This window comes from Paraburkholderia sp. BR10882 (assembly GCF_040948855.1).
Taxonomy (GTDB): Bacteria; Pseudomonadota; Gammaproteobacteria; order Burkholderiales; family Burkholderiaceae; genus Paraburkholderia; species Paraburkholderia nodosa_A.
Map to the genome: position 1 here is coordinate 227,061 of NZ_JBFPKP010000011.1, position 49,692 is coordinate 276,752.

The 49,692-nt window shown below is 64.7% G+C and carries 47 protein-coding genes, 1 tRNA gene and 1 pseudogene (1 of these 49 cut by a window edge); 21 read left to right on the plus strand and 28 right to left on the minus strand.

Annotation, left to right across the window (positions count from 1 at the left end):
• On the minus strand, nucleotides 1-1,480 hold the 5' portion of the coding sequence (locus tag AB3X99_RS26365; RefSeq protein WP_368618567.1) for an efflux transporter outer membrane subunit. Its footprint begins 116 nt before the window's first position; the window shows 1,480 of its 1,596 coding nt (coding positions 1-1,480); its start codon is at nucleotides 1,478-1,480; its stop codon lies off the left edge, out of view.
• A gap of 161 nt (nucleotides 1,481-1,641) precedes the next feature.
• Nucleotides 1,642-1,971 (minus strand): hypothetical protein, encoded by a 330-nt coding sequence (locus AB3X99_RS26370; RefSeq protein ID WP_368618568.1) that lies wholly within the window; start codon nucleotides 1,969-1,971, stop codon nucleotides 1,642-1,644.
• 228 nt (nucleotides 1,972-2,199) lie between these two features.
• On the opposite strand from AB3X99_RS26370, the gene AB3X99_RS26375 reads away from it, so the two are divergent.
• On the plus strand, nucleotides 2,200-2,724 hold the full coding sequence (locus AB3X99_RS26375) for a MarR family transcriptional regulator (protein WP_342949148.1): 525 nt from the start codon (nucleotides 2,200-2,202) through the stop codon (nucleotides 2,722-2,724).
• A 150-nt stretch (nucleotides 2,725-2,874) separates the two neighbouring features.
• On the plus strand, nucleotides 2,875-4,431 hold the full coding sequence (locus tag AB3X99_RS26380; protein WP_069264522.1) for a DHA2 family efflux MFS transporter permease subunit: 1,557 nt from the start codon (nucleotides 2,875-2,877) through the stop codon (nucleotides 4,429-4,431).
• 64 nt (nucleotides 4,432-4,495) lie between these two features.
• Here the strand turns inward: AB3X99_RS26380 and AB3X99_RS26385 are convergent, their stop codons facing one another.
• The 5 genes from AB3X99_RS26385 to ada form a co-directional block, all read right to left on the minus strand.
• A complete protein-coding gene (locus tag AB3X99_RS26385; protein ID WP_069264526.1) occupies nucleotides 4,496-5,203 on the minus strand; it encodes an OmpA family protein in 708 nt (235 codons plus the stop codon).
• Between the two features lie 121 nt (nucleotides 5,204-5,324).
• Nucleotides 5,325-5,807, minus strand: coding sequence for a hypothetical protein (locus AB3X99_RS26390; RefSeq protein WP_069264528.1), 483 nt, complete (start codon nucleotides 5,805-5,807; stop codon nucleotides 5,325-5,327).
• 220 nt (nucleotides 5,808-6,027) lie between these two features.
• The gene (gene gshA, locus AB3X99_RS26395) at nucleotides 6,028-7,650 is read right to left on the minus strand and encodes a glutamate--cysteine ligase (RefSeq protein ID WP_368618569.1); all 1,623 of its coding nucleotides are present in this window, start codon (nucleotides 7,648-7,650) and stop codon (nucleotides 6,028-6,030) included.
• Between the two features lie 184 nt (nucleotides 7,651-7,834).
• Entirely contained in the window at nucleotides 7,835-8,848 is a 1,014-nt protein-coding gene (locus tag AB3X99_RS26400) for a DNA-3-methyladenine glycosylase (protein ID WP_368618590.1), read from the minus strand.
• A 5-nt stretch (nucleotides 8,849-8,853) separates the two neighbouring features.
• The gene (gene ada / locus AB3X99_RS26405) at nucleotides 8,854-10,014 is read right to left on the minus strand and encodes a bifunctional DNA-binding transcriptional regulator/O6-methylguanine-DNA methyltransferase Ada (RefSeq protein ID WP_069264532.1); all 1,161 of its coding nucleotides are present in this window, start codon (nucleotides 10,012-10,014) and stop codon (nucleotides 8,854-8,856) included.
• Nucleotides 10,015-10,531: 517 nt separating this feature from the next.
• On the opposite strand from ada, the gene AB3X99_RS26410 reads away from it, so the two are divergent.
• The gene (locus AB3X99_RS26410; RefSeq protein WP_368618570.1) at nucleotides 10,532-10,942 is read left to right on the plus strand and encodes a VOC family protein; all 411 of its coding nucleotides are present in this window, start codon (nucleotides 10,532-10,534) and stop codon (nucleotides 10,940-10,942) included.
• Between the two features lie 17 nt (nucleotides 10,943-10,959).
• Here the strand turns inward: AB3X99_RS26410 and AB3X99_RS26415 are convergent, their stop codons facing one another.
• Together AB3X99_RS26415 and sap1 are read right to left on the minus strand one after the other, a co-directional pair.
• Nucleotides 10,960-11,514 carry a YaeQ family protein gene (locus AB3X99_RS26415; RefSeq protein WP_069264536.1) on the minus strand — a complete coding sequence of 185 codons (555 nt, stop codon included), beginning with the start codon at nucleotides 11,512-11,514 and terminating at the stop codon, nucleotides 10,960-10,962.
• A gap of 202 nt (nucleotides 11,515-11,716) precedes the next feature.
• Nucleotides 11,717-12,058: a surface attachment protein Sap1 gene (sap1, locus tag AB3X99_RS26420; RefSeq protein ID WP_368603750.1), complete on the minus strand. Its 342-nt coding sequence runs from the start codon at nucleotides 12,056-12,058 to the stop codon at nucleotides 11,717-11,719.
• Nucleotides 12,059-12,552: 494 nt separating this feature from the next.
• On the opposite strand from sap1, the gene AB3X99_RS26425 reads away from it, so the two are divergent.
• The 3 genes from AB3X99_RS26425 to AB3X99_RS26435 all read left to right on the plus strand — a co-directional run bounded on the left by AB3X99_RS26425 (nucleotide 12,553) and on the right by AB3X99_RS26435 (nucleotide 14,282).
• Entirely contained in the window at nucleotides 12,553-13,179 is a 627-nt protein-coding gene (locus tag AB3X99_RS26425; RefSeq protein ID WP_069264542.1) for a LysE family translocator, read from the plus strand.
• A 206-nt stretch (nucleotides 13,180-13,385) separates the two neighbouring features.
• The gene (locus tag AB3X99_RS26430) at nucleotides 13,386-13,550 is read left to right on the plus strand and encodes a hypothetical protein (protein ID WP_176732878.1); all 165 of its coding nucleotides are present in this window, start codon (nucleotides 13,386-13,388) and stop codon (nucleotides 13,548-13,550) included.
• 351 nt (nucleotides 13,551-13,901) lie between these two features.
• Complete coding sequence (locus AB3X99_RS26435; protein ID WP_368618571.1) at nucleotides 13,902-14,282, plus strand: ecotin precursor; 381 nt, start codon at nucleotides 13,902-13,904, stop codon at nucleotides 14,280-14,282.
• Between the two features lie 57 nt (nucleotides 14,283-14,339).
• On the opposite strand, the gene AB3X99_RS26440 is transcribed toward AB3X99_RS26435, so the two are convergent.
• The 5 genes from AB3X99_RS26440 to mnmE form a co-directional block, all read right to left on the minus strand.
• Nucleotides 14,340-15,344 (minus strand): S1C family serine protease, encoded by a 1,005-nt coding sequence (locus AB3X99_RS26440; RefSeq protein ID WP_256094714.1) that lies wholly within the window; start codon nucleotides 15,342-15,344, stop codon nucleotides 14,340-14,342.
• A gap of 251 nt (nucleotides 15,345-15,595) precedes the next feature.
• Nucleotides 15,596-15,832, minus strand: a complete 237-nt coding sequence (locus AB3X99_RS26445) for a hypothetical protein (RefSeq protein ID WP_342949141.1) — start codon at nucleotides 15,830-15,832, stop codon at nucleotides 15,596-15,598.
• Between the two features lie 153 nt (nucleotides 15,833-15,985).
• On the minus strand, nucleotides 15,986-16,174 hold the full coding sequence (locus tag AB3X99_RS26450) for a hypothetical protein (RefSeq protein ID WP_254319355.1): 189 nt from the start codon (nucleotides 16,172-16,174) through the stop codon (nucleotides 15,986-15,988).
• Between the two features lie 425 nt (nucleotides 16,175-16,599).
• Nucleotides 16,600-16,911: a DUF4148 domain-containing protein gene (locus tag AB3X99_RS26455; RefSeq protein WP_069264556.1), complete on the minus strand. Its 312-nt coding sequence runs from the start codon at nucleotides 16,909-16,911 to the stop codon at nucleotides 16,600-16,602.
• 157 nt (nucleotides 16,912-17,068) lie between these two features.
• Complete coding sequence (mnmE, locus tag AB3X99_RS26460) at nucleotides 17,069-18,469, minus strand: tRNA uridine-5-carboxymethylaminomethyl(34) synthesis GTPase MnmE (protein WP_368618572.1); 1,401 nt, start codon at nucleotides 18,467-18,469, stop codon at nucleotides 17,069-17,071.
• Between the two features lie 364 nt (nucleotides 18,470-18,833).
• Between mnmE and AB3X99_RS26465 the strand changes: the two genes are divergently transcribed.
• Nucleotides 18,834-19,253, plus strand: coding sequence for a helix-turn-helix transcriptional regulator (locus AB3X99_RS26465; protein WP_069264560.1), 420 nt, complete (start codon nucleotides 18,834-18,836; stop codon nucleotides 19,251-19,253).
• 135 nt (nucleotides 19,254-19,388) lie between these two features.
• Here AB3X99_RS26465 and yidC read toward each other — a convergent pair whose 3' ends face one another.
• From yidC to rpmH, 4 genes and pseudogenes are all read right to left on the minus strand, one after another.
• Nucleotides 19,389-21,065 carry a membrane protein insertase YidC gene (gene yidC, locus AB3X99_RS26470; protein WP_368618573.1) on the minus strand — a complete coding sequence of 559 codons (1,677 nt, stop codon included), beginning with the start codon at nucleotides 21,063-21,065 and terminating at the stop codon, nucleotides 19,389-19,391.
• A 30-nt stretch (nucleotides 21,066-21,095) separates the two neighbouring features.
• Complete coding sequence (gene yidD, locus AB3X99_RS26475; protein WP_028203242.1) at nucleotides 21,096-21,326, minus strand: membrane protein insertion efficiency factor YidD; 231 nt, start codon at nucleotides 21,324-21,326, stop codon at nucleotides 21,096-21,098.
• A 203-nt stretch (nucleotides 21,327-21,529) separates the two neighbouring features.
• Nucleotides 21,530-21,952: pseudogene (gene rnpA, locus AB3X99_RS26480) on the minus strand (ribonuclease P protein component); the annotation flags it as partial.
• Nucleotides 21,953-22,043: 91 nt separating this feature from the next.
• A complete protein-coding gene (gene rpmH / locus AB3X99_RS26485; RefSeq protein ID WP_026120950.1) occupies nucleotides 22,044-22,178 on the minus strand; it encodes a 50S ribosomal protein L34 in 135 nt (44 codons plus the stop codon).
• 423 nt (nucleotides 22,179-22,601) lie between these two features.
• Here rpmH and dnaA point away from each other — a divergent pair, with 423 nt between their 5' ends.
• From dnaA to gyrB, 3 genes are all read left to right on the plus strand, one after another.
• A complete protein-coding gene (gene dnaA, locus AB3X99_RS26490; RefSeq protein WP_069264564.1) occupies nucleotides 22,602-24,185 on the plus strand; it encodes a chromosomal replication initiator protein DnaA in 1,584 nt (527 codons plus the stop codon).
• Between the two features lie 275 nt (nucleotides 24,186-24,460).
• Nucleotides 24,461-25,564 (plus strand): DNA polymerase III subunit beta, encoded by a 1,104-nt coding sequence (dnaN, locus tag AB3X99_RS26495; RefSeq protein ID WP_028203240.1) that lies wholly within the window; start codon nucleotides 24,461-24,463, stop codon nucleotides 25,562-25,564.
• A 113-nt stretch (nucleotides 25,565-25,677) separates the two neighbouring features.
• Nucleotides 25,678-28,152 (plus strand): DNA topoisomerase (ATP-hydrolyzing) subunit B, encoded by a 2,475-nt coding sequence (gyrB, locus tag AB3X99_RS26500; RefSeq protein WP_368618574.1) that lies wholly within the window; start codon nucleotides 25,678-25,680, stop codon nucleotides 28,150-28,152.
• Nucleotides 28,153-28,227: 75 nt separating this feature from the next.
• On the opposite strand, the gene AB3X99_RS26505 is transcribed toward gyrB, so the two are convergent.
• The 4 genes from AB3X99_RS26505 to adh form a co-directional block, all read right to left on the minus strand.
• A complete protein-coding gene (locus AB3X99_RS26505) occupies nucleotides 28,228-28,899 on the minus strand; it encodes a SagB/ThcOx family dehydrogenase (protein ID WP_069264568.1) in 672 nt (223 codons plus the stop codon).
• 580 nt (nucleotides 28,900-29,479) lie between these two features.
• The gene (locus AB3X99_RS26510; protein WP_069264570.1) at nucleotides 29,480-29,959 is read right to left on the minus strand and encodes a GyrI-like domain-containing protein; all 480 of its coding nucleotides are present in this window, start codon (nucleotides 29,957-29,959) and stop codon (nucleotides 29,480-29,482) included.
• A 103-nt stretch (nucleotides 29,960-30,062) separates the two neighbouring features.
• Entirely contained in the window at nucleotides 30,063-30,443 is a 381-nt protein-coding gene (locus AB3X99_RS26515; RefSeq protein WP_368618575.1) for a DUF779 domain-containing protein, read from the minus strand.
• A gap of 102 nt (nucleotides 30,444-30,545) precedes the next feature.
• The gene (adh, locus tag AB3X99_RS26520) at nucleotides 30,546-32,066 is read right to left on the minus strand and encodes an aldehyde dehydrogenase (RefSeq protein ID WP_368618576.1); all 1,521 of its coding nucleotides are present in this window, start codon (nucleotides 32,064-32,066) and stop codon (nucleotides 30,546-30,548) included.
• A 328-nt stretch (nucleotides 32,067-32,394) separates the two neighbouring features.
• On the opposite strand from adh, the gene AB3X99_RS26525 reads away from it, so the two are divergent.
• Nucleotides 32,395-32,589, plus strand: a complete 195-nt coding sequence (locus AB3X99_RS26525; RefSeq protein ID WP_069264575.1) for a hypothetical protein — start codon at nucleotides 32,395-32,397, stop codon at nucleotides 32,587-32,589.
• Nucleotides 32,590-32,921: 332 nt separating this feature from the next.
• Nucleotides 32,922-33,179, plus strand: a complete 258-nt coding sequence (locus AB3X99_RS26530) for a hypothetical protein (RefSeq protein ID WP_069264577.1) — start codon at nucleotides 32,922-32,924, stop codon at nucleotides 33,177-33,179.
• A 70-nt stretch (nucleotides 33,180-33,249) separates the two neighbouring features.
• On the opposite strand, the gene AB3X99_RS26535 is transcribed toward AB3X99_RS26530, so the two are convergent.
• Nucleotides 33,250-33,325: transfer RNA gene (locus AB3X99_RS26535), tRNA-Lys, on the minus strand.
• Nucleotides 33,326-33,587: 262 nt separating this feature from the next.
• Between AB3X99_RS26535 and AB3X99_RS26540 the strand changes: the two genes are divergently transcribed.
• Both AB3X99_RS26540 and AB3X99_RS26545 read left to right on the plus strand, forming a co-directional pair.
• Nucleotides 33,588-33,992 carry a PaaI family thioesterase gene (locus tag AB3X99_RS26540; protein WP_028203232.1) on the plus strand — a complete coding sequence of 135 codons (405 nt, stop codon included), beginning with the start codon at nucleotides 33,588-33,590 and terminating at the stop codon, nucleotides 33,990-33,992.
• Nucleotides 33,993-34,040: 48 nt separating this feature from the next.
• Entirely contained in the window at nucleotides 34,041-34,919 is an 879-nt protein-coding gene (locus AB3X99_RS26545; RefSeq protein ID WP_342949131.1) for a patatin-like phospholipase family protein, read from the plus strand.
• Between the two features lie 63 nt (nucleotides 34,920-34,982).
• On the opposite strand, the gene AB3X99_RS26550 is transcribed toward AB3X99_RS26545, so the two are convergent.
• Complete coding sequence (locus AB3X99_RS26550; RefSeq protein WP_069264581.1) at nucleotides 34,983-35,996, minus strand: D-2-hydroxyacid dehydrogenase family protein; 1,014 nt, start codon at nucleotides 35,994-35,996, stop codon at nucleotides 34,983-34,985.
• 427 nt (nucleotides 35,997-36,423) lie between these two features.
• On the opposite strand from AB3X99_RS26550, the gene AB3X99_RS26555 reads away from it, so the two are divergent.
• Nucleotides 36,424-38,274, plus strand: a complete 1,851-nt coding sequence (locus AB3X99_RS26555) for a phosphoenolpyruvate carboxykinase (GTP) (RefSeq protein ID WP_368618577.1) — start codon at nucleotides 36,424-36,426, stop codon at nucleotides 38,272-38,274.
• Nucleotides 38,275-38,589: 315 nt separating this feature from the next.
• Nucleotides 38,590-39,699: a LysR family transcriptional regulator gene (locus tag AB3X99_RS26560; RefSeq protein ID WP_368603758.1), complete on the plus strand. Its 1,110-nt coding sequence runs from the start codon at nucleotides 38,590-38,592 to the stop codon at nucleotides 39,697-39,699.
• A 107-nt stretch (nucleotides 39,700-39,806) separates the two neighbouring features.
• On the opposite strand, the gene AB3X99_RS26565 is transcribed toward AB3X99_RS26560, so the two are convergent.
• The 3 genes from AB3X99_RS26565 to dprA form a co-directional block, all read right to left on the minus strand.
• Nucleotides 39,807-42,464 carry a DNA topoisomerase III gene (locus AB3X99_RS26565; RefSeq protein WP_069264587.1) on the minus strand — a complete coding sequence of 886 codons (2,658 nt, stop codon included), beginning with the start codon at nucleotides 42,462-42,464 and terminating at the stop codon, nucleotides 39,807-39,809.
• A 257-nt stretch (nucleotides 42,465-42,721) separates the two neighbouring features.
• Nucleotides 42,722-43,099 (minus strand): thioredoxin family protein, encoded by a 378-nt coding sequence (locus tag AB3X99_RS26570; protein WP_342949129.1) that lies wholly within the window; start codon nucleotides 43,097-43,099, stop codon nucleotides 42,722-42,724.
• 96 nt (nucleotides 43,100-43,195) lie between these two features.
• The gene (dprA, locus tag AB3X99_RS26575) at nucleotides 43,196-44,458 is read right to left on the minus strand and encodes a DNA-processing protein DprA (RefSeq protein ID WP_368618578.1); all 1,263 of its coding nucleotides are present in this window, start codon (nucleotides 44,456-44,458) and stop codon (nucleotides 43,196-43,198) included.
• 285 nt (nucleotides 44,459-44,743) lie between these two features.
• Between dprA and def the strand changes: the two genes are divergently transcribed.
• From def to htpX, 4 genes are all read left to right on the plus strand, one after another.
• Nucleotides 44,744-45,247 carry a peptide deformylase gene (def, locus tag AB3X99_RS26580; RefSeq protein WP_368618579.1) on the plus strand — a complete coding sequence of 168 codons (504 nt, stop codon included), beginning with the start codon at nucleotides 44,744-44,746 and terminating at the stop codon, nucleotides 45,245-45,247.
• A gap of 54 nt (nucleotides 45,248-45,301) precedes the next feature.
• Nucleotides 45,302-46,297 carry a methionyl-tRNA formyltransferase gene (gene fmt / locus AB3X99_RS26585; protein WP_368603761.1) on the plus strand — a complete coding sequence of 332 codons (996 nt, stop codon included), beginning with the start codon at nucleotides 45,302-45,304 and terminating at the stop codon, nucleotides 46,295-46,297.
• Between the two features lie 112 nt (nucleotides 46,298-46,409).
• A complete protein-coding gene (locus AB3X99_RS26590) occupies nucleotides 46,410-47,060 on the plus strand; it encodes a LysE family translocator (RefSeq protein WP_069264599.1) in 651 nt (216 codons plus the stop codon).
• Between the two features lie 130 nt (nucleotides 47,061-47,190).
• Nucleotides 47,191-48,045 carry a zinc metalloprotease HtpX gene (gene htpX / locus AB3X99_RS26595; RefSeq protein WP_069264601.1) on the plus strand — a complete coding sequence of 285 codons (855 nt, stop codon included), beginning with the start codon at nucleotides 47,191-47,193 and terminating at the stop codon, nucleotides 48,043-48,045.
• Nucleotides 48,046-48,100: 55 nt separating this feature from the next.
• Here htpX and AB3X99_RS26600 read toward each other — a convergent pair whose 3' ends face one another.
• The gene (locus tag AB3X99_RS26600) at nucleotides 48,101-49,267 is read right to left on the minus strand and encodes a hypothetical protein (RefSeq protein WP_368618580.1); all 1,167 of its coding nucleotides are present in this window, start codon (nucleotides 49,265-49,267) and stop codon (nucleotides 48,101-48,103) included.
• A gap of 233 nt (nucleotides 49,268-49,500) precedes the next feature.
• Between AB3X99_RS26600 and AB3X99_RS26605 the strand changes: the two genes are divergently transcribed.
• Nucleotides 49,501-49,692, plus strand: a 192-nt coding sequence (locus AB3X99_RS26605; RefSeq protein ID WP_368618581.1) for a hypothetical protein, incomplete at its 3' end; no start/stop codon positions are given.

Below are 49,692 nucleotides of genomic sequence, written 5' to 3' on the forward strand. Positions count from 1 at the left end.
AGCCGCCGCCCAGCGCCTTCACGAGCCCCACCGACGACACCATGCGCTGCCCGCCGATGCTCACGAGCTTCTGCTGCGCGGTAAAGGCTGTGGCCTGCGCGGAAAGCACGTTCTGGAAATCGGTCGTGCCCGCCTTGTACTCGTTCGTCACGATCGCGAGCGCATGCTGCGCCGACTCCACCGCCTGCTGCTGCACGCCGACCTCTTGCCCGAGGATGCGCTGCGAAGCGAGGTTGTCCTCCACGTCCTGGAACGCGGCCAGCACGGTTTGCCGGTACGCGGCCACCTGCTGGTCGTAGGCGGCGCGCGCGGCCTCGGTCTGGGCCTTGCGCAGCCCGGCGTCGAAGATCGTGCCGGCAAGCGACGGCCCGAGCGTCCAGAAGCGCGAAGGCAGCTGCAGCAGCTGCGACATCACCGAGCTTTCGAAGCCGCCGCTCGCGGACAGCGTGAGCGTAGGGAAGTACGCCGCGATGGCGACGCCGATCTGCTCGTTGGCGGAGGCCGCCTTGCGCTCGGCCGAGGCGATGTCGGGCCGGCGCTCGAGCAGCGCCGAAGGCATGGCGAGCGGTACCGTGGGCGGCGTGGCGGCGAGCGGCGACGGCGGGATCGAGAACGTGGAGGCCGGCTGGCCGACCAGCACGGCGATCGCATGCTCGTCCTGGGCGCGCGCCACACCGTTGTCGATCGCGGAAGCCTGCGCAGATTGCAGCTGGGTTTGCGCCTGGATCACGTCGGCGCGGCCCGCCACGCCCTGGGCGTACTGATTCTGCGTGAGCTGCAGCGACTTCTGGTACGCGACGACCGTATCGTCGAGCAGCTTCTGCTGCGCGTCGAGCGAGCGTAACGTGAAGTAGGTTTGCGCGAGCGTGGCCTGGGCCGACAGGCGCGCGTTCGCGAGATCGGCGGCGGCGCCCTGCTGGCTCGCCTCCTGCGAGCTGACCGTACGGCTCACCTTGCCCCAGAGATCGGGTTCCCAGGTGGCGTCGAGCCCGAGGTTGACGTTGTTGTTGATGCTGCCGCTCGACAATCCGCGGCTCGAGTTGGCCACGTGCGTGGGCGTGTACGAGCGCGTGCCGGCGAACGAGCCGCTGATCACGGGGAAGTACGCCGCCCGCGCCTCGCCCACGAGCGCACGCGCCTGGCGGTAGGCGGCGGCAGATTGCGCGACCGTCTGGTTGCTGGTGTTGAGCTGGTCCATCAGCGCATTGAGCTGCGCGTCGTCGTAGATCAGCCACCAGGCGCCGCGGTCGGTGGTATCGGCGGGTTGCGCGACCTTCCAGCCCTCGGGCGCTTCCTTGAACGAAGCGGGCACGGCAGCGCTGGGCCGGTGATAGTCGGGGCCGACGGCGCAGCCGGTCAACTGGAAGGTGAGCGCGGCGGCCGCGCACAGCGTCAGGATGGAAAGCGGCTTGGGCGCGCGGCGCGCCACAGACCCGGCGGGTCCAGTGGTCGCGCCGGAGCGGACGAAACGGCAAGGCATGCAAGGATTCCTGTCGATGCAACCGGCGCGCGCTCGGGCGGCCGGTCGCGCACGGGGTTGTCGCGTTGCGGCAATGGTAGCGCACACGCTAGTCACTGCACGGAATCCGAAAGCTTACGCGTTGGAAGGGTTCGCGGGTGTTACGGCGTGAGACGCACAGGTTACGCGTCGTTACGGCGGCGCTGCGGTGCGCGGCAGGCGAGCTGGCCGCCACCGCACGCGGGTGCATCCGCTGCCGGTATTGCTGCGGTTGCGGCGGCGGGCGTGGCCGCCATGACAGCGCTTGCGGCGGCGGGTTCGGGCTGCGCGCGCCGGCGCTGCGCCCACACCACGGCCACCACCGCGATCGAGCCGCCCGGCAGCGCGAACATGGCCGCATACAACGCGAGCTTGCGCCAGCGCGACGACTCACCGGCCTTCGCGCAAGCGAGGCGGGCGGTGTCGGTGACGGAGCGGCCAAGGCCGCCAAGCGCGTTGATGAGAAAAAGCATGATGCGGAAACGGGTGGACGTAGAAGAACGAAACTGGTTGCCTGTCATAATATTGACTATGCAATCAAATCACAACATACTTTGCAGCGCATCAATATGACTGTTGTTTTTATGCGCCGATCGCGGCGACAGAGGTGGCCGCGACCTGCTAGCTAATTTATCTGCCTGAGCAGCGAAGTAACCCGTTATAATCCGCTCGTTTTTTGAGATGCTGGAAAGCGAACTGCCATGAGCGACGGTCCTTTCGTCCCGGCGAGTCTGGGCGTCGAGCCAAGTCTCGGCTATTTCCTCTCTACCGCGCGCAACGTGCTGGCCGGACGCATCGACCGTGCGGTCGCACCGCTTGGACTCACATCCTCGCAAATTGGTGTGATCCTTTTATTGTGGTTCGAGCGCGCCAGCACGCCCAACGAGATGTCACGCGCGCTCTCGTACGACACCGGCTCCATGACGCGCATGCTCGACCGGCTGGAGAAAAAGGGTTTTCTCGAGCGGCAGCGCAGCCAGGCGGACCGCCGGGTCGTGGAACTCGCATTGACGGACCAGGGGCGCGCGGCGGCGCAGCAATTGCCCGACCTGATTGCCGCGGAGATGTCCGAGCAGTTACGCGGCTTCTCGCCCGAAGAAGTCGCGACGCTGATTCATTTGCTGCAACGCTTCATCGCCAATGACGGCTCGACCACACCGCTGTGCGGATCGATGATCGGCGCCGGCAAGGACGCAGAAGCGCCGGCGCAGGAAGACGGCGGCTAGCAACGGCGCACGGTGCGCGGCAGCGCAACACCTGGCGTAGTTTGATCCAATCACTGTCTGGGCAGAAAATGCACAGACACGCAATAACAAGCTGGCGTGCGCTGCTCCCGTGGAGCGGCAGCAACGGCCGACTCACCAAGGACACGGAACATGGCAGCTTCTACCGCGGTGCCCGCGCAGGCCGAACCCGCACCGTTTTCCGGCGGCACGCTCGCGCTCCTCACAGTCGGGCTCGCGCTCGGGACCTTCATGGAAGTGCTCGACACCTCGATCGCCAATGTAGCGGTGCCAACCATCTCGGGTAACCTCGGTGTCGCCAACAGCGAAGGCACGTGGGTCATCTCGTCGTACTCGGTCGCCTCGGCGATTGCGGTGCCGCTCACCGGATGGCTCGCGCGCCGCGTGGGCGAAGTGCGCCTCTTCACGCTCTCCGTGCTGCTGTTCACGCTGGCCTCGGCCGCCTGCGGCTTCGCCACGAACTTCGAGACGCTCATCGCATTCCGTCTCGTGCAAGGGCTCGTTTCCGGGCCGATGGTCCCGCTTTCGCAGACCATCCTCATGCGCTCCTACCCGCCCGCCAAACGCGGCCTCGCGCTCGGCCTCTGGGCGATGACCGTGATCGTCGCGCCCATCTTCGGACCGGTGATGGGCGGCTGGATCACGGACAATTACACGTGGCCGTGGATCTTCTATATCAACGTGCCGATCGGCCTCTTCTCGGGCATCTGCGCGTACCTGCTGCTGCGCGGCCGCGAGACGAAAACGACGAAGCAGCGCATCGACGCCGTGGGCCTCGCGCTCCTCGTGATCGGCGTGTCGTGCCTGCAGATGGTGCTCGACCTCGGCAAGGACCGCGACTGGTTCAACTCGACGTTCATCGTCACGCTCGCCATCATCGCGGTGGTCGCGCTCGCGTTCATGCTCGTGTGGGAGGCGACGGAAAAGGAGCCCGTGGTCGATCTCTCGCTCTTTCGCGACCGCAATTTCGCGCTCGGCGCGATGATCATCTCGTTCGGCTTCATGGCTTTCTTCGGTTCGGTGGTGATCTTCCCGCTCTGGCTGCAGACTGTCATGGGCTACACGGCGGGCCTCGCGGGTCTGGCCACCGCGCCGGTGGGCCTGCTCGCGCTCGTGCTCTCGCCGCTCATCGGACGCAACATGCACCGGCTCGATCTGCGCATGGTCGCGAGCTTTGCCTTTATCGTGTTCGCGCTCGTCTCGCTCTGGAACTCGACGTTCACACTCGACGTGCCGTTCGACCACGTGATCCTGCCGCGCCTCGTACAGGGCATCGGCGTGGCGTGCTTCTTCGTGCCGATGACGACCATCACGCTCTCCAGCATTCCCGACGAGCGGCTCGCGAGCGCCGCGGGCCTCTCGAATTTTCTGCGCACGCTCTCGGGCGCGATCGGCACGGCGGCGAGTACGACGTTCTGGGAAGACGCCGCCATCTATCACCATGCCGTGCTGTCGGAATCGGTGACCCAGTCTTCGCCGAACACCGTCGCCTACAAGGACGCGCTCGCGAACCTCGGTTTCGCGGGGCAAAGCCTGACCGCCCAGCTCAACGACGTCGTGACGACGCAAGGCTACATGATGGCCACCAACGACTTCTTCCGCATTTCCTGCGCGATGTTTGTCGTGCTGGCTCTGCTGGTGTGGGTGACGAAGCCGAAAAAAGGCGCGGGACCGGCAATGGGTCATTGACGGTCCCGCGAAAGGGCCGCCCGCTCGAAGCCGCGGGCGACCGGGTGCGCGATGCGCTGCGTTGCTAGCGCTGTGTGATGCCGCTCGTCTGGATCTCGACGCGACGGTTCTTCGCGCGGCCTTCAGCTGTGGCATTCGACGCAAGCGGCCTCGAGAAGGCATAACCGTGCACTTCGTACTGGCCGGCGTGGAGGCCACGCGACTGGAGATAGCGGCGAACGGACTCGGCGCGGCGCACCGAGAGGCGATCGTTATAGGCCTTCGAGCCGACCGAGTCGGTGTGGCCGTCGATCACGACCGTACCGATGTTCACATCGTTGCTTTCCGTGACGAACCGGTCGAGCCTGCGCTTGCCGTCGGGCAGCAGATCGGCCTTGTCGAACGCGAAGTTGGCGTCGGCGTTCAGCGTGATCGTGCGCGGCTGAACCTGGGGCGGCGTCTCGCCGATCGGCGCCGGCGCCGGTGCCGGCGACTGCGGCGGCTGGCAGATGAACGTGATTTCACGCGGGTCGTCTTCCGGTTTGAAGCCGGCAACGGCGCGATCCACCGACGAGACGCGTAGCGGCGTCTTGCTGCCGCAGGTCTCGTTCATCCTGGCCATACAGGTTTTGGAGCTTTCGAACAGGCCGAGACATTGCACGCGATACGCTTGCGAGCCGTTAGCGAGCGTGACGATGTCGAGATTGTGGGTAGGGCCTGAGGCGGTAGTGCAGCCAGCGGCGGCGGCGATGACGGCAGCCGCGGCACTGGCAGACAGAAAGCGCAGTTTCATTGTCGATTCGAGTGGTGGTTGAGGATGAACGGCCCAGACCACACGGGCCGAAACCAGCCCAAGATACGGGTTCCTCAACCCCTCCCTCAATCAGACAATGCCCAAATCGGCCATGCGCCGATCAATGCGCGCTCGAAGCCGGCTCCGCCACGGCTGCGCCGCTCACGCCGGCGGTGTCGCCACCTGCGCCTGTGGTCGTATCGCCGGGAATCGGCGCATCGACGCCGGTTCGCACGTACTGCTTGAACGCCGCGCCTGCCGACCACGGGTTGGGCTTGCAGCCGAGCGAACTGTCGCAATGCGCGGCGAAGCCGATCGTGGCCGTGCCGTCGGCGTTGGCCTGCTTCGTGATTTCATAGGCGAGCAGACGCCGGCCGCCGCCCGGGCCCGACGTCTGGATCAGCGTGTCGGTCACGGTCTGCACTTCGTACTTCGAATGACTGCGCACCCAGTCCTGGGCGCGTTGCCACCAGAGATCGCATTCCGTCTTGTCCGAACAGGTGAGCGGCGCGGTCGCGATCTGCATGACGTCGGGATTGACCTGCCCGCGCGACGCGCAGGCCGCAGCCGTCGCGCACAGCAGGATCGCAAGAATTCGTTTCATCGCGTGGATTCCTCCCAGAGTGAGCCGCATTGCGCGCGGCCCGTGCATTTTTGGTGTTTTCAGCTTCGTTCGTCCGGCGCGCCCGTCATCCGCGCGCTTCGGTAACGCGGCGCCTACCCTGGTTGGACCGCATCTGCACGCTGGTGTTGCGAGCAAATGCGGTGCCCGGGACAAATCTCGATGGGATGAGTGCGCGCCGCAGCGGCGCACCGGCGGCGGCTCAGACGCTGAAGCGATTGAGCGTATACGCGCGATAGGCGGCGACGAACGCGTCGAACGAGCCGACTTCGTCGCGCTCGAGTTGCGCCTGCTCCGCGAGTGACTCACGCGCGAGCGTTTCGAACTCCGCCGTGGCCTCGGCGTCGAGCGGACGCGCGAGGAATTGCGCTGCGTGGTGCTCGCTTTGTGCGCGTGCAAATTGCAGGAAGGACTGCTTGTTATCGCGCATGGTTTGCAGCACGCGCGCCGATGGCGTGAGCGACGGGTCGGCCAGCTTCGCGCGCTGTGTCGCGAGCGATCGCGAGTGTTCGTCGCTGCCGTGCGCCGCGTCGAGTACGGCGGCTGCGTGGCCGATCTTCTCGAACAGCGCTTCGGCCCACTCGTGCATCGGCACGTCCTTGCCGTCGCGCTTGAGCGCGAGACCCGGGCGGCGCCCTTCCTTCGTCACCAGGCCAAAGTTTTCATTCGATTCGGCATAGGCGTCGGCAGGCAGGAAAGGGCTTTCATCGAGCGCGCAGGCGAGCAGGTAGGCGTCGAGAAACCGTGCGGTCTCGAGCGAGATGCCGGTTGGCTCGAACGGGTCGATGTCCATGCAGCGCACCTCGACGTACTGCACGCCGCGCGCGGCAAGCGCATGCAGAGGCCGCTCGCCCGGATGCGTCACGCGCTTGGGGCGGATCGTTGAGTAGAACTCGTTCTCGATCTGCAGCACGTTCGTGTTGATCTGCACCCACTCGCCGTCGCGATGCGTGCCGATCGCCTCGTAGGGCGGATACGGCTGGCTCACGGCCTGCGCGAGCGCGTCGAGATAGCCTGCCAGCGTGTCGTAGTCGGCGCGCAAGGCGGACTGGCCCGTCGTGTTCGAGTAGCCGAGATCGCTCATGCGCAGGCTCGTCGCATACGGTAGATAGAGCGTGTCGGCGTCGAACGTTTCGAGCTTGTGCTCGCGGCCGCGCAGGAAGCGCGCGTCGAGCGCGGGCGAGGCGCCGAACAGGTACATGAGCAGCCAGTTCGTGCGGCGGAAATTGCGGATCAGCGCGAGGTAGCGCTCCGATTGATAGTCGGTGAGCGAGGCCGTGGACTGATGATGCGCATGCAGCACGCGCCACACCTCTTCGCTCAGCGAGTAGTTGTAGTGGATGCCGGCAATGCACTGCATCGTGCGGCCGTAGCGCAGCGCGAGGCCCATGCGGTACACGTACTTGAGGCGGCCGATATTCGAGTTGCCATAGCGCGCGATGGGGATGCCGTCGTCGGCGTCGGGCAGGAGGCCCGGCATCGATTCGTTCCAGAGCATCTCGCCGTCACGCGCGAGTACCGCATAGACGTAGCGGTGCAGCTCGTCGAGTTGCGCGAGCGTGATCGAGGCATCGGGCTCGGCAGGCGTGATGATCTCGATCAGCGCTTCCGAATAGTCGGTGGTCAGCGACGGATGCGTGAGCGCCGAACCGAGCGCTGCCGCGTGCGGCGTCATGGCGAGACGGCCGTCGCGCGTCACGCGCAGGCTCTCCTTCTCGATGCCGCGCAGACCGCGCGTGAGCGCGCCGCGATGTGGCCCGTCGCCCAGCACGGAAAGGCGCTGTGCGAGAACGTCGTTCGTGCGTGTAGAGGTCGTGTCTGACATTGAGGCAAGTCGGGCTCGGGCCGGCGGCGCAGTGCTGTGCGGCGCGCGCTCGCCGGCCGGGATTCTTTTCGGTAGCGGGCACTTTAACATCTCGCCGAAAGACCTGCTTGGGCCTGCCTCGGGCGGGGTTTTGGCCCGTCGGCGCGCGCTTCTCGCGGTGATGGCGCGCCTTTCCGGCGCTGCCCTAGCCGCCGCGCGCCGCGCCCGCGCGATCGGCGATTTCGTTCCACAAATGCATGGCCGCGTATGCGCGCCAGGGGCTCCATGTGTCAGTGCGGGCGCGCTGTTGGGTCGCGCGCACGAGCGCCGGGTCACGCGCCGCGATGGCCTGCATCAGCACGAGATCGGTCGCGGGCCACGCGTTCGCATCGCGCCACGCGCGCATCGCGACGTATTCCACGGTCCACGGTCCGATGCCGGGCAACGCGAGCAGTCCCGCGCGCATGGTGTCGAGATCGGCGGGTTCCGGTGCGATCGCGTCGATTTGTCTGTTTTGACGCGTGCCGCGCGGCTTCTCCTGATCGTTCTGCGCGTAGTTGCGTTCGATGATCACCGCGCCGCTCGCCACGGCCTGCGCGAAGCCCTGCAGCGCGGCGACGCGCTTGCCCGGCATGCCGATGCCCGCGAGATCGGCGGCGGCGAGCGCGGCGGGCGTGGGAAAGCGCCACGCAGTGCGCGCGTGCGCATGGTCGTCGACGCGCTTGCCCACGCGTTCGACGAGGCGCCCGATGATCGTCGTCGCCGCTTTCACGCTGACCTGCTGACCGACGATCGCGCGCACCACGAGCTCGAAGCCAGACCACGCGCCCGGTACGCGCAGCCCCGGCACGGCTGTGACGAGCGGCGCGAGCCACGGGTCGCTGCGCAGATGCGCGGCGACGGCGGCGGGATCGGCCTGCAGGTCGAACATGCGCGACAGCGGCGCGGCGAGCGCCGCCGCATGCGCGCTCACGGGTCCGTCGATCTGCACGACGAGGCAATGCTTGCGCGCGTGACGGCGCACGGCGAGCGTGCCGCTCGCGCCATTGAAATCGATCGCGCGCAGCCACGCGCCGTCTTCCACCGCCTCGACGCCCGGTGTGGCGCGCCCGCTGAAGAAGCGCAGCACGCGGGGCCAGTCGTAGGGCGCGCGAAACGGCAGCTCGAGTGTGGCGCTGTGCGTCGGCGCGCTGGTTTGTGCTTCGGTTTGCGAGGCGATGGCGCTCAAGTGGCGGTCTCCGGCGTGTCGGCGCGGTTCGGGGCCGAACGGCTGCTTTTTGGGTTTTTCGCACCGTTTTGCGCACCTTGCGATGCGCGTGCTTCGCTGTCGAGCAGCGCCGCCTTGCGCTCGAGCCCCCAGCGATAACCGGCGAGCGAGCCGCCCTTCTGCACGACGCGATGGCACGGAATCGCCAACGCCACCGGATTCGACGCGCACGCACTCGCCACGGCCCGCACCGCGCGCGGCGCGCCGAGCGTTTCGGCGATCTGCGAGTAGCTGCGCGTCTCGCCATAGGGAATGCGCTGGAGTGCGTCCCAGACGCGCTGCTGGAACGCCGTCGCGGCAATGTCGAGCGGCAGATCGAAACGCTCGCGCCGGCCGTGCAGATACGCGTCGATCTGCGCGGCAAACGGCGCGATCGCGGCCTTGTCCTCGATGCACTGCGCGTTCGCGAAATCGGCCGTGAGTGCGGCGGTGAGTGTCGCGGCATCGTCGCCGAACGCGATCCGGCAAATGCCCTTTTCTGTTGCCGCGATGAGCACGAAGCCGATCGGCGTGGGCGTGGCGGCGTAGTGGATCGTCAGCCCCGCGCCCTTGCGGCGATAGGCGGAAGGCGCCATGCCGAGCTCGCCCGGCACGCTGTGATAGAGCCGCGACGACGAACCGAAACCGGCGTCGGCGCTTGCGCGCGTGACGTCGGCGCCCTCGCCGAGCGCGTCGCGCAGCACGGCCCCGCGCCGCGCCGCCTGGTATTGGCGTGGCGAGACGCCCAGTACGCGCTTGAAGAGCCGTTGCAGGTGAAACGGGCTCAGGTGCACGGCTTCGCCGAGCTGCGCGAGCGTGAGCCGCTCTTGCGGGTCGGCGTCCAGCGCCGCACAGGCGCGCCGCACGATTTCCAGCTCGCGCGGCAGGCCGCCCGGGCGGCAGCGCTTGCATTCGCGATAGCCGGCGGCGCGCGCGTCGTCGGCCTCGGCAAAGAATTCGATGTTCTCGCGCCGCGGCAGCCGCGACGCGCACGACGGGCGGCAGAACACGCCGGTAGTGCGCACGGCGTAGAAGAACGCGCCGTCGGCGCGGGCGTCGCGCGACGTGACGGCTTGCCAGCGGTCGGCGTCGTTCGTCCACTCGCTGTCTGGCGTCTGGCTCGGTTTGGCGGGTTTCATCGCTGGTTTCATTGCAGGGACGGCGCTCATTTGAGGCTCCTCGAAGTGCCTGTCTGTATGCCCTTACTCTAACTTCGCGTACGGACGACGGCGCGCCGGATCTTGCGCTGTCATTGCGGTCGACATGGGCCGTGAAGGCGCGCCTGATCGCGTACTTTTATGGCCTTCGGTGAATCCCTGGTGGCGTCTCGCCGATTCCCGTGCGACAAAATGACAACTTTGCGGGTTTTCCCTTAAAAAGTTGTTGCGTCGCGACAGCCGACTCGGTATAGTCGTTCCTGTCTCCTCCATGTCTCCTCCTGATATGGATTAAGCCCGCTCACTGCAGCGGGCTTTTTTTCGTCCCGCGTTTCCCCGGCCGCAGCGCCCAAAGCTATTTTCCGCCGGTTCCCACTGTTCTGCTGCCGCCCTGCTGCGGCCGATTCCGGTTGGCGCGGCTCGGTGAAATGCGCGCCTTCTGCGCAGCCCCGCGTCCACAGGTTCATCATGAGAATCCCAGCACGACCTTGAGGACGCCATGCGGATCCAGATTCGCGAGATCGATCACGTCGTTATCCGGGCCGCCGACATGGCCGCCATGACGCGTTTCTATTGCGAAGTACTCGGTTGCGAGCCGGAGCGTGAACAGCGCGATCTCGGCCTCGTGCAGTTGCGCGCGGGACGCTCGCTGATCGATCTCGTGACGATCGGCGGCCCGCTCGACCGGGGTTCCGGCGCAGCGCCTGCCGGCGCGACCGGCAACATGGATCATCTTTGTCTGCGCGTGGAGCCGTTCGACGCCGAGGCGCTCACGTCGCATCTGACGCAGCATGGCGCGCGTCCCGGCCATGCCGTCGAGCGCTATGGGGCGGAGGGTTTGGGGCCGTCGCTGTATCTTTTCGACCCGGAAGGCAACATGGTGGAACTCAAGGGGCCGCCGCACGCTTAAGGGCGCGCAGCCTGCTTTCAGACGTTCTCGGGCGCCTTGAACACGCTCCATTCGACAGCCACTGGCTCAGCACTCGAATTGCCGATCCACGCCGCGCCGTCCTGCACCGTGCATTGCAGGCGCATGGTGCGCTCGGCCAGCGCGCCGAGCGACGCGGCAACGCCCTCGCCCAACGACCAGACCGTCACGTTGCGCAGGCGTTCGACCTTGTTGCGCACGCCTTGCCACCAGATGTCGGAGGTGCGCCCGCCGTAGGCGATCACGATGACCTCGCCTGCACGCCCGCTCGCCTTGGCAATGCGGCGCTCGTCGGGCTGCCCGACCTCGATCCACGTTTCGATCGCGCCCGTATAGTCCTTGCGCCAGAGATCGGGCTCGTCCGTATCGGAGAGTCCCTTGCAGAATTCGAGCCGCTCGCCCGCAAACAGCGCGAACGCCGCGATGCGGACCATCATGCGGTCGTCGGTTTCGGACGGATGGCGCGCGATCGTGAGCGCATGGTCGGCGTAATAGTGCCGGTCCATGTCCGCGATCTGCAGTTCTGCCTTGTAAATGGTCGATTTGAGTGCCATACCGAATTCCGGTCGCGCGAAAGCCGCACATGATAGCGAAGTTTCTAGCAAGCCATGTGCCGGTCGAGTGGACGCGCAGCGCGCGTCGAGGCGTCGCGCGACGCAATGCGGATGGTCTGACGAGAAAGTGACGGGGATTTGACAGCGGCGCGCGACGCGCGTGCGTCGGGCCGTGTCGAGCGGCGCGTTGGGAGAGACGGCCTTACTGCTTGATGAAGCGGTCCGTGGTCCAGAGGCCTTGCTGGTCGCCATTCGCCGCGTTGACGAATTCGACGTCGTGGCCCACCACCTGTACGACGCGGAACGACTGGTTGTCGGGTGTGGACAGACACTGGAATCCCGTGAAGTATTCCTGCATCTGCTGATGCTCGCCGGCCTGCTCGTGAAGCGCGACGGCGTCGAGCTTGTCTTTCGTGAGGCACCCATAGGAGCCCGGCTTGAGCTGCACCGTTTGCTGCGGCTTGACGCTCACATCCTGAGCCTGAACCGCGACGACGCAAGCCAGGCTGGCAGCCGCGACGACGATACCGGATAGCCTTTTCATGATTGCCTCCTGCGGGTCTCTACTCAGGTTAGCTATGTATTTAACTCTCATGCCTCACCCGCGTCTTTAAACATAGAAAACTGCCGAAAGACTGCAAGCCCGACTTGTGTGCGCTCGCAACAGCCGTGGAGGCTTGCAGCATGACGTCGAGCACCGCTTTCCCATCGAGCCTGGCGCTGAGGGGCGTCCAGCAGCACTTCGAAGCATCGATTACATCGTCCTGCGCCTTATCCAACAAGGCGCGGGCGGTTATAGCCAGGATACGAAAATCGAATCCGCTTTTGATTTAAACGATTTAATAGATCGCCGCGCGCCCATGACGCATTGCACCTAAAGTCGCGCGAGCGCCCATCGGGCGCGCGCTCATTAATGGATTGGCGACAGAATAAAAAGGATGCCAGGCGCTCCATGAGGCTCGCGAAACGAAGCCGCGCGCCGCGCTTGCATACGGCAAAAGTTCGTGGATAAATCGGGCTTCCCAATGGAGGAACCCCATGACTTTCGCTCACTGGCTACCGTTCGCGATCGCGTCGGCCATTCTCGTTGCGATTCCCGGCCCCACCGTGCTGCTGGTCGTTTCCTACGCGCTTGGCCACGGCCGCCGTTACGCGCTCGCAACCACGGCCGGCGTCGCGCTCGGCGACTTCACGGCGATGACCGCTTCCATGCTCGGACTCGGCGTGATCCTCGCGGCATCCGCCACGCTGTTCTCGGTGCTCAAATGGATTGGCGCCGCCTATCTGATCTATCTGGGCGTGAAGCTCTGGCGCGCGCCCGTCGGCGTTGGCGACGCACCGGACACCTCCGAGACGCGCACCGGCCGCATCTTCGCGCATGCCTACGCGGTTACCGCGCTCAACCCGAAGAGCATCATTTTCTTCGTCGCCTTCGTGCCGCAGTTCATCGATCCGCATGCGGCCATGACATCGCAGATCGTCGTGTTCGAAGCCACCTTCCTCGTGCTCGCGACGCTCAACGCGCTCGTCTATGCGCTGCTCGCAGCGGCCGCGCGCAAGGTCGTACGCAGCCCGCGCGTGCAGCGCGCCGTCAATCGTACGGGCGGCACGCTGCTGATCGGCGCCGGGCTCTTTGCCGCCGCGTGGAAAAAGGCGGCGGCATGAGCGGCGCATGCGGATCGACGGCGACCGGGATGCGGGGCCCACCCCGAGCCCCGCGAATCGGGCTGTGAACGGGCACGCAGGCTGCTCAGAGCGGGTTGTGATGGTTGGCGAACATTGTTTTCAAGCTTCGGTGCGCGCCCAATGTGCAAACTGTCGCGTCTTGGCTACAATGCAATTGCAAACCGCTTGACAACCAGGAGGTAATCGTGATCGAGCACGTAATACTGGGCGCGTTTCTGGTGATTCCCCTTGTCATTGTCGTCTTCCTGTTTTCCGACGAAATCCTCGAGGAGCATCGACAGCGCGTAGAAGCGGGAGACGGACATCATATGGACTGGCGTCATCCGCTACGCAGCCTTCTGCATCACTGAGCGGGAGCACGCATCGCGCGGATGAACACGCCGAAGCACACATGGGTGGCACTCGTGGATTTCGAGTTCTCCTGGATCGTACTTCGTCGCCTTGTTCGTGCTGATGGTGCTGTCCGTCGCGCTCACCCTTCTCTGTCCGTCTGCCGGGCAGCGCGGTAGCACGCCGCACACGCACGAGGCAGACGCGCACGGCGAGCACGCACGCTGACGGGAATCACTCCCGGCCAGCGCGCGCTGGCAAGCCACACCTCCGTAATTCAGCGTTACCACTTGCAGCACCTGTATCCAGCAATCAGGCTGACAATCGCTCGCATGTTTTCAAAGGTTCTCAGGGAGAACGACATGCGAAAGATGGCAGCCGTTTTGGTGCTGGGGGGGTGTGCGGTGGCGGCCGGCCCCGCGAGCGCGCACGATCATGGCGGTGACGTCGTGGGTGCGCTGGTTGGCGGCGCGTTGATTGGCGCCGCAGTGGGCGCCGTGCTCAACAGCGGCCCGGCGGTGGCCTACCCGGCTCAGCCGGCCTATGTGCAGCCTGCGCCCGTGTATGCCGAGCCGGCGCCGGTCTATGCCGCCTCCCCGGCCGGCGCGGCGTGTTACGACCAGTATTCGGGCCGCTACGTGCCCTGCGCGCCAGCCCAGCCCGCGCCCCCTCCGCCGCAATATGACGACGGCTACGCGCAACCCGGCTACGGACAACAGCCGGTTTATGCTCAGCCTGGCAGCGGCTGGTAATGCTTCAAGCGGCGCACGCCACGGCGCGCCGCCCATCACTTCGGTGGTTCCCCGCGTCTAGCTCGTCTGCTCGACGGGCGTCACGCTCAGGTTGAGCCGCTGCGTCAAGCGGATCACACCGATTTCCACTGTGCGATCAATGCGCGAAACGTCGAAGAGACGCTGCAGCGTGTCGATACCGTCGACCGGCACGCCGTCGATCGTCACGATCGTGTCGTCCACGCGCAGGCCGCCGAGCGCAGCAGGACTGCCCTTGACGATCTCCATCACCCGCACGCCGGTCGTCGCGCTCAGGCTGAAGTAGCGCTGCACCTTGCGCGCGATCGGCACCGTGGTGCCGGCAATGCCGATATAGGCGCGCCGCACCCGGCCGTGTGCGAAGAGCTGCGTGATGACCCACTTTGCCGTGTCGATGGCCGTGGCGAAGCAGATGGCCTGCGCGCCCGGAATGATTGCGGTATTCACGCCGATCACCTGACCCGCCGAATTGATGAGCGGACCGCCCGAGTTGCCCGGATTGAGCGCGGCGTCGGTCTGGATCACGTCGTAGATCATGCGGCCGGATTCCGAACGCAGCGAGCGCCCGAGCGCAGACACCACGCCCGTCGTCACCGTTTGCGCGAGGCCGAGCGGGCTGCCTACGGCGATGGCGATCTGCCCGACGCGCAGGCCCGCCGAGTCGCCGAGCTGCGCGTGCGGCAGCGCCTCCGCCGCGCCGATACGCAGCACGGCGAGATCCGTGCTCGGGTCGTCGCCGACAAGGTCGGCGCTTTGTGTCGTGCCGTCCGCAAGCGTCACGCTCAGCTTGCTTGCGCCATGCACGACGTGGCTGTTCGTCAGCAAGTAGCCGTCCGGCGTAAACAGGAAGCCCGAGCCGCTACCGCCGCGCGCAGGCGCCTGGCCCGATGCGCGGCGCTCGACGGCAATATGCGCGACGGCGGGCTGCACGCGCTCCAGCGCGCCGATCACGGTCCGCGAATAGGCGTCGAGGAGCACGTCGTCATCGAAGCCCGGGCGCTGGCCCGCGCCGTCGGAAGGGACGCCGCGAGCCAGATCGTCAATGAAGGAAGGTCGTCTGCCCACGATCTGAATCTCCGAAAAAGTGGGCTCTACATGCAGGGGGCGCGCGACGTTTTCAAGAGCGGGCGCCGGGCCGGCCGAATCGTCAAGCTCTTGACTGCGACTGCCAGCCCGCTGGCGAGCGCTTCGCAAAAGAAAAAAGCCCGCTCGCGCGGGCTAATCCATGCTCGGGTGACATGGCGAGGTTAAGCGGGAATTCGCGGCGCCGGGCGCTCGCGAAGCAAACTCGGGAGTCAGGCGGCCAGCGCCTCGCGCACCGCCGCGCCGGTCGCGGCCCGACGCGCTTCGAGCTCGACCATGAGCGCGTCGACCGTGCGGAACTGGGACGGCGTAATCTGGGCGAGGTCGAGCAGCGTGCCAAGGCGCTTGTACCAGTAATCGAATGAAAAGACGGCCGGCGTCGTGCCGGCGGATAACGAGGGAGCCGTCGCGCGCATGATATGCGCGATCTCTTCGTCGATGAATCTCATGAGTGCCCCCGTGCGCTGGTCCAACGCCTCGTTGTCTTGTGAAGACGTGTCTCGCCACTTTAGTTCGGCGGCGGCGCGTGTCCAGCTATCACATCGGATAGGTCAAGCTCAAAGGTCGGACGTCAACCTTTCAGACGGCTTGTTACGGTCCCCTTAACGTCGCCAGCCGTGGCCGTAATAGCCGCCCACGCCAACCCCGATATCCACCGACGGCGCCGCATAGTAGCCCGGCGCGTAGCCGTAGGCCGGCGCAGGCGCGTACGCGTAAGGCGGCGCCACCACACAACCCGTGAGGCCGGCCGACAAGCCAGCCAGAGCAATAACGCAGAAGAGTGTTTTCATCGTCGTTCTCCTATGCCACTGATTGTCGACGAGCCACGATGCGGCAAGGGTTTGGAAAAGCAACGATGTGTGTCCACAAATTACAGCCGCACGCAGCGGGCGCTGGGCGTTCGTGGAGGCAGAGAAGGGCGCGTTAGCGAGCACAAGCGTTGAAGCCAGCGCTAAACAATCGCCCGCTTGTGGGATTCTTGATTGATCGCACTACGAATTAAATGACCCGGCAGTTAACTCGTAGTGCGCAGAGATGAGGCTGAACAAGCTTCGCTTTTGAACAGCGTCGCCAGTTTGATCGACGATCGCTGGAAAAAGCGCCCAGGCCCGAAGGCCCGAGCGAAGCCGTCGCGTCAACGACGGCGGAGGTATTCGTTTAGCTATGCGAAACGCCTGCGCGGGATCATCGCAGGCGTTTCAGCAGTATTGCCTTGTTACGGATGGTTATACATCGCGTTCCAGTCGGCCTTGGGCACCGCCGGGCGGCCTGCATCCGAGTTGCCGGCTGCCACGCCGCCATAGCCGCTCGTTGCGCCGTTCGCGGCGGCTACCTTGGCTTCGGCTGCGAGAAGATCGTCGGGGTAGTGCGGGTCCGCCCCTGCGCCAGGATGCCAGCCCGCCTTCGCGAGCTGTTCGAGCTCGGCGCGCACCTGGGCGCGCGTGACGGGCGCATTCGATTGCGCGAACGATGCCATCGGCACTACGAGTGCAACGGCAACGGCTACGGTCTGGATCAGGGACTTCATGCTGACTACCTCCTTTGGCTTTTGATTCGGTGCGACAACGTGTCTGCATCCGATGAGCGAAAGTCTAGGAGGATTGCCGCCGAGGGTTAACCCTCGGCCTTCGAAGGGATTGTTCCAGGCTGGAGAAGAATGGGGCGGGGCTGGGCGCGCTTGCGGGTTACTTCCCGATACAAAACCGGCTGAAAATCACGCCCAGCAGGTCATCGGACGTAAATTCGCCGGTGATCGAATTCAGCGATTCCTGCGCGAGCCGCAGCTCTTCGGCGAACAGATCGAGCAATTGCGAATTCTGGTCGGCGTGCGCCGCCGCGTGCGCGAGATGCTCGCGCGCCGCGCGCAGCGCGATGAGATGCCGCTCGCGCGCGAGATAGACGCTCTGCGCATCCGCCTGCCAGCCCGCAATGCGCAGCAACTCGGCGCGCAGCAGCCCAACACCGTCGCCCTGTTTCGCCGAAAGACGCAACTCGCACACTTCGCTGCCGTTGCCGGCACGACGCTGCGCCACTTCGGGCGGCACGCCGGTCAGGTCGGTCTTGTTGAGCACGCGCACGACCGGCACACCGGCGGGAAAGCGCGCGGCGATCACCTCGTCTTCGGCGTTCATGCCCGTGCGCGCATCGAGCAGATGCAGCACCACGTCTGCGCGGCCGATCTCGCTCCACGTGCGCTCGATGCCGATCTTTTCGACCTCGTCCTCCGTGTCGCGCAAACCTGCCGTGTCGATCACATGCAGCGGAATGCCTTCGACCTGGATGGTCTGGGAAATCTTGTCGCGCGTCGTGCCGGCAACGGGTGTCACGATCGCGAGCTCCGCGCCTGCCAGCGCGTTCAGCAGCGACGACTTGCCCACGTTGGGTTGTCCCGCGAGCACGACCGAAAGGCCCTCGCGCAGCAGCGCGCCCTGGCGCGCTTCGGAGAGCACGTGGTCGAGTTGCGCGCGAATGCGTGCGAGCTTGCCGCGGGCGTCCGCGGCCTCGAGGAAGTCGATCTCTTCCTCGGGGAAATCGAGCGTCGCCTCCACGAGCATGCGCAGCGTCACGACGTCGTCCACGAGCGCGTGGATGTCGCGCGAGAACGCGCCGTCGAGCGAGCGGCCCGCCGAACGCGCCGCCGCCTCGGTGCTCGCCTCGATCAGGTCGGCCACGGCTTCCGCCTGGGCCAGATCGAGTTTGTCGTTGAGGAACGCGCGTCGCGTAAATTCGCCAGGTTCCGCGAGGCGTAGCCCGAACTCGCGGCCGGCCTCGATGCAGCGCTGCAAAACGAGTTGCAGCACGATCGGGCCGCCGTGGCCCTGCAGTTCGAGCACGTGCTCGCCGGTGTACGAATGCGGCGCGGGGAACGACAGCGCGATACCGCGATCGAGCACCGTGCCGGCGCCGTCGAGGAACGGCACATAGCTCGCGTGGCGCGCAACCAGGTCCTGGCCCGTGAGGGCCTGCATCAACGCAGCGGTCGCCCCCGCGCCGGCGCGGCCGGCCGACACGCGCACGACACCAATCCCGCCGCGTCCGGGCGCGGTAGCAATGGCGACGATGGGATCGGAATCGGTGGCGAGCATGATGGGCGTGGACCGTAGGGCAGGGCTGGAATCGGGATGGAGTGCGGGGACTCACTGCGGTCTTGCAAGCACTCGCAAAACGCGAGGCATTGTAACGCGCCGGACAGAGCGTTTTCGACTGGAAACCCAGCTAAGAGCCGTCTCGATTTATCTTAATTTAGCTAAGATTAGTCTTAAGGAATTCTGTCGGATTTCAGATAATTCAGGCGCTGGATCTCGCCAACCTCGTGCCACACGGGAATCCATGGAGGATCTCGACCGAAGTCATACGGCAACCAGAAGCAGGTGAATTATCGCTTTTATACGTTAAATGTAGCCTAACTGGTTGTCATCTTCGGCAATTTCGGGTTGCACAATCTGGCCCATGCCGACCACCAACGAAAAAGCCGCTTTTGCCGAACGTCTCAGATTCGCCATGAAGCGCGCGCCCGAAAAGCTACGCGGCAGCACCGACCTGGCGAACCGGTTCAATCTGCGCCATCACGGCGAGCATCCGGTTTCGCCGCAAACCGCTCACAAGTGGCTGAGCGGTCGCACCATTCCCACGCAGGACAAGCTGGAGACGCTGGCGAAATGGTTCGACGTGGACATCCACTGGCTGCACTACGGGCCTCCGGGCAATGCCGGCTCTGGCGTGCCGAGGCCGCGCAAGCCTGACGGCAAATATCCGGTTTCCGAGGAAACGCTCGAACTGGCCTCGAAGATCGAATCGCTCAGCGCCCATCACCGCTATCTCGTGCAGGAACTGGTCGCCCAATTCTACGGCGACGCCGAGAAGAACTAACGCGCACACACGAACGCTGCGCTCTGCGCCGTCAAGGAAATGGCGGTCCGATAACGCAAAAAGCCGTCCGGTTCGCACCGGACGGCTTTTTTTCGAGCCTGGATTCAGGCGGCGGCATCACTGCCGCCCCGGCACTCAGGCGGGCTTCTTCTTGCCCTTACCCATCATGCGCGTGATGTAGTACTGCTGCGCGATCGACAGCACGTTGTTCACGACGTAGTACAGCACGAGGCCGGCCGGGAAGAAGAAGAACATGACCGAGAACGCGATCGGCATGAACATCATCATCTTCGCCTGGACGGGGTCCGGCGGCGTCGGGTTGAGCTTGGTCTGCACGAACATCGAAACGGCCATCAGCACCGGCAGGATGAAGAACGGGTCCTGCTGCGAGAGGTCGTGAATCCAGAGAATCCACGGCGCACCACGCATTTCCACCGACGAGAGCAGCACCCAGTACAGCGAAATGAACACCGGGATCTGGATCACCACCGGCAGGCAGCCGCCGAACGGATTCACCTTCTCCGTCTTGTAGAGCTCCATGAGCGCCGCGTTCATCTTCTGCGGGTCGCTCTTGAAGCGCTCGCGCAGCGCCTGCATGCGCGGCGTGATTTCCTTCATGCGCGCCATCGACTTGTAGCTGGCGGCGGAGAGCGGGAAGAACACGGCCTTGATGAGCAGCGTGAGCAGCACGATCGACCAGCCCCAGTTGCCCACGTAACCGTGGATCTTCTCGAGCAGCCAGAAGAGCGGCTTGGCGATGATCGTCACCCAGCCGTAGTCTTTCACGAGCTCCAGGCCCGGCGCGACGCCTTCGAGCATGCGCTCTTCCTGGGGACCTGCGAAGAGGCGTGCCTGCACGGTATCCGTCGCACCCGGTGCGATCGTGCCGAGCGGCTGCTTCACGCCCACGCGGTAGAGCGCGTTGTCGAACTTCTCGACGTAGATGCTGCGCTTGACGCCTTGCTGCGGAATCCACGCGGTCGCGAAGTAGTGCTGCACCATCGCGATCCAGCCGTTATCGGCCTGGGTCACGAAGTCGGCCTTGTTCTTGTCGATGTCGCCGAACGTGATCTTCTGGAAGTGATGCTCGTTCGAGTACACCGCCGGCCCGATGAAGGTGTGCGAGAAGCGCGGCGTTTCGACCGGCTGGCTGTCACGCACGATTTCCATGTAGAGCGTGGGCGAAACCGGCGCGCCACTGACGTTCTGCACCTTCCAGTCCACGCCGATCACGTAGCTGCCGCGCGTGAACGTGTAGGTCTTGGTGACCTTCACGCCGCCTTTCTCGGGCGACTGCAGCGCGATCTGGAAGGAGTTGGCGTCGCCGGTCAGCTCGCGCGGGCCTTCGACTGCCGTGAACACGTCGTTGTGGTTCGGGAAGTCGCCGCCGAGCAGGCCGGTGCGCGCGAGGTACGTGTGGTCGTTCGTGTGGTCGAACAACGTGATGTACTGGTCGGGACCCTTGCCGTCGGCGCTTTCCTTCACGAGCGAAAGCTTCACGAGCGTGCCGCCGCGCGTGTCGATCACGCCGTCGTAGACGTCGGTGCGAAAGTGAACGAGCTGTGCTGCGGCTGCAGCCGGCTGGGCGGTGTTCGTCGGCGCCTGGCCCGCGGCGGCAGCGGCCGTCGGCAGGTCGGACGCGCCGTTGGCGGCGCTAGCCGGCGCAGGGCCGCTCGAGGCGGATTGCGTCTGCGTTTGCGTCGCGTTCGGGAAGAACATCGACTGGCGTCCATGGTCGCGCTGCCAGTTGTCGTACAGCATGACAGCTGACATGAAGAAGATGACCCATAGGACGGTGCGTTTGATATCCATGCGTTGTCTCAGTGTCGATGGAATGGCGCGTCAGCGCTTTTTCGGAGATGCAGGCGGGACGAGATCGACGCCGCCCGCCGAAAACGGATGGCAGCGGCACAGTCGCCGCGCGGCGAGGTAAGTCCCACGCGCGGCGCCATGATACTGGATTGCCTCGCGTGCGTAATCCGAACAGGAAGGATAAAAACGGCACCGGCTGCCGAGGAGGGGACTCACGGCAAGCTTGTAGAAACGCAGCAGTGCGATCAATACCGTTTGCATGGCGTTGCGGCCTGGCTGCGCCGCGTTCGATGACGAACCACGTGCCGCTTGCGCGGCGGCTACGTCGGATATGCCGGACTCGCGCGCCCCGCTCATGATGCGCGGGTCTTGCTCTCGTCCGGCGGCAAATCTTTACCGGCCTGGGCCTGCGCCGGTTCCCCGGCTGCCTGCTCACTTGGTGCCGCAGCCTGCGTTGCGCAAGGGGTGCGCGCAGATGTCGCAGGCGCAGCGCCGCCACGCCGCGTGACTTCGCGCGCGGCCTTTTCGAGCAGCGTTTCGATCTCGCCGCGGCACAAAGCTTTGAGCCCCGGCGAAGACGCGCCCGGCAGCGCCTTGCGGTCGAACTTCGTATGCAGGCGCAGCAGCAGGTCGAACCCTTCGAACTGCGCCCGGCGCACACGAAACGCTTCACGGGCAATGCGGCGCACCAGGTTGCGCGTGACCGCGCGCGGTGCGTACTTCTTGCCGATCACGAGCCCGAGCCGCGCCTCGTTGCCGGTGGGCCGGCCGTACACGACGAAGTGCTCGGTGCGGCGCCAGGGGCGCAAACGAAAAACGGATGAGAACTCATCCGTTTTCAGTAGCCTTGCGGCTTTCGGAAAAGCGGCTTGCGTTCGCGACGGCATGACGCCCCGATCAGTTACCAGGTTCGTCCTGTTCGCCGTGCTCGCGAGCGGGCCGCTACCCGTGATTTCGCTGATAGCGATGCTGCCCGACTTAGACGGCGAGGCGCTTGCGACCCTTCGCACGGCGTGCGTTGATCACTTTGCGGCCACCAGCGGTCTTCATGCGCACGCGGAAACCGTGGGTACGCTTGCGACGGGTAACGGAAGGTTGGAAAGTACGTTTCATGTTGCTCTCACTGTTGAGTTATGACCGCGGCGAGCATCGCGGAAAAAGGCAATGGCCGGTGGTACTAGGGATTGGTTTTCGAGGAACCCGCTATTTAAGCCGGTTTTTCGTTGGCCGTCAATAGCTTAGGCGATCGAACCTTCTCGAACGGCAGCGCAGCGCCTGCATCGGCCGTGGTGAGGGCACGAACGAGCGTGCGTTGATCCGTCCCTGTGGATAACTTCCTGGTGAGGGGATTTCGGCGTTAGAATCTCGCCTATCCCAAGAATCCTGCATGCCGCTCCGGCCCGCCTGCTTGCCGCAAGACCTTTGCCGCGCGGGCTTCCGGAGCCATTGCCGTCGCCTCGTCAGGGCCTCGTCGCATCCGTGCGACAAGAGCGGGGCGACCGCAACGCATGCAAACAAAACGACCACAGCAACTCGATGAACGAATTCTGGCAACACTGTTCCGCACTACTGGAGCGTGAGCTAACGCCCCAGCAGTACGTGACGTGGATTAAACCGTTGGCCCCGGTTGCCTTCGATGCTGCGGCGAACACGCTGCAGATAGCCGCTCCCAACCGTTTCAAGCTCGACTGGGTCAAGAGCCAGTTCTCGGGCCGGATCACCGATCTGGCGCGCGACTTCTGGCAGACCCCCGTCGACGTGCAGTTCGTCCTCGACCCGAAGGCGGGCATGCGCGCGCCCCACGTCGCACCGGCGCCCGCCGCCGCGTCGCGCGCGCCGCTGGCTGCCGCGCCGGCGTCCGCATCGGTCATGAGCGCAGCCGCCGCGCCGCAGCCGGCCGCCGTGACGGGCGGGACGGGACTCGCGGGCATGGTGCATGCCGCGTCGGCCGCCGCCGCGCAGGCCACGGCCGATGACGCCGCCGACCTCGATCTGCCCAGCCTCGACGCCAACGAAGCCGCCGCCGGCCGCCGCACATGGCGTCCGGGCCAGGGCGCGGCTGCGGCCGCTTCGAGCGGCGAGCCGGACCCGACCTACGAGCGCTCGAAGCTCAACCCGGTGCTCACGTTCGACAACTTCGTGACGGGCAAGGCGAACCAGCTCGCGCGCGCGGCCGCCATCCAGGTCGCCGACAACCCCGGGATCTCGTACAACCCGCTGTTCCTCTACGGCGGCGTGGGCCTTGGCAAGACCCACTTGATCCACGCGATCGGCAACCAGCTCCTGCTCGACAAGCCGGGCGCGCGCATCCGCTACATCCACGCGGAACAGTATGTGTCCGACGTGGTGAAGGCCTACCAGCGCAAGGCATTCGACGACTTCAAGCGTTACTACCACTCGCTCGACCTGCTGCTGATCGACGATATTCAGTTCTTCTCGGGCAAGTCGCGCACGCAGGAAGAGTTCTTCTACGCGTTCGAGGCGCTCGTCGCCAACAAGGCGCAGGTGATCATCACGAGCGATACGTATCCGAAGGAAATCTCGGGTATCGACGACCGTCTGATCTCGCGCTTCGACTCGGGCCTGACCGTGGCGATCGAGCCGCCGGAGCTCGAAATGCGGGTGGCCATTCTGATGCGCAAGGCGCAATCGGAAGGCGTGAGCCTGAACGAGGACGTGGCGTTCTTCGTCGCGAAGCACCTGCGCTCGAACGTGCGCGAACTCGAAGGCGCGCTGCGCAAGATCCTCGCGTATTCGAAGTTCCACGGCCGCGAGATCTCGATCGAGCTGACCAAGGAAGCGCTCAAGGACCTGCTGACGGTGCAGAACCGCCAGATTTCGGTCGAAAACATCCAGAAGACGGTGGCGGACTTCTACAGCATCAAGGTCGCCGACATGTATTCGAAGAAGCGCCCGGCGAACATCGCGCGCCCGCGCCAGATCGCCATGTATCTGGCCAAGGAGCTCACGCAGAAGAGCCTGCCGGAAATCGGCGAACTGTTCGGCGGCCGCGACCACACCACGGTGCTGCACGCCGTGCGCAAGATCGCCGACGAACGCACCAAGGACGCCCAGCTCAATCACGAGCTGCACGTGCTCGAGCAGACGCTGAAGGGGTAAGACGCATCAGGCGGCAGCGCAATGGCCGGGCGGACGTCGTATCCCGAAAGGATTGCCCTGTTTATTTCGCGGATCGCCCCCAATTTAGGGAAGTGGTCCGTTTTCAGGCACAATATGGGTTTAACCGCCCGGAGGTCCGGGGCGGGAACCACCGCCGCGGCCTGTGCCGCATTAACCGCCTGAGCGGCGCTAAAGCCGCGTGACTTTCGTGGGGTCACGTCGGCAAAACCGGCGCCAGGCGGGCGCGCAGTCCGTCACATCAACGAAGGAACTCTATGCAACTGGTCAAGACCGAACGCGATAACCTGCTGAGGCCGCTGCAAACGGTGAGCGGCATTGTCGAACGCCGCCATACGTTGCCGATCCTCGCCAATCTGCTGATCACCAAAACCGGTTCCGACGTCTCGTTCCTGTCGACCGACCTCGAGTTGCAGATCACCACGACCGCCGACTTCGGCGTCGGCAACGACCAGGTGGCCACGACCGTCGCCGCACGCAAGCTGCTCGACATCCTGCGCGCGATGCCCGACGGCCAGGTCACGCTCACGCTCGCGGACAAGCGCCTCACGGTGCAGTCGGGCAAGAGCCGCTTCGCCCTGCAAACGCTCGCCGCGGACGAGTTCCCCACGGTGGCGCAGGCCAAGGACTTCGGCGCGAACCTCGCGGTGCCGCAGAAGACGTTCCGCCAGTTGCTCGGCATGGTGTATTTCGCCATGGCGCAGCAGGACATCCGTTACTACCTGAACGGCATGCTGCTCGTCGTGGACGGCGACCAGCTCATGGCAGTCGCCACCGACGGCCATCGCCTCGCGTTCTCCTCGATGAAGATCGAAGGCTCGTTCGCGCGCCAGGAAGTCATCATCCCGCGCAAGACCATTCTCGAACTCCAGCGCCTGCTCGAAGACATCGACGACGTGCTGAAGATCGACATCGGTTCGACCCAGGTCAAGTTCACGTTCGGCCAGGTCGAGCTCGTCTCGAAGCTCGTGGAAGGCAAGTTCCCCGACTTCCAGCGCGTGATCCCGAAGGCGCACAAGAACACCTTCCAGATCGGCCGCGAAGAACTGCAACGCTCGCTGCAGCGCGCGGCGATTCTCACGTCCGACAAGTTCAAGGGCGTGCGCTGCATCATCGAGCCGGGCCAGCTCAAGATCATGTCGACCAACGCCGACCAGGAAGAGGCGCAGGAAGAACTGGAAATCGCCTACCAGGGCGACACCATCGACATCGGGTTCAACGTCACGTATCTGCTCGACGTACTCGCGAACCTGAAGGTCGACACGCTGGAAGTGAGCCTCGGCGACGCCAGCTCCAGCGCACTCATCACGATTCCCGAGAACGAGGAATTCAAGTACGTGGTGATGCCGATGCGCATCTAAAAAGCGCGACAGAAGAAGAACACCAGGGGGCGCTGCGCCCCTTTGGCGTTTTTATGGCTTTTTGAAAAAGTCTCGAGCAGTAACACAGGCAGTACGCAGAACCGGAAAATTCCATGACTGATACGAACAACTCGCAACCCGACAACAGCAGCTATGGCGCCTCGTCGATCCAGATCCTCGAAGGTCTGGAGGCAGTGCGCAAGCGGCCCGGGATGTACATCGGCGACACGTCGGACGGCACCGGTCTGCACCATCTCGTCTTCGAAGTGCTGGACAACTCGATCGACGAAGCCCTCGCCGGCTACTGTAACGACATCCGCGTGGTGATCCACGCGGACAACTCCATCTCGATCACCGACAACGGCCGCGGCATTCCCACGGACGTGAAGATGGACGACAAGCACGATCCGAAGCGCAGCGCCGCCGAAATCGTCATGACCGAGCTGCACGCGGGCGGCAAGTTCGACCAGAACAGCTACAAGGTCTCGGGCGGCCTGCACGGCGTGGGCGTGTCGTGCGTGAACGCGCTTTCGAGCTTCCTGCGTCTCACCGTGCGCCGCAACGGCAAGAAGCACTTCATGGAATTTCACCGTGGCGTGCCGCAGAACCGTGTGCTCGAAGAGCGCGACGGCCACACGGTCTCGCCCATGCAACTGCTCGGCGAGACCGAAAATCGCGGCACCGAAGTGCACTTCATGGCCGATGAAACCATCTTCGGCAGCGTGGAGTACCACTACGACATTCTCGCCAAGCGTATTCGCGAGCTCTCGTTCCTGAACAACGGCGTGCGCATTCGCCTGACCGACCAGCGCACGGGCAAGGAAGACGATTTCGCTTTCGCGGGCGGCGTGAAGGGCTTTGTCGAGTACATCAACAAGGCCAAGCAGGTCCTGCACCCGAACATCTTCTACATCTCGGGCGAGAAGGACGGCGTGGGCGTCGAAGTGGCGATGCAGTGGAACGACAGCTACAACGAAAGCGTACTGTGCTTCACGAACAACATCCCGCAGCGCGACGGCGGCACGCACTTGACCGGTCTGCGCGCGGCGATGACGCGCGTGATCAACAAGTACATCGCCGACAACGAAATCGCCAAGAAGGCCAAGGTGGAAACCTCGGGCGACGACATGCGCGAAGGTTTGTCGTGCGTGCTTTCGGTGAAGGTGCCGGAGCCGAAGTTCAGCTCGCAGACGAAGGACAAGCTGGTTTCCTCGGAAGTGCGCGCGCCGGTCGAAGACGTCGTGGCGAAGGCGCTCGAAGAGTTCCTGCTCGAAACGCCGAACGACGCGAAGACCATTTGCGGCAAGATCGTCGACGCCGCGCGCGCGCGTGACGCCGCGCGCAAGGCGCGCGAAATGACGCGCCGCAAGGGCGTGCTCGACGGCGTGGGCCTGCCTGGCAAGCTCGCCGACTGCCAGGAAAAGGATCCGGCGAAGTCGGAGGTTTATATCGTCGAGGGCGATTCGGCAGGCGGCTCGGCCAAGCAAGGCCGCGATCGCAAGTTCCAGGCGATCCTGCCGCTGCGCGGCAAGGTGCTGAACGTCGAAAAGGCTCGCTACGACAAGCTGCTGTCTTCCGAGCAGATCGTCACGCTGATCACCGCGCTCGGCTGCGGCATCGGCAAGGACGACTACAACCTCGACAAGCTGCGCTATCACCGCATCATCATCATGACCGACGCGGACGTGGACGGCGCGCACATCCGCACGCTGCTGCTCACGTTCTTCTATCGCCAGATGCCGGAGATGATCGAGCGCGGCTACGTGTATATCGCGCAGCCGCCGCTGTACAAGCTCAAGGCGGGTAAGGACGAGCGTTATCTCAAGGACGATTCGGAGCTCAATGCGCATATGCTGCGTCTCGCGCTGCAAGGCTCGGAGCTCGTGCCGAACGAAGGCGCGACGCCGATCTCCGGCGACGCGCTCGGCGAACTCGCGCGCTCGTACCAGCTTGCGCGCGGCGTGGTGGATCGTCTCTCGCGTCTGTACGACGAGCGTGCGCTCGAAGCGATCATGGACGGCGTGGCGATCGACCTGTCGAGCGAAGCCTCGACCGAGGCTTCGGCGCGTGCACTCGAAGCGCAGCTGCGCGACGATCCGCTCAAGCCTGAAGTGAGCGTCGTGCCGATGTACGACCAGGTGCGCGAGCAACGTTCGCTGCGCGTGGAGCGCCGCCATCACGGCAACGCGAAGGTCTCGGTGATCGACGAGGAGTTCCAGCTCACCGCCGACTATCAGCAGCTCGTGAACACGGCCAATACCTTCAAGGGCTTGATCGGCAAGAACGCCGTGATCAAGCGCGGCGAGCGCAGCATGGCCGTGAACGACTTCAAGAGCGCGATGAAGTGGCTGATCGCCGACGCCGAGCGCAACGTGTCGAAGCAGCGCTATAAGGGGCTTGGCGAGATGAACCCCGGGCAGCTGTGGGAAACGACGATGGACCCGACTGTACGGCGTCTGCTGCGCGTGCAGATCGAAGACGCGATCGCTGCCGATGGCATCTTCACGACGCTCATGGGCGACGACGTCGAGCCGCGTCGCGCGTTTATCGAAAGCAATGCGCTGCGGGCGGGGAATATCGACGTTTGATCGTCTACGCCTGCATTGAACAACAAACGCCCGGTTTCCCGGGCGTTTGTTTTTTGTACGGCCTCACGCCGCAACTCAAGCCGCGAAACCCACCGGGATGACATAGACGACGCTCTGCCCGGCAGGCAAACCGAGCGCGTGCGCTGCCTGCGGCCCATCGACCGCGCCCACGGGCACGGCGACGAGCCCGAGCGCAACGGCCTGCAGCAGCATGTTCTGGGCGGCGTGCCCGGCCTCCAGATCGCTATACACGCCGGCTCTCCCCCCATACCGCTGCTTGAGCCGGCCGGGATCGGCAGCCACCACGATCAAGGCCGGCGCCGCCCCGACAGACGCCTGGTTGAGTGCAAGCGCTTGCAGCTTGGGGCGCATGTCGGGCGTCGCTCGCGTCTGCGCGCGGTGGCCTTGAGGCACGTAGTGCATCACCTCTGCGGCGGTCACCATGTAGAGTTCAAGCGCAAACAAAGCGCCGGCCGAAGGCGCCGCGCGCTTGCCGTCCGGGCTGGTCACGCCCTGGCCGGCCCACAGCAGCTGGCCGATGGTCTCGACAGGCAACGCGTCGGACCGGAACCTGCGTACGGACCTGCGCCGCTGGATGGCATCCTCGAGAGAGACCGTGCCGGAGACTTTGGGCTTGGGAAGTGCGATCTCATTGGTGTACTTCGCCGGGCTCTCCTGCGCCTGGCTGGTGGAAACCTGGGTCATTGCGCCCGCAGCCAGCGCGGCCAGCAGTTCACGGCGTTTCATCCGGCGCCTCCATGAGTGACGGAGCAGGCCTCGACGGCCTTCGCGATTCTCACTGTTTCACGTTTTCGAGCGACACCCGGACCATGGCGCAATTCGATCAATAGTCACCACTGGCCCACTCGCAGAAGTTATAGACCGTAAATTCGAGATTGCGAGGTCCGATTCAACATCGCGATTTACAGCAGCGAAAAAGCGCCCTTGAAGGCGCCATTTTTTTGTGTGGAAGACAGCGGCAATTCGCGTTCTGCACTATCCACAGCCCCCAGCGGATAACTGCCGGAAAACCCCTGGAAATCACTGTGCATGAATCGGGGATAACTTCGTCTGCACGCAAACTGTGGAAAAGTTGCCAGCAGCTGCCTCGTGTTGTCCCGTTAACGCCCGCAAGGTTATGGTTTTTCCACAGCCTTGTTTACTCAATGGTTTTCCGGGGTTATCCACAGAATACCCAGGGGCTTGTTAACTATTACTACGTTTACGTATACATACGTTATTAAAACCTTAGAACCCTCGCATCGGAAACGAAGATGCCGCCGTAAACGTCCCGGCGGCATCGTTCGAAGTGTGCGAATCGCCTGCCTTATGCGAGCGGGATATAAAGCTCCGTCTTCAAATCGTCCGGCGCCGCCTCATCGGGCGTATTCAGATAAACCTCGAACGAAGGCGCCGAAAAGTCCGGCGTGCGTCCGAGCTTATTGAGCCCTTCGTTGTAAAACCAGATCCAAGCCTGGCCTAGCGCCTGATACGGCCCCTTGTGCAGCATCATCGCGTGCTCGCCGCCACGCAGCTGGAACTTCTCAACGGGCGCCACGATCTCCACGTCGGTTTCGTGCCCCAGATGCAGCGCCGCTTTCGAGCGCAGCTTCGACTCGTCGACCGTATTGGGATCGTCGTAATAGATGCCGACCATCTTCGAGCCGGACGTGCGCACGTTGCGCTCGCCGAGCCATTGCGCGAGCGTGTAGAACGCGTCGCCGATCTTCATGTACGGACCCACGTGGCTGACGGCGAGCAGGTCCATCGGCTCGAGGGTGAGTAGTTTCACGTCGTGGTTTTGCATGATGGCGTCTCCTGGTGCGATGGCCGCGCGATGGCGCAGCGCCTGCGAACCAAGATAGCACCACGCCCGGTGCGACGCCCCTGGCGTGCCGGGCGCTCGAGCGTCACAAACTCACGCGTGTCACCGGATGCGCCTCGAGCCACGCGTTCTCTTCGTCGTCGTAGAGCCGCGAGCGCGTGAGAAAGCGCAGGCCCGTGGGTCGTTCGAGCGAAAACATGCCGCCGTTGCCTGGCACGGCGTCGATGATGAGCTGGGTGTGCTGCCAGTATTCAAACTGCGCCTGGGTCATATAGAACGGCATCCCGCCGATTTCTCCCAACTGCACGTCGGCATTGCCGACCATTAACTCGCCGACGGGAAAGCACATGGGCGCGCTGCCGTCGCAGCAGCCGCCCGACTGGTGAAAGAGCAGGGACCCGTGCTCGCGCGCCAACTGCTCGATCAACGCGAGCGCGGCCGGCGTGGCGGTAACGCGTTCGACCATGTCGTGATGCTCCTCTCGAGAGGCTACGAAGGGGGCGTCGCGCGCAATTGCGGCCTCTCGACCGCCAACCAACGCGCGCGACGCTCAGGGCACGCAGTGCGTTCAGAAGAACCCGAGCGGCTGCTCGCTATAGCTCACGAGCAGGTTCTTCGTCTGCTGGTAGTGGTCGAGCATCATCTTGTGGTTCTCGCGCCCGATGCCCGACTGTTTGTAGCCGCCGAACGCCGCGTGCGCCGGGTATGCGTGGTAGCAGTTGGTCCACACGCGCCCCGCCTGGATCGCGCGCCCGAAGCGGTAGGCACGCGTGCCGTCGCGCGTCCACACGCCTGCGCCGAGGCCGTAGAGCGTGTCGTTGGCGATTTCCAGGGCTTCCTCTTCGGTCTTGAAGGTGGTGACGGACACCACGGGTCCGAAAATCTCTTCCTGGAAGATGCGCATCTTGTTGTGGCCGCGGAAGACAGTGGGCTTCACGTAATAGCCCTCGCCGAGTTCGCCGGCGAGGCTGTTGCGCTCGCCGCCAATCAGGCACTGCGCGCCTTCCTGCTTGCCGAGGTCGATATACGAGAGGATTTTCTCGAGCTGCTCCTGCGAGGCCTGCGCGCCGATCATCGTCTTCGTGTCGAGCGGGTGGCCTTGCTGGATCGCCGCGACGCGCTTGAGCGCGCGCTCCATGAAGCGGTCATAGATCTTCTCGTCGATGAGCACACGCGACGGGCACGTGCACACCTCGCCCTGGTTGAGCGCGAACATCGCGAAGCCTTCGAGCGCCTTGTCGAAATAGCTGTCGTCATGGTCGAGCACGTCGGCGAAGAAGATGTTCGGGCTCTTGCCGCCGAGCTCCAGCGTCACGGGAATGATGTTCTGGCTCGCATACTGCATGATGAGGCGGCCCGTGGTGGTTTCGCCCGTGAAGGCGATCTTGGCGATGCGCTTGTTCGAGGCGAGCGGCTTGCCGGCTTCGAGGCCGAAGCCGTTCACCACGTTGAGCACGCCGGCCGGCAGCAGGTCCTGAATCAGCTCGGTGAGCACGAGGAACGATGCAGGCGTCTGCTCGGCGGGCTTGAGCACGACGCAGTTACCGGCCGCGAGCGCGGGCGCGAGCTTCCACGCGGCCATGAGAATCGGGAAGTTCCACGGAATGATCTGGCCGACCACGCCCAGCGGCTCATGGAAGTGATACGCGACCGTATCGTGATCGATCTCCGAGATGCCGCCTTCCTGCGCGCGCACGCAGCCCGCGAAATAGCGGAAGTGGTCGGCGGCGAGCGGGATGTCGGCGGCGAGCGTTTCGCGCAGCGGCTTGCCGTTGTCGATGGTCTCGGCCACGGCGAGCTTGTGGAGGTTCTGCTCGATGCGATCGGCAATGCGGTTGAGGATATTCGCGCGCTCGGTGGGCGAGGTCTTGCCCCAGGCGGCTTTGGCCTTGTGTGCGGCGTCGAGCGCACGTTCGACGTCGGCTTCGCGCGAGCGCGGGATGGACGTGAACGCGTGACCGGTGATCGGCGAAATATCGTCGAAATACTCGCCGCCGAGCGGCGCGACCCATTCGCCGCCGATGAAGTTGCCATACTGCTTCTTGTACGGGAATTCGGTGGTCAGGAATTGCATGTCCGCGTGATTCATCTGCGTGCTCCTCTGTGTTCTCGATCTCGATATGGATGGACGCGGCGAGGCCGCGCTACCGCGGCACGCTAACGCGAGAACCATGCCAGCGCGGCGGCGCAGCGACGCTTTGCCGGGCGGTCGAGGCCCAGCGCGTCATGCCGCGCGAATGCGCTGCGCGCGAGCCTTCAGGTCGGAGAAAGGATTGCGTCAGGCCGGAACAGAAGGGCGGCCAACTGCTCAGGAAGTGAACAGCCTGGGAGCGTAATTGCGGCGGGAGTCGGAGATTTGCGGCGCGCGGGCCGCACTTGCGGTAGGCTTTGCACCCGTAACAGTCAGGAGAGTTTGCATGTCGAGTACATTCGTTTGCCGCAACCAGTCGTGCGGCACCCCGTGGGAACAGAGCGAGGTCGTGATCAAGAACGAAGGGCAGGGGCCCTTGTTCCGGTGTCCGCTGTGTGGCGCCCGTAACTATCTGGAGCAGTTCGAAGACGACGACGGCAACGTCGTCTATGAACAGGTGGACGGCAAGCCGTTCCTCTGAGCGCTGCCGGCTGGACGATCTGGATAGCGAGCGTGATGCCGAAGAGAGTCCGAAAAGCGAAGCATGCGGAGCGGACTTCGATGGTCCGGATTCCGAAGTTTTTCGCCATCCATGGCGTCTCGGACCTGGCAAGCGTGGAAAGTGAAAGACCGGCTTGCCGGTGACCGGCGAAGCGCAAGCGTCGGGCAGCTAGGCGCCGCTTTCAGCGGCGTCCATCCCCAATTTAGTCGGACTATTGGTTACCTATCTATACGGGTAGGCTGGCGAGCGCCCCGGAGCGTCCTACAGTACTTCATACGATAAGAAACCACGGCAGGACAACGGGGAAGGCCATGACATTCGTCGAACAGGAAATCGCGCACATCGCGCGCGTGATGCCACCGTCGCTGGCTGGCGATTTCGAAATGCCGGTGATGGGTGTCGCGTACTGGCGCAAGCGCTTGCACGCGCTTCTCAAGCAAAACCATCTAACCCACGTTCAGCTTTCGACCGTCGATACGCTGCTGCGCCAGCTCGACGGCTTCGAGGCGCTCGGCCGCTGGCTGCCGCGTCCGAAGCGGACGTCGCGTCATGTGAGGCGCGTGAAGTAGTTCAGGCCCGTGGCCGCGGAGAAATGCAAAAAGCCCGATCGCAAGGATCGGGCTTTTTGGCTGAATTCGCTGGTGGGGCGTGAGTGACTCGAACACTCGACCTACGGATTAAGAGTCCGCTGCTCTACCAACTGAGCTAACGCCCCCAACAGAAGAAAGATTATGCAGGACTTTTCCGGGCTTGGCAAGTCCCTTCTGCAAATTATCTGAAAATAGTTTGTCGATGCGGTGCAGGCTCCGTATGCGCGAGCGTTTGTGCCTTTACCACGGGCGCCGTGCCGTCCCGGTATGATGTCGCCACGCTTGGGTCAAACCAGGTTTCGAGCTAGTCGCTGTGCACCGCCCCGGTTCGCCAAGGTCGGCTGCGATCGGCTGGAAACGTCGCACGGCAATCCACAAAGGCAAACGATGGACGACAACGCAATCGACGCGCTGCTGGAGCGCGTGCTGGCCCCTTGGGTGCGCGCGCTCGGGATGAAGCCCGTCGAGGTCTCGGAAGACAGCGCCACCTTGCGCCTGCCGTTTTCCGGCGAGCTGCGCCATTCGGGCGGCGTGATCTGCGGCCAGGTGTTCATGGCGGCGGCGGATACGGCCATGATCGTCGCGATCACGGCCGCGCTCGGCGGCTTCAAGCCCATGACGACTGTTGCGCTGAACACCAATTTCATGCGCGCGGTGCGCAAGGGCGACGTGCTCGTGACGGCGCGCGTGCTGCGCATGGGCCGCAATCTGGTGTTCGGTGAAATAGAACTCTACGACGAAGACGGCCGCATGGCGGTGCACGCGACCTCGACCTACGCGCTGCTCGATTAAGCTTGGCGCTTCCGATCGGTTTCGGTCGCTTCGAAGGACGTAGAAGGCATGTTCGATCAGGTGGTTTTCGCCGGCGGCGGCAATCGCTGCTGGTGGCAGGCGGGGTTCTGGGACATCGTCCAGCCCGAGCTGCGCATTCGCCCGCGCGTCATTACGGGCATCTCGGCGGGCGCGGCCACCGCGTGCATGCTCTACACGCGCGACGCCGACTGGGTCATGCGTTATTACGAGGAAGCGCTGCGCCACAACAAGCGCAACGCCTACTGGGGCAATCTGCTGCGCGGCGAGTCGGTGTTTCCGCATTACCGCATCTATCGCCAGGCGTTGCTCGACATCTACGGCGAGCCGTTCACGCAGCTTCAGGACGCGCCTGAGATCCGCATCGGCGTGTCGCATGTGCCGCGTTGGCTTGGCGCGCGCAGCGCCGTGGCGGCGGGTCTCATCGCGTACAACATCGAAAAACATATCCGCAAGACGCTGCACCCGACGCTCGGGCGCAGGCTCGGGTTTCATCCGGAATTCGTGACGGCGCAGGAATGCGCGAGCGTGGAGGATCTGGCCGATCTCATCCTGCAGTCGTCATGCACGCCGCCGTTCACGCCGGTGCTGCGGCGTGACGGCCGACCGGTGCTCGATGGCGGGATGGTCGACAACGTGCCGGTCGGCGCGCTCGACGACACGCCCGGCCGTGTGCTGGTGATGGTGACGCGGCTCTATCCGCGTCCGCAGATGTTCGTGGTGCGGCATCAGGCAACGCAGGGCGTGCAGCAGCGCCTTTACGTGCAGCCGTCGGCCAGGGTGCCGATCTCGAGCTGGGACTACACGAGCCCGCAGCAGATGCAGCACGCCTACAACCTCGGCCGCGTGGACGGCGAGCGGTTCCTCGCGCGTCTGCCCGAGGTCATGGAAGCGGCCGCTAACGCCTGAGCGCACGCGGCCGCATCGAAATCAGACGGAAAGACGCACGAAGGGCGGCGCGCGCCGCCCCGCTTACTTGCGGCGGCCGCCCTGCAGCGCTTCGGGGTTCGCGACGCTCACGTGATCGCCCGCGTCGAACGCGAGGATATTGCGGAACGCCCCGCCGAAGTACAGCTCGTAGCTCTCGCGCTCCACATAGCCGATGTGCGGCGTGCAGATCACGTTTTCCATGCGCAGCAGGCTGTAGCCCTGCAGGATCGGCTCGCTCTCGTACACGTCGATCGCGACCATGCCCGGCCGGTTGTGCGCGAGCGCGCCGAGCAGCGCGTTTTCTTCCATCAGCTCCGCGCGGCTCGTGTTGACGAGCAGCGACGTGGGCTTCATGCGCAGCAGGTCCTCCTGCTTCACGATCCCGCGAGTGTCATCGTGCAGGCGTAGATGTAGCGACAAGACGTCGCTCTCTTCGAACAGCGCCTCGCGGCTTGCGGCGGCTTCGTAGCCGTCGGCGCGCGCCGCTTCGAGCGAATGCTCGCGGCCCCATACCAGCACGCGCATGCCAAAGGCCTTGCCGTAGCCGGCCACGAGCCGGCCGATCTTGCCGTAGCCCCAGATGCCGAGCGTTTGCCCGCGCATCACCTGGCCGAGGCCGAAGTTGGGCGGCATCGCCGAGGTCTTGAGGCCCGACTGCTGCCACGCGCCCTGCTTGAGGTTGGCGACGTACTGCGGAATGCGGCGCTGCGCGGCCATGATGAGCGCCCACGTGAGTTCGGCGGGCGCGACGGGCGAACCGGTGCCTTCGAGCACGGCGATGCCGCGCTCGGTACAGGCTTCGATGTCGATGTGCGGACCGGCCTTGCCCGTCTGGCTGATCATGCGCAGATGGGGGAGCTTGTCGAGCAGTTGCGAGGTGATGCGGGTGCGTTCGCGAATCAGGACGAGCGCGTCGACTTCGGCGAGGCGGCTGGCGAGTTGGCCGAGGCCGCGGACCGTGTTGTTGAAAACCTTGACCTCGTGGTCGGCGAGCAGTTGAAAGCAGTCGAGCTTGCGGACGGCGTCCTGGTAGTCGTCAAGGATGGCAATTTTCATGGCGGCGGGTTGTTTTGCGTGTTTTGCATCGCGCCTTTCGTAGCGCGACTTCGGTGTTCATCTGGTGGTTATCCCACTATGCAGCGCCGGGAAGGCTGGTATGAATATAGGGAGCCTTCACGTCGCTCGCCGCGTGCAGCAGCAGGCATTGCAATTGCGCAAGCCCGAGGCTACGCACGCAGGTTTTTGACGCGGCAATCAGCCGCGAATTCGCAACTTTTAACAGCTTGTCGGGCTCCGATGCAAGCCGCTTTACAGACGGTTTCGAACCCCAGGCTAGAGGACCTTGACGACCTGCCCAACTGCGCGAACCGATTCGCATGTTGATCTGCCATCGACATCCGGTTCGCAATGAGTTGCGCCTCTCGCGTGCAGCGTTGAAAAGGGCCGATTCTCGTTTTACAGCCCTAAAAATGGAGACAGCTCGATGAACCATCCCGATTACCAAGCCCAGGCCGCCGCACAGGTGCCCGCCTGGGTCCGGCACCGGAAACTGGTCGACTGGGTGCAGAAAATCGCAGCGCATACGCAGCCCGATCGCATCGTCTGGTGCGATGGCTCCCAGGAAGAATACGACCGCCTGTGTGCGCAGATGGTCGAGGCCGGCACGATGCGCCGCCTTAATCCGCAGAAGCGTCCGAATTCGTATCTCGCCTGCTCCGACCCCTCGGACGTCGCGCGCGTGGAAGATCGCACCTTCATCTGCTCGCCCACCAAGGAAAATGCCGGCCCCACCAACAACTGGGTCGCGCCCGCCGAAATGCGCGCGACGCTCGACGGCCTGTTCGCAGGCTCGATGCGCGGCCGCACGATGTATGTCGTGCCGTTCTCGATGGGCCCGCTCGGCTCTCCGATCGCGCATATCGGCGTGGAGCTTTCCGATAGCCCCTACGTGGCCGTGAACATGCGCATCATGACGCGCATGGGCCGCGCCGTGTACGACGTGCTCGGCGAAGACGGCGCATTCGTGCCGTGCGTGCACAGCGTGGGCGCACCGCTCGCGGCAGGCGAGCAGGACGTGCCGTGGCCGTGCAACAAGACGAAGTACATCGTCCACTTCCCGGAAACGCGTGAGATCTGGAGCTACGGCTCGGGCTACGGCGGCAATGCGCTGCTCGGCAAGAAGTGCTTCGCGCTGCGCATCGCTTCGACCATGGGCCGCGACGAAGGCTGGCTCGCCGAACACATGCTGATTCTCGGCGTGCGTTCGCCGGAAGGCCGCAAGTACCACGTCGCGGCGGCGTTCCCGTCGGCGTGCGGCAAGACCAACTTCGCCATGCTGATTCCGCCGCCTGCCATGAATGGCTGGGAAATCACCACGATCGGCGACGATATTGCTTGGATCAAGCCCGGCGCCGATGGCCGTCTCTACGCCATCAACCCCGAGGCCGGCTACTTCGGCGTGGCGCCGGGCACGGGTGAGAAGACCAATTTCAACGCCATGGCGACGCTCAAGGAGAACGTGATCTTCACGAACGTCGCGCTCACCGACGACGGCGACGTCTGGTGGGAAGGCATGACCGACGAACCGCCCGCGCACGTGATCGACTGGCTCGGCAACGACTGGACGCCCGCCATCGGCAAGGAAACGGGCCGCAAGGCCGCGCATCCGAACGCGCGCTTCACGGCGCCCGCGTCGCAGTGCCCGTCGATCGATCCTGAGTGGGAGAACCCGAAGGGCGTGGCCATCGATGCGTTCATCTTCGGCGGCCGCCGTTCGACCACGGTGCCGCTCGTGACCGAGGCGCGCGACTGGACCGAGGGCGTCTACATGGCCGCGACCATGGGCTCGGAGACCACGGCCGCGGCCGCGGGGCAGCAGGGCGTGGTGCGGCGCGATCCGTTCGCGATGCTGCCGTTCTGCGGCTACAACATGGCCGGCTACTTCGGGCATTGGCTCGACGTGGGCGAGCGCCTCGCCAAGGCCGGTGCGACGGTGCCGCGCATCTTCTGCGTGAACTGGTTCCGCAAGGGGCCGGATGGCAAGTTCGTGTGGCCAGGCTTCGGCGAGAACATGCGCGTGCTCGAGTGGATGGTGCGCCGTATCGAGGGCAAGGCCACCGGCGACGAGCATGCATTCGGCGTGTCGCCGCGCTACGGCGACCTCGACTGGAGCGGCCTGAACTTTACGCAGGAGCAGTTCGAACAGGTGATTTCAGTGGACGCCGACGCCTGGCGCGCCGAACTCGCGCTGCACGCCGAGCTGTTCGACAAGCTCGCTCATGGGTTGCCGCAAGTGTTGAGGGATGCTCGCAAAACGCTGGAAACGCGTCTTTAATCATGTAATGTGAGCGCTCACTATCTGAATGGCCGCCCTCGGGCGGCCGTTTTCATTTCCGGGGTCGAATGCAGTGGTGCGGTGCAGAGGCACGTCTGTTCGGCGTTAGAGCGACTATTTCGCTGCAACGCGCAAAATTGTTTCGTTCGAAGTAATAATCGGACCTCTGTTAATGCATTTTGGGGTGCAGTCGAAGAAATCGTAAAGAAAATAAGGGCTTCGGAGGCAACTTCTGCACGATTTCTGCTGTCGTAGGAGAATTCGCGGTTTCCTCCGCTGATTAACAGCGGGGTAGTAACAGGCAGGAGTTGTCTCATGGATCATTTGCAGTCGATGCGAGTATTCGTCAAAGTAGCCGACCTCGGCAGTTTCGCCCGGGCCGCTTCCGCGATGGATATCTCCAACGCAGTTGCGACGCGGCACGTTGCCGACCTCGAAGGTCGACTCGGCACGCGTTTGCTCAACCGCACGACCCGCAGTCTCTCCCTGACCGAATCGGGTCAGGTCTATCTCGAGCGCGCCCGCCAGATCCTCGATGAGCTCGAGGATGTCGAACAGATGGTCGTCGCGCGCAATCACGAACCTGTCGGCACGCTGCGCATCGTCGCGCCGGTCGTGTTCGGGCTCCACAACCTCGCGCCGGTGCTGCAGACCTACACGCAGCGCTATCCGCAGGTCATTCCCGACGTCACGCTGGTGGACCGTCAGGTCGATCTCGTCGAAGAGGGCTTCGATCTGGGCGTCGTGACCGCACGCCAGATGCGCAGCGCCAGCATCGTCACGCGCCGCCTCACCACGGGTTGCATGACGGTGTGCGCGACGCCCGCGTACCTCGAAAAGCACGGCACGCCCACGCGCCCCGAGCATCTCATGGAGCACCCGAGCCTCTCGCTGCCCTCCGAGTACTGGGGGGACGAGCGCGTCTTCACGGGTCCGGACGGCGAAATCCGCGTGCGTCCGACCAATGTGATCGTGGCGAACAACACCGAGATGCTGCGCCAGTTCGCGCTGCTCGGCATGGGCATCGCGATCCTGCCGAGCTACCTGATCGGTCGCGACATGACGCGCGGGCGCCTCGTGCGGCTGCTTGGCGACTATCGTCTGCCGCAGGTGGAGATCAACGTCGCGTATCCGAGCCGGCGTCACCTGCCGGCCAAGGTGCGCACGTTCATCGACCATCTCGTCGAGCATTTCAGCCAGACGCCGAACAGCCAGCTTGGCGAGCAGTGGGTCAAGGACGGTCTTGCACGTCCGGCAGTGACGGCTCGCAACGGCGTTGCGGGCGACGACTACGATGGCGTGCAGCCAGCGCCGGGCGGTAGCCTGCACGACAGCGAGCACAACGGCACGGACGGCGAACGCGCGCCGAAGGCGGCGCGCGCTTCGGCAGCGCGTACCCGGACTTCGGCGATCTCGCCGCTATAAGCCCGATATCGCCGTTCATCGGTCGATAAAAAAGGCGTAGCTTCGAGAGAAGCTGCGCCTTTTTGCCTGTTGCGAGCGGGCCGGCGACGGCCCGGGAAGGGACGGCTTTACGACCCTGTCTTGCGCGCCGGCGTCTTGCGGGCGGCGGTCTTGCGTGCCGGTGCGGCTTTGGCGGCCGCCGTCTTGCGCGCGGGCTTCGCCTTGCCTTCTTCGGCCGAATCCGCCGCGTCGTTCGCGGCATCGTTCGTCGCCTCAGCCGAGGCAGCCGACTTCTTCGCGGCCGTCTTGGCCGCCGTCTTCGCGCTCGGCTCCTTCTTCTCGAACTCGAAGCCGATCTTGCCGTCCGGCTGCTTGACGAGGAAAGCCTTGAAGTTGCGGCCCGTACGCGACGACTTGAAGTTGGTCAGCAAGTCGGTGCGGCCTTCGGCAAGCAGCTTGGCCATCTGGTCGCGCGCGATCTCCTGCTGCAGGATCACCTTGCCCGAGCGGAAGTCGCAGGTCTTCGGATTCGCGACCGAGTGCTCGCACACGTAGCTCATGCCGTGCTCGTACACGCGTGCCTTGCACTTCGGGCACGCGCCCACCGGCTCCTGCTGCGAGAAGTCGGGCGCTTCGCCGTCTTCGGCGCCGGAGTCCTGGCCGAAGTCGAACTCGAGCTTGTAGTTCTTGATTTCGTCGTCGAACGAGAGCTTGAGGATGGCAGAGAACGGCCGGCCCATCTTGCTGCGGAAGCCCGAGAGCGGGCCGATCGTCTTGTTCTGCAGCAGTTCTTCCACTTCGGGGATTTCGAACTGGCGGCCGCCCGGAATCTTCGAGATCGAGAACTCGCACTTCGTGCAGGCGAAGCGGCGATAGTTTTCCTTCACCTGGCCGCCGCAATTCGGACACGGCGTTTGCAGCGTCGCGTAGTCGCCGGGGATCGTGTCCGAGTCGTATTCCTTCGCGCGCTTCACGATGGTCTGCGTCATGCGGGCGATTTCCTGCATGAACGCGTCACGCGGGAGTTTGCCGCGCTCCATCTGCGAAAGCTTGTACTCCCATTCGCCGGTGAGTTCCGGCGCGGTCAGTTCTTTCACGCCGAGACCGCGCAACAGCGTCATGAGCTGGAACGCCTTGGCCGTCGGGATCAGTTCGCGGCCTTCGCGCACGAGATACTTTTCGCCGAGCAGACCTTCGATGATCGCCGCGCGCGTGGCCGGCGTACCGAGGCCCTTGGCGGCCATGGCCTCGCGCAGCTCTTCGTCGTCCACGAGCTTGCCCGCGCCTTCCATGGCCGAGAGCAGCGTCGCTTCGTTGTAGCGCGCAGGCGGCTTGGTCACGAGCTGGTGCGCCGCGATCTTGTCGGTCTTGACCTTCTCGTCCTTCTTAACCGGCACGAGATTGGCGTCGTCGCCGCCCGCGTCGCGGCCATAGACCTGCAGCCAGCCCGGCTCGACCAGCACCTTGCCTTCGGTCTTGAAGTGATGCCCTGCGACTTCGGTGATACGCGTGGTGACACGATATTCCGCCGCCGGGAAGAACACGGCGAGGAAGCGCTTCACGACGAGGTCGTACAGCTTCTGCTCGGGCTCCGAGAGCGACTTCGGCGCTTGCAGCGTGGGGATGATGGCGAAGTGGTCGCTGATCTTCGAGTTGTCGAAGATGCGCTTGTTCGGCTTCACCCAGCCCTTGTCGAGCACCTGCTTGGCGTGCGGCAGGTAGTTGTTGCTCTCCTTGAGCATCTCGAGCGTCTCTTTCACCGTGCCCATGTAATCCTCGGGCAGCGCGCGCGAGTCGGTACGCGGGTAGGTGAGCACCTTGTGCTTTTCGTACAGCGCCTGAGCGAGGCCGAGCGTGTTCTTGGCAGAAAAGCCAAAGCGGCCGTTCGCTTCACGCTGCAGGCTCGTCAGGTCGAAGAGCGCGGGCGAGAGCTGGGTGGACGGCTTCGATTCCTCGCTGACCGTGCCTTCGCGGCCATGGCAGGCCGCAACGATGGTCTCGGCGGCCGGCAGGCTCCAGAGGCGCGAATCGCGCTTTTCCGGATCGAACTCGTCCCTCTTGAATTTCGGGTCGTACCAGCGGCCTTCATAGAAGCCGCTCGCGCAGACGAACTCCGCACGCACTTCCCAATAGTCGCGCGGGATGAAGCGGCGGATTTTCTCTTCGCGTTCGACGACGATCGACAAGGTTGGCGTCTGAACGCGCCCAACCGTCGTGAGGAAGAAGCCGCCGCCCTTGCTGTTGAAGGCGGTCATCGCGCGCGTGCCGTTGATGCCGACGAGCCAGTCGGCTTCCGAGCGGCAGCGGGCGGCGTCGGCGAGCGGCTGCATGTCGTGGTCGCTGCGCAGGTTCGCGAAGCCGTCGCGGATCGCCTGCGGCGTCATCGACTGAAGCCACAGGCGCTGGACCGGCTGCTTCGCCTTCGCGTGCTGCGCGATCAGGCGGAAGATCAGCTCGCCCTCGCGCCCCGCGTCGCAGGCATTGATGAGCTGCGTGACGTCCTTGCGCTTCATCAGCTTGTTGAGCACCTTGAGCCGCGATTCGCTCTTGGCGATCGGGTTCAGGTCGAAGTGCGGCGGGATCACGGGCAGGTGAGCGAAGCTCCACTTGCCGCGCTTGACCTCGTATTCTTCCGGCGCTGCGATTTCCAGCAGATGGCCGACTGCCGACGAGAGTACGTAGTCGTCGCTCTCGTAGTACTCGTCATGCTTGGTAAAACCGCCCAGCGCGCGCGCGATGTCGTTCGCGACGGACGGCTTCTCGGCGATGATCAGAGCTTTGGACATGACTGGTTGCTTGTGGGTGTATCCGGTTGGCGCCCCGGGGCCGATGCCGCCTGAATGGGCGCTTGGGCGCGATGCCCGGCGTTGCTGCCCCGCTCGGGGGGCCGTTCTCGACCGCTTTATAGCACATGGCGCGTCGGCGTCGATTTTTGCGTCATCTCATGACGACACCCGCGCACCCGCCAGGGCGCCCAATCATAAGGGCGCGCCAGGCCGCGCGGCAAGCAGTGTGCCTGATCGGGGTCAGATGCTGGGTGCGCTCAAACCGCGCTCAGGACGGGGCGCAGCTTGGGCGCGTCGGACACGCCCGGTAGCGCCGTGAGGTCCGAAAGCATGCGCTCGACCACGGCGGCGTGCGGCAGGACCGTGCCGAAAAAGCGCGTGGCGTGACCGTCCTCGATCAGGATGGTCGGGAAGTTCTCGACATCGAGATCGTCGAAGCGGTCGGCATGGGTTTCGATGTCGATGTACGCAAAGCAGACATCGGGATGCGCCTCGGCGATGCGGTCGAACGTGGCACGGTAGTCGCGGCACGTCCCGCACCATTGCGCGCACAGGCACGCGACGAACAGCGTGTCCTGATTGCTGACGCGCTCGGCGATCTGGTCGGCGTCGGTGTCGAGGTCTAGCGCGGGCATGGTCGTTCCTTGCGTTCTCTTATATATAGAGCGGGGTATTTGGCGCGAATGTATCACGGCGACGCGGGAGCGGTGATGTTCCCCCAATCCGCGGCATCAGCCGCGCGAGGCCCGCACGTACCAGCCGCCGGGCAGGGCGTCGAGGTGTCCCGCGAGCTCGAGTTGCAGCAGCGTGCCTTGCAGCACCGCTTCGGCCATGTCGGTGCGCTGCGCGAGGATTTCAACCGTGGCGGGCGCGTGACCGAGCGCTTCGAGGAGGCGCCGGGCTTCAGCCCCAAGTCTGGCGGGCGATTTTCGTGCTTCAGCGCGATGCGCAGGCGGCGGCTCGGGACGGGGGAATTCGAGCGCCAGCTGTGGCGTCTCGTTTGCGTCGTCGCGCGGCATGCGATCGAACGGAACGGAGACCTTCTCGCGGCGCTGTTCCCGCGGCGACACCGGCGTGCGGCCTGCACTCGAGGGTTGCCCGACATCGAGCGCATCGAGTACCTCTTCGGGCGATTCGACCAGCTGCGCCCCCTGCTTGATGAGCCCGTGGCAGCCGCGCGCGAGCGGCGCGTGAATCGAGCCGGGCAGCGCGAAAACGTCGCGTCCCATTTCGTTGGCGAGCCGTGCCGTGATGAGCGAGCCGGAACGTTGTGCGGCCTCGACCACCACCACGCCTTCGACGAGCGCGGCAATCACGCGGTTGCGCTGCGGAAAGTTCGCGGAGCGCGCCGGGGTGCCGAGCGGCCATTCGGAGACGAGCGCGCCGTGTGCGGCGATCTCCACGGCGAGCGGATGATGGGCCGGCGGATAGACGAGATCCGCGCCGGTGCCGGTCACGGCGACGGTGCCGCCCTGCTCGTGGAGTGCGCCGCGATGGGCGGCGCCGTCCACGCCGAGCGCGAGCCCCGACACGACGGTGAGACCCGACGCGGCGAGAGTGCGTGCGAAACGCGCGGCGTCCTCGACGGCCTGCGGCGTGGCGTTGCGGCTGCCCACGATGGCCACCGCGCGTGCGTGCAGCAACTCGAGCCGGCCCTTTGCGTAGAGCAGCGGCGGTGGATCGGGCATGTCGAGCAGGCGGCCCGGATAGGCCGAGTCGGCAAGCGTGATGAGCGCGTTGCCGGGCGCCGCGCGCCACGCCTGCAGGGCATCGAGTCGTGCCGCGAAGTCCGGCCGGGGCTCGGCCAGGGCGGCATGGGCGGCTTGCGCACCCGCCACTGCGGCGAGTGCGGCGAACGGCTGGGCCAGCACGTGTTGGGGCAGGCCGAACGCGCCGAGCAGCGCACGCAGCGCAGCGGGCCTCAGGCCGCGCGCGAGGGCGAGGCGCAGCCAGGCGGCCAGTTCTTCGGCAGACAGCGGCAAGGTCGTCGGCATTGCGTTCCCCGGGCGCGGACGGTTTGCCGCACCTCGTGATAAAATTTTCACCATCCGAAATACACCGCGGCGCCCTTACCCGTGGCACTGCGCACACGCCCGCGGGCGCAGCGCGTCCGCACGGGCGACAAGCGCGTTCAACGTTGAATTGCGGCCCTTTCGTCCGAATATGAGGAGATATCCTCCCTATCCGGCCTGGGACCCGCAAGCTGGCCGAATGGCCAGGCCGCGCATCGTTCCCTGTGCCAGGCTCTTTCAGGCGCCCAACGAGAAACCCGTCAAATCATGGCTCTACTGAACATTCTTCATTACCCGGACAAGCGTCTGCACAAGGTCGCAAAGCCGGTCGAGGTGGTCAACGACCGCATCCGCAAACTGGTCGCCGACATGGCCGAAACCATGTACGTCGCGCCGGGCGTCGGTCTCGCGGCCACCCAGGTCGACGTGCATGAGCGCGTCGTGGTGATCGACGTGTCCGACGCGCACGACGAACTGCGCGTGTTCATCAACCCGGAAATCATCTGGTCGAGCGACGAGCGCGAAGTGCACGAGGAAGGCTGTCTTTCCGTGCCGGGCATCTACGATGAAGTCGAGCGCGCGGAAAAGGTGCGCGTGCGCGCGATGAACGAAAAGGGCGAGACCTACGAGGTGGACTGCGAAGGGCTGCTCGCCGTGTGCATCCAGCACGAAATGGATCACCTGATGGGCAAGGTGTTCGTCGAATACCTGTCGTCGCTCAAGCAGACGCGCATCCGCAGCAAGATGAAGAAGCTCGAACGCGCGATGTAATCGCGATCTGACCGTCTCTTTCTTCATCAACCCGCCGCCACGCACCGAGCGCCCATGAGCCACACCCTTCGCGTCATCTTCGCCGGCACGCCGGAATTCGCCGCCGCGGCGCTCGCGGCGATTCACGAAGCGGGCTTTGCCGTGCCGCTCGTCCTGACTCAGCCGGACCGCCCGGCAGGCCGCGGCATGAAACTCCAGGCAAGCCCGGTCAAGCGCTATGCGCAGGAGCACGGCATGGCCGTCGCCCAGCCGCCGTCGCTGCGCCGGACCGGCAAGTATCCGCAGGAAGCCGCCGCGGCGCTGGACCTGCTGCGCGCCACGCCGCACGACGTGATGGTGGTCGCAGCCTACGGGCTGTTGCTGCCGCAGGAAGTGCTGGATATCCCGCCGCGCGGCTGCATCAACATTCATGGGTCCATCCTGCCGCGCTGGCGCGGCGCGGCACCGATTCATCGCGCGATCGAAGCCGGCGACACCGAAACCGGCATCACGCTCATGCAGATGGACGTGGGGCTCGACACCGGCCCGATGATCTCCGAGGTGCGCACGCCGATCGCGCCGGGCGACACCACGGCGACGCTGCACGACCGCCTGGCGCAACTCGGCGCGCAGCTGATCGTCGACGGGCTCGTCGCGCTCGAGCGCGACGGTGCGCTGCCCGCCACGCCGCAGCCGGCCGAAGGCGCGACTTACGCCGAGAAGATCGGCAAGCAGGAAGCCGCGCTCGACTGGCGTCGGCCGGCGGTGGCGCTCGCGCGTCAGATTCGCGCATTCGACCCATTCCCGGGCGGCGCGGCCACGCTGGACGGCGCGCAGCTCAAGCTGTGGGCCGCCGAGCCGGTCGAGCGTACGTCGACCGCCGCCGGCGAGCCGGGTGAGATTCTCGAAGTCAGCCCGGCGGGCGTGGTGGTGGCCTGCGGCGAGGGCGCGCTGCGCCTCACGCAACTGCAAAAGCCGGGCGGCAAGCGGCTGCCCGCGCGCGAATTCCTGGCCGGTATGCCGCTGGCGGCGGGGCAGCGGTTCCAGCTGCCGGAGACCCCGGCGGCCTGAACCCGGGCTCGCGCCAGCGCGTGAAAACGCGCCGCCAGGCCAAGTGCTGCGCGGTTCCCGGCGCGCTAGAATCAATGGCGTTCGAAGCGCGTTTTTCGATTTTGAGGTTGGCATGCTCGGCATTACCCATTTCGGTTTCTTTCTCGTCGCCGTATTTCTCCTGAACGTGACGCCGGGGCCCGACACGGCCTATATCGTCGGCCGCAGCGTCGCGCAGGGCCGCGGCGCGGGCCTCGTTTCCGCACTGGGTATCTCGGCGGGCTGCTGTGTGCACACGCTCGCCTGCGCGTTCGGTCTGACCGCGCTGCTCGCGGCGTCGGCCACGGCGTTCACGGTCATCAAGATCGTGGGCGCGATCTATCTGGTGTATCTCGGCGTGCGCCTCGTTCTCACGAAGCACGAAGTCAGGCCCGCCGAAGGCGCCCCGCAGGCCACGGCCCCTGCCGCCGCCCCGCGCCCGCTGCGTCAGCTGTTCGTTTCGGGTTTCTGCACCAACGTGCTCAATCCGAAGGTGGTGCTGTTCTTCGTTTCGTTTTTCCCGCAGTTCGTGACCACGGGGACGGAGCACAAGGCCCTCGCTTTCCTCACACTCGGCGCCGTGTTCATGCTGATGAGCACGGTCTGGAACAGCTTCGTCGCGTGGGTGGCGGGCAGCGTCACGCAGCGCTTCTCGGGCAAGCCGGGCGTGAAGAAGTGGCTCGATCGCACGGTCGGCTCGGCGTTTGTCGGGCTGGGCCTGAAGCTCGCGACCGCCACGCGATGAGATTGAATTTTTCGCATCTGCCCATATCTAACGAATCGCTTACAATGCGCTCGCTCAAAGCTAGCTGACCGGCTGGCGGCGGGCGTTCAACGATCGATTTGATCCCCTGGTGGGTGAAGGAGCACAGCACATGTTCAACTGGGTCAAAACCGCGATGTTGATGGCCGCGATTACGGCCCTTTTCATCGTGATTGGCGGGCTGATCGGCGGGCATCGCGGGATGGTGCTGGCGCTGTTCTTCGCGCTCGCCATGAACTTCTTCTCGTACTGGTATTCGGACAAGATGGTCCTGCGCATGTACAACGCGCAGGAGGTCGACGAGACCACGGCGCCGCAGTTCTATCGCATGGTCCGCGATTTGTCCACGCGGGCGGGCCTGCCGATGCCGCGCGTCTACCTCATCAACGAAGATGCGCCCAACGCCTTCGCCACCGGCCGCAATCCCGAGCACGCAGCGGTCGCGGCGACCACGGGCATCCTGCGCGTGCTGTCCGAACGTGAAATGCGCGGCGTCATGGCGCACGAGCTGGCGCACGTGAAGCACCGCGACATTCTGATCTCGACCATCTCGGCCACCATGGCCGGCGCGATCTCGGCGCTCGCCAACTTCGCGATGATCTTCGGCGGCCGCGACGAGAACGGCCGTCCCGCGAACCCCATCGCGAGCATCGCCGTGGCGCTGCTCGCACCGATCGCGGGCGCGCTGATCCAGATGGCGATTTCGCGTGCGCGTGAATTCGAGGCGGACCGCGGCGGCGCCGAGATTTCCGGCGATCCGCAGGCGCTCGCTTCGGCGCTCGACAAGATCCACCGCTACGCGCAGGGCATTCCGTTCCCGGCGGCCGAAGAGCATCCGGCCACGGCGCAGATGATGATCATGAATCCGCTGTCGGGCGGCGGCTTGCAGAACCTCTTCAGCACACACCCGTCCACGGAAGAGCGCATCCGCCGCTTGATGGAAATGGCTGCAGGTGGCCAACGCTAAAGCGACGACCGGTAGCCGGTGACGAAAAAAACGCCTCCTCGGAGGCGTTTTTTATTCAGCCCGTCGCCGCGGCGTCGCCGTCCATATGTCGGGCGCCCGCTCGCGCCGAAACCCGCAACGCCCGTTGACGCAGCGACACCACGAAGAATACGAAATAAACGCCGATGAACCAGGACACGTCGAGCGCGTAGTAGACGTGCCCGAACTTGACGACGATCCACGCGGCGATGAACGCCAACGGTACGGCGTAGAAAAACACGCGATCCATCCGGTTGTCTTCTTTGCTGCTCTGGAAGAGCGAAACGTAGCAGCACGCAAAAAACGGCGCGATGTCGTATTCCTTCATTCTCGGATTCAGCGCGAGACAGAACGCGAGCACATAGAACAGCCTGCCAGGCACGCTTGCGTTTTCAGCAACCATGAGCCGCCGCCCGCGCAATGGATTGACCGCGTACATGAATAGCGCCACGACCACCAGCTCATAGAGCAGTACGTCGTCCAGGGTCGACAGCGCACGCACGTGTTGTTCGAGTATCCCGAACAGCACGAGCCCGGAATCGTTCTGGGCGAGCATCTGCCAGCGTAGCAGGGTTTCGAAGTCGGTCCACAGGCGCGGTTCCAGCGCGAGCTGCGCGATGGTTGCCAGCGCAACGCACATGGGCACGGCGATGAAATAGCGCATGCCTTTGGGGATAAAAAAGAACACGACGGCGTAGGTCAGGAAATAGATCTTGATGGAGGCAAACAGGGCGATGAAAAAAGCCAGCGCGCAATACTTTGCCGTCGCGCCACGGCTGTCGTGCGAAGCCGAAGCCGCATAAAAAAGCGCAATGATCAGCAGGTGGCCGAAGATCGCAAAATTGCCCGTGAGGATGCCTCCCACGCCCGCGCCGCCGGTCAGAAACCCAAGCGCGCCCGCGACGATGAAATCCGCATGCCTGATGCTGTAGGCCAGATAGATCAGCGACGCGACAACGAATGCCAGATAGAGCCAGTGAAACGGCACGCGCGAGAACAGATTCAGGAAGATGGGCGGATAGATGAAGGGGAATCCGTTCGGAATATATGGATTCGCGCCGCGCTTGAATTGATCCAGCGCGTACGCGTACACCTTGTAGTCCCAGAAAGGCGAGAACAGCTTTCCCCGTCCCTGCTGGTACACAGAAAACAGAGCAACGAAGGCGAGGAACGCGAAGTCTTGTTTCTTCCCGAGTCGTTTCATGATGGCCGCTACGTCGCAGGGAGGAGGGGCGTTTTCTGTCGCCATCATGAGGCGAGCGGTTAGTCGGTATCCGCCAATATGTATCCCTGCGCTTGCCTCGCTATCCGCGCGCTGGCGCGGTGCCGTCAACGGGAATCGCGCCGGCTCGCAGTGTTGCGCGCTCGCCACGCTACAATGGCTCGCTCGTGCATTACTGACGCCGCGACTCACAGCGGCCCGCATCCGGTTTCTTCATGACATCCAGCCCATCCCGGCGACCCGGCAAGCCGTCTCAAGGCAAAAAGAGTTCCGCATCCCCCGCGCGCCTCGGTTTCGCGCAAGACGATCCCACGCACCCGATGCGGCGCGCATCGATCGTGGTCGGCGACGCGGGCAATCCTGCCGCGTGGCATGACGGCGAAGGCTTCGATCGCATCCTCGCCGAC

Coding starts and splice junctions, on each gene's coding strand:
- AB3X99_RS26370 (WP_368618568.1), bottom strand. CDS start 1,971: ATGCTTTTTCTCATCAACGCGCTTGGCGGCCTTGGCCGCTCCGTCACC.
- AB3X99_RS26375 (WP_342949148.1), top strand. CDS start 2,200: ATGAGCGACGGTCCTTTCGTCCCGGCGAGTCTGGGCGTCGAGCCAAGT.
- AB3X99_RS26380 (WP_069264522.1), top strand. CDS start 2,875: ATGGCAGCTTCTACCGCGGTGCCCGCGCAGGCCGAACCCGCACCGTTT.
- AB3X99_RS26385 (WP_069264526.1), bottom strand. CDS start 5,203: ATGAAACTGCGCTTTCTGTCTGCCAGTGCCGCGGCTGCCGTCATCGCC.
- AB3X99_RS26390 (WP_069264528.1), bottom strand. CDS start 5,807: ATGAAACGAATTCTTGCGATCCTGCTGTGCGCGACGGCTGCGGCCTGC.
- gshA (WP_368618569.1), bottom strand. CDS start 7,650: ATGTCAGACACGACCTCTACACGCACGAACGACGTTCTCGCACAGCGC.
- ada (WP_069264532.1), bottom strand. CDS start 10,014: ATGAAACCCGCCAAACCGAGCCAGACGCCAGACAGCGAGTGGACGAAC.
- AB3X99_RS26410 (WP_368618570.1), top strand. CDS start 10,532: ATGCGGATCCAGATTCGCGAGATCGATCACGTCGTTATCCGGGCCGCC.
- AB3X99_RS26415 (WP_069264536.1), bottom strand. CDS start 11,514: ATGGCACTCAAATCGACCATTTACAAGGCAGAACTGCAGATCGCGGAC.
- sap1 (WP_368603750.1), bottom strand. CDS start 12,058: ATGAAAAGGCTATCCGGTATCGTCGTCGCGGCTGCCAGCCTGGCTTGC.
- AB3X99_RS26425 (WP_069264542.1), top strand. CDS start 12,553: ATGACTTTCGCTCACTGGCTACCGTTCGCGATCGCGTCGGCCATTCTC.
- AB3X99_RS26435 (WP_368618571.1), top strand. CDS start 13,902: ATGGCAGCCGTTTTGGTGCTGGGGGGGTGTGCGGTGGCGGCCGGCCCC.
- AB3X99_RS26445 (WP_342949141.1), bottom strand. CDS start 15,832: ATGAGATTCATCGACGAAGAGATCGCGCATATCATGCGCGCGACGGCT.
- AB3X99_RS26450 (WP_254319355.1), bottom strand. CDS start 16,174: ATGAAAACACTCTTCTGCGTTATTGCTCTGGCTGGCTTGTCGGCCGGC.
- AB3X99_RS26455 (WP_069264556.1), bottom strand. CDS start 16,911: ATGAAGTCCCTGATCCAGACCGTAGCCGTTGCCGTTGCACTCGTAGTG.
- mnmE (WP_368618572.1), bottom strand. CDS start 18,469: ATGCTCGCCACCGATTCCGATCCCATCGTCGCCATTGCTACCGCGCCC.
- AB3X99_RS26465 (WP_069264560.1), top strand. CDS start 18,834: ATGCCGACCACCAACGAAAAAGCCGCTTTTGCCGAACGTCTCAGATTC.
- yidC (WP_368618573.1), bottom strand. CDS start 21,065: ATGGATATCAAACGCACCGTCCTATGGGTCATCTTCTTCATGTCAGCT.
- yidD (WP_028203242.1), bottom strand. CDS start 21,326: ATGCAAACGGTATTGATCGCACTGCTGCGTTTCTACAAGCTTGCCGTG.
- rpmH (WP_026120950.1), bottom strand. CDS start 22,178: ATGAAACGTACTTTCCAACCTTCCGTTACCCGTCGCAAGCGTACCCAC.
- dnaA (WP_069264564.1), top strand. CDS start 22,602: ATGAACGAATTCTGGCAACACTGTTCCGCACTACTGGAGCGTGAGCTA.
- dnaN (WP_028203240.1), top strand. CDS start 24,461: ATGCAACTGGTCAAGACCGAACGCGATAACCTGCTGAGGCCGCTGCAA.
- gyrB (WP_368618574.1), top strand. CDS start 25,678: ATGACTGATACGAACAACTCGCAACCCGACAACAGCAGCTATGGCGCC.
- AB3X99_RS26505 (WP_069264568.1), bottom strand. CDS start 28,899: ATGAAACGCCGTGAACTGCTGGCCGCGCTGGCTGCGGGCGCAATGACC.
- AB3X99_RS26510 (WP_069264570.1), bottom strand. CDS start 29,959: ATGCAAAACCACGACGTGAAACTACTCACCCTCGAGCCGATGGACCTG.
- AB3X99_RS26515 (WP_368618575.1), bottom strand. CDS start 30,443: ATGGTCGAACGCGTTACCGCCACGCCGGCCGCGCTCGCGTTGATCGAG.
- adh (WP_368618576.1), bottom strand. CDS start 32,066: ATGAATCACGCGGACATGCAATTCCTGACCACCGAATTCCCGTACAAG.
- AB3X99_RS26525 (WP_069264575.1), top strand. CDS start 32,395: ATGTCGAGTACATTCGTTTGCCGCAACCAGTCGTGCGGCACCCCGTGG.
- AB3X99_RS26530 (WP_069264577.1), top strand. CDS start 32,922: ATGACATTCGTCGAACAGGAAATCGCGCACATCGCGCGCGTGATGCCA.
- AB3X99_RS26540 (WP_028203232.1), top strand. CDS start 33,588: ATGGACGACAACGCAATCGACGCGCTGCTGGAGCGCGTGCTGGCCCCT.
- AB3X99_RS26545 (WP_342949131.1), top strand. CDS start 34,041: ATGTTCGATCAGGTGGTTTTCGCCGGCGGCGGCAATCGCTGCTGGTGG.
- AB3X99_RS26550 (WP_069264581.1), bottom strand. CDS start 35,996: ATGAAAATTGCCATCCTTGACGACTACCAGGACGCCGTCCGCAAGCTC.
- AB3X99_RS26555 (WP_368618577.1), top strand. CDS start 36,424: ATGAACCATCCCGATTACCAAGCCCAGGCCGCCGCACAGGTGCCCGCC.
- AB3X99_RS26560 (WP_368603758.1), top strand. CDS start 38,590: ATGGATCATTTGCAGTCGATGCGAGTATTCGTCAAAGTAGCCGACCTC.
- AB3X99_RS26565 (WP_069264587.1), bottom strand. CDS start 42,464: ATGTCCAAAGCTCTGATCATCGCCGAGAAGCCGTCCGTCGCGAACGAC.
- AB3X99_RS26570 (WP_342949129.1), bottom strand. CDS start 43,099: ATGCCCGCGCTAGACCTCGACACCGACGCCGACCAGATCGCCGAGCGC.
- dprA (WP_368618578.1), bottom strand. CDS start 44,458: ATGCCGACGACCTTGCCGCTGTCTGCCGAAGAACTGGCCGCCTGGCTG.
- def (WP_368618579.1), top strand. CDS start 44,744: ATGGCTCTACTGAACATTCTTCATTACCCGGACAAGCGTCTGCACAAG.
- fmt (WP_368603761.1), top strand. CDS start 45,302: ATGAGCCACACCCTTCGCGTCATCTTCGCCGGCACGCCGGAATTCGCC.
- AB3X99_RS26590 (WP_069264599.1), top strand. CDS start 46,410: ATGCTCGGCATTACCCATTTCGGTTTCTTTCTCGTCGCCGTATTTCTC.
- htpX (WP_069264601.1), top strand. CDS start 47,191: ATGTTCAACTGGGTCAAAACCGCGATGTTGATGGCCGCGATTACGGCC.
- AB3X99_RS26600 (WP_368618580.1), bottom strand. CDS start 49,267: ATGAAACGACTCGGGAAGAAACAAGACTTCGCGTTCCTCGCCTTCGTT.